Raw genomic sequence first — 48,494 nt, forward strand, 5'->3', positions numbered from 1 at the left:
TCCCCTCTCGAGGTAACATGGGTTATTAACTTGACTTATAGGAGGAACTTATGGTAGTAGCATTTTTGTTTCCGTCCCCTCTCGAGGTAACATGGGTTATTAACTTTAAAGGTTGGATTCAGCCAGGTGGGAAAGTTGAGTTTCCGTCCCCTCTCGAGGTAACATGGGTTATTAACTGTTAAGAGGCAAGGATAACATGCTCCCTGCCTCGTTTCCGTCCCCTCTCGAGGTAACATGGGTTATTAACCGTAACTCAATGATTATTATTGATAAAATAAACGTGTTTCCGTCCCCTCTCGAGGTAACATGGGTTATTAACCCTATATCTTGTATCAAGCTTCAGAGAATGACCCCTAAATCTTGTTTTATTCAAGATTTGGAAACATATCTATATTTTACCACATTTTTCATTAAATTAAAAGTTTCAGAAAAACAAAATATCTTCCAGAATTTCTGCTCCTTCATAAGAGTTGAAGATGACTGTCTCTTTCTTATCACCAACATAAACAATTATATTGTCTCCCTCCTCCTGACAATAAAATTTTTCTAAATCTTGAAGAAGGTGATGATAGTTTGTTTTTTCAACATCAATCTCAAAACAAGAACGTTGGACTCGCATGCCATATCCTTCCAGCAATTTAGAAAGTTTGAGACGTCGCTTATTACTAATAATATCATAAATAACAAGGCAAAATACCGTTTTTTTCTGCGCAAAGTTTTTCGCCTCTTCGTCTAAGTTGTAAAAAAATCCCATTATTATTCTCCCGTATACCCGCTTAAAAATTCCTTATGATTCTCCGTTTCAAAACAACGAATCAAAGATTTTATCTGTTGATCAGCCATATACAAAAATGAATATCGCTTCTTATCAAATTCAATATATTGATGAATCTCCAAAACTCTTGAACGCATTGCTTTTGAAAAAATCTCAATCCCTTCTGCTGTTAAAACAACTTCTTCCTCATCTCCCTCTTCAAAATGTTCTGCCCTAATTTCTTCATTTCTAATCAAGCTCATTATTGTATCGTCCACAATAACAGGTCGCCACTCTTCCATAAGATCGCTAGCTAGAACCGAATGATGTTGATGAGGTCGATGAATAACACCAAAACCAAGACTCAAACCATTTTTGCGAATCATTCCAATAAAGCAAGAATGAAGAATAGAATAACCGAAATTTAAAAGTGCATTAAACCTATCCTTGGACGGGCGCTTAGACCTCTCATAAAATCGGAAGTCATCAGTCAGTAAGAAGTTTAACAGATAAAAATATGATTTAGCAATTCTGCCTTCAAACCCCATTAGTTCTGGAATGTTTTTTGCAGTAGAAATTCCTAAGATAGCCTCTTGAAATTGTTCAAAATCTTTGCTATCTAAAATATTCTCATCATCAAATGCTTTCAATAAATTTAATTGATTTCTGATTTTAGAAGAAGCAATCCTTTTAGCTATCTCTAAACAGAATTCTTGATTAAAACTCGAAAGTGCTTGCTTTTCTTGTTTCTCATAATCCGCTTCTCGTCCTGAATCTAGTACTGAAAGAAATTTTCCATATCCTGAAAAGTAGAAAACATTTATCCTATTTTTAGCTGAGGCAGCTAATAATTGCGTTGTTAATTGAGCTTTACCAAAAACTAATATATTTTCAATTAAGCTTAAAGAAATTTCTTTTACTATACTTTTTTCGTTATCCTTTATAACCACTCTATCATTGTTTAACGATAGATGATAATCTGACTTTTGAATATACAAATCTCCCATTTTCTCCTCCGTTTATCCTTATATCATTTTAACATATCAAATATAATGCTCAATAAAAACTCTCACTTCTGGCGAGAGCAGTTTATTATCTCAGAAATTTTAAAAATCTCTCTCCCATTTCGTTCATAATTAACCTCAAATATTTTAAATTGACTGACCTGTCATCTCATTGACATTAAATTACAATCCTTGGAACAAAATGAACTGAAGTCACTAACTAAAAACTCAACAATCTCTGCTGAGTTTTTGTATGCTTAGAAAATGGCTTTAAAAATGCCGTAAATAATAAGCAGGACACCAAGTCCAATACGGTATTTCCCAAAGATTGTGAAGTCGTGCTTTTTCACATAGTCTGTCAAGAAGCGAATGACATAGAGACTAACCCCAAATGCAACGCCCATTGCCACAAGCAACAAGAAGAACTGACCAAATCCAAGTATATTTCCTTTGATGATAAACTTCAAAATCTTCCAAGCACTTGCCCCAAACATAACAGGAATCCCTAAGAAGAAGGTGAACTCTGTCACCACGGAACGACTAGTACCATTTAAAAGCCCTCCGACAATCGTTGCTCCAGAGCGACTGGTACCAGGAAAGAGTGACAATACTTGAAATAACCCAATGTAGAGAGCAGTTTTATAAGGCAATCGATCTAAGCTGGTAATTGTCGGTTCTACGTTTTTATTACGTTTTTCCAGTAAAATAAAAGCAACACCATAGATAATCAACATACAAGCAACAGAAATGAAGTTATAAAAATGTGCATCAAACCAATCATCCAAAGGTAAGCCAATAATGGCAGCTGGCGCAGCTGCAATCACCACTTTCGCCCATAATTGCCATGTTTTCTGCACTTCACGCGCTGTCTTTCCAGATTTAAACGGATTTAATTTATCAAAATAAATCACGACAACTGCTAAAATCGCTCCTAATTGGATAACGACATTGAACATTTCCATAAAGGCAGCATTCTGATTTTTATACTTGATAAACTCCTGTATCAAAATCAAGTGACCTGTGCTAGAAATAGGCAACCACTCTGTAATTCCTTCCACAATCCCAAAGATGATGGATTTTAAAATTTCAATGATAAACATGTTCTTCTCCTAAGGTTGATTTGTTTCATTATAGCATAATTTCAAGTGAGAGAATAGAGGCACTTTTTAAAAAGCACCGCCTCCACCTCCACCGCCTCCACCAGTGAAGCCGCCTCCGCTACTACCACCTGATGAAACAGTGAAGCTACTAGCTGAATTGGCTTCTGAGCCATAACTAACAAAAGCGTGGGAGCTAGTATGGAAGGTATACGACATATCCTGATAAACAAAAGCATTCATAGACGGATTGTCAATTGTGATTTTACGTAGCTTCATAGCCTTAGTCACCTTATCAGCACAATTAAACATAGTAGCATAAACCAATAATCGGTTCCATAAAATGACCCCGTCAACTTCTGTGTCCTTTAAATGAGCAATATCACGTAGCATATTGGCAAAACTCTTCCAGTAATAATAGTTTTCTGCCCCTTCTTCATTTAAAACTCCATCACGTTTCACCATTTTGCATTTTCTCCAGAGGTAATACAAAAATCCGCCGGCAATGAGAAAACTAACTATGAATTGGAAGAAAATCAGTCTGTACCACAAGAATATCCAGGCCAAAATACCAAGAGAAACAACCATAATAAGTGCCATCAAGGAGATTGAAAGATATAAATACAAGATTTCCTTTTTAGCAACTGGGCGGTAATTATTTGGCAATTGCTCCCGCTCAATAATCTCATGCACATTTTCTGTAATATTCTTCAAATAACATTTTAAGAGATTTTTTACCCTGTTGCCCGCTTTACGGACAGCTTCCTCACCTCTGTTATACACTTTCTTATCAATTTTAAAGTCTGAAAATAGCTCTTTTACAAGAAGCTGCTGGTTGTTGCCCATAGCCATTTTTAAAAATTCTTTTTCAAAACCCGATAAACCTTTATCCGTCACTCTTTGCAGCCTTGGTTGCTTCGTATCGTCTGTAAAAACAAGATTGCCTCGATCAATCAAATCTAATAAAGTAGCTTGGACAAGATTTTCAAATTTCAGAGATGTAGCTTGTCGCTCAGTCGGATCCAATTCTGTCAAATCTACCGAATAAACATTGGAAGCAATGACCATTGGTGGCAAATCTTGCGGTATTTCATACAAACGAGCACGCTTAGGAAACGTTACACGGGATTTTGTTCTAAGATGAAAAATAATGTAAAAAACCAAACTAATTAGACCAACCAATACCAAAGCAAGTGGTAAGTCCCAGTCTACTAATCTCTGGTATTTTTTTGTACTGGTGGCAACTTCCTTTTCAACTTGACGAAACTCTTGCAACCGATTGCGTTTTGTAACAGCTAAACTATTTTCAGGAACAGTTACTAGCGATCGATCCCAATATGCATGAAATTCTAAATTTCTATTTTTAGCAATACTAGCGACACGGATCAGATAGCTATCTCCCTCTCGTGTCACTTGAGCTGGCTTCATAAAATAACCCGTGTGAGCATACAATTCGGTCTGCTGAGAACTTTTTGGAACTGAAATCCGAAACTCCACATTGTTTAACTTCTTATCCCAGTTACTAATCGGAATCCAGTGCAACTCCACGATGTCATTGTGGACAAACAGCATATTTTTCAGTTTCCACGTAACCGCAATAGTCACACGATCCCCTTTATTACCAGCATTATAAATTTTATATTTATAACCACCCGCAATGTATTCCTGAACAGCAGTAATATCCGTTTTTGGTTGTCCATTTCTTAAAGCTAGAATCGTCGGCTTTCCTTCCACATCAAAGCCCAGAGGAACTTTACCAGACGTCCCCAAAGTAATGATTTGTCCTCTGTAGCCGCTTGAGAAATGGTAAGTGACTGTTTCAACAAATGTCGCTGTATTATCAGAATGAATCTGTAAATTGCCTTTATAGGATTCAATATCATAACTCACCGCCAAGACTCGTTGACTGAAGAACAAACACGAGAAAAAAATTATGATACTCCAAAAAAACTTTTTCATCTAGCAATCTCCTTATACTAATTGCCTTTATTATACCATTTTTTCAAGTAAGGGTTTCCCCAATATTGAAAAGCATGTCATTTTTCGGTACAATGAAAGGAAGCTATTTTTAGATGAGGAGAAAATATGAAGAAATTATTCTTATCTCTATTTGCACTTCTGCTGCTTAGTTTCGGATTTGCAAATAGAGCTCAAGCCGATGAATACTTGCGAATCGGAATGGAAGCGGCTTATGCACCGTTCAACTGGACGCAAGATGACGATAAAAATGGTGCCGTCAAAATCGAAGGCACCAACCAATATGCCAATGGTTATGACGTCCAAATCGCCAAACAAGTCGCAAAAGCATTGGGCAAAAAACCGTTAGTGGTCAAAACTTCTTGGAATGGATTGATCCCTGCATTGACATCAGGTAAATTAGATATGATTGTCGCTGGAATGAGTCCAACTGCTGAGCGGAAAAAGGAAATCGCATTTTCCAATAGTTATTATACCAGTGAGCCTGTGGTATTGGTCAACAAAGACGGGGCTTATGCTAATGCAAAAACGTTGAAGGACTTCAAAGGAGCAAAAATCACCTCTCAACAAGGTGTCTACCTCTACAATTTGATTTCCCAACTGACAGGCGCTAAGCAAGAAACTGCAATGGGCGACTTCGCTCAAATGCGCCAAGCACTTGAGTCAGGAGTGATAGACGGCTACATTTCTGAACGTCCCGAAGCCCTCACAGCAGAATCCGCTAATTCAAAATTTAAAATGATTCAGTTCAAAAAAGGTTTTGAAGTTAATGAAGAGGATGCTACGATTGCAATCGGAATGCGCAAAAACGACAATCGCCTAGAACAAGTCAATGCTGCTATCGCTAAAATCAGTGCCAAAGACCAAGTCGCTTTAATGGACAAGATGATTCAAAACCAACCTGTTGAAACTGACACCAGCAAAGATAAAACTACTTTCTTTGGACAAGTGACAAAGATTCTGAAAGACAACTGGCCCCAATTTCTGCGCGGAGCTGGCTTAACCCTTCTCATTTCCATTACTGGTACAATTGCAGGGCTCATCATTGGTCTCTTAATCGGTGTTTACCGCACCGCTCCTACAGCCAAAAATAAAGCTCTCGCTCTTTTACAAACTTTATTCGGTTGGTTCCTGAATGTCTACATCGAAATTTTCCGTGGAACACCTATGATTGTTCAATCTATGGTTATTTACTACGGAACAGCACAGGCATTTGGAGTTTCCATTGATCGTACAATCGCAGCCATCTTTATCGTTTCCATTAACACGGGTGCTTATATGAGTGAAATTGTCCGCGGAGGAATCTTTGCTGTTGATAAGGGGCAATTTGAAGCCGCAACTGCTCTGGGAATGACACATAACCAAACCATGCGCAAAGTTGTCCTTCCTCAAGTCGTGCGCAATATTCTACCTGCTACAGGGAATGAATTTGTCATCAATATCAAAGATACTTCCGTACTGAATGTTATCTCCGTTGTTGAACTTTATTTCTCAGGAAATACGATTGCCACCCAAACTTACCAATATTTCCAAACCTTTACGATTATTGCCGTTATCTACTTTGTCCTAACATTTACGGTAACACGCATTCTCCGCTATGTAGAACGGCGTTTTGACACAGATGATTACACAACGGGCGCTAATCAAATGCAAACGAAAGGAGTAAAGGCATGAGTGATACCATTTTAGAAATCAAGCATCTTAAAAAATCCTACGGACAAAATGAAGTCTTAAAAGATATTTCCCTTACCGTCCACTCCGGAGAAGTCATCTCTATCATCGGAAGCTCTGGTAGTGGAAAATCGACTTTCTTACGCTCTATCAATCTCCTTGAAGAGCCAAGTGGCGGAGAAATCCTTTACCGTGGTGAAAATGTACTAGAAGAAAACTATAACCTCACTCATTACCGTGAAAAACTCGGTATGGTGTTCCAAAGCTTTAACCTTTTTGAAAACCTTAATGTTCTTGAAAATACCATTGTCGCACAAACAACTGTTCTCAAGCGAGAACGAGCAGAGGCCGAAAAAATCGCCAAAGAAAATCTTGAAAAAGTTGGCATGGGACAACCTTACTGGCAAGCCAAACCAAAACAACTCTCTGGCGGACAAAAGCAACGGGTTGCTATTGCACGTGCTTTATCCATGAATCCAGATGCCATTTTATTTGACGAGCCAACCTCAGCGCTTGACCCTGAAATGGTCGGTGAAGTACTTAAAATTATGAAAGACCTTGCTCAAGAAGGCTTAACCATGATTGTTGTCACGCACGAAATGGAGTTTGCGCGTGATGTCTCCAATCGTGTCATTTTCATGGACAAAGGCATCATTGCTGAAGAAGGCAAACCTGAAGACATTTTCACTCACCCTAAGAAAGAACGCACAAAAGAATTTTTACAACGTTACTTACGATAATCCACAACCGACGGGAGTGGGACAAAAATCGGTAATTTCGGAGAAATTTGATTTTGTCGTCCCACCCCCGCACAGTTGAGTAGGGCTGTAAAGGTTTATTTATCAACCGAATAGAACCCACTCAACCACTGCGACTTGCAAGAAACTCATACGAATCTGACGAGGTTAAGGACTTTTGTCCCAGTCTCGTCTTTATTGTCTCTCCAAAATCTTTAAGAAGTCAATTTAAAAACTAATTTTTATTCAAACAAAACAGAATGTTTGAATACACATTCATTAGAACATTTTCTTGTTAAAAATAAAACTCTAATTTTTAAGAATATTTTTTAAAATAGATTGTATTGTAGAAAGCGGTTTATCATTTTTCTGTAAAAATATTCATTCTAAAGAATTAGATAGGAAGCGAATAAATAAACTTTCTGCTTTATAATTATTTGTTATTTCCGTATAAAATTATACTATTTTACAATTGCAAACAAAAAAAGCAGGCTGATAGCCTGCTAAAAATACAACGATTAGTTTTCAAACTTTTCGTGGTTTTTATCGTAAAAATCAATCAATCCAAGAGCGGTTTCAAATGAAATATTTTTCACTTTAGCACGACCTTGAGCAAGGGCAATGATAGACATTTCACGAGCGTTCGTTTCTTTACTGATGCGATAACCCGTGATTTTTTTATCACGAACCCAGCTAACAACTGATTCTACTTTTTCAAAGTTAGATTTAGCCATTTCCTTCTCCTATTTTATTATTTCTAACTAAATATTGTAAAGGTTTTTGTTTGTTTTGTCAACGGAAAAGGATACCTATTTTGATGAATGAAACAATTCAGAATATTCTTTATTTAGCTTTGAGTGCAGATAATATTTGTGTTCGAATACTTTCCACTCCGTCAGGATTTGCTGGTAAGAAAATTGTATTATTTCCCTTATTGTCTGCAAAATTATTCAACGTGTCAAGGTATTGGTTGGTTAAAAGAATGGACATGATTTGTTCTTCCTTCAATTCAACATTCGCACCTTTTAATTCCTTAATTGAGTCTGCCAATCCATCTACAATTGCTTTCCGTTGTTCGGCGATACCAACCCCATGAAGGCGATCTTTTTCAGCTTCTGCTTCTGCGGCTGTCACAATTTTAATCTTGTCAGCTTCAGCTAATTCTTGCGCAGCAACACGTTTCCGTTGGGCAGCGTTGATTTCATTCATTGATTGCTTGACTTCTGCATCTGGCTCAACTTTAGTAATCAAGGTTTTTACGATGATATAACCGTAAGTAGACATTTCTTCTGCCACTTGCTTTTGGACTTCAAGCGCAATTTCATCTTTCTTTTCAAACAATTCATCCAAGGTCAATTTAGGAACAGATGAACGCAATGCGTCTTCAATATAAGACTTGATTTGAGCTTCTGGGCGAATCAATTTATAGTAAGCATCCGTTACATTATTTTCATTGACACGGTATTGTGTAGCGACATTCATCATGACAAATACATTGTCTTGTGTCTTGGTTTCAACCACAATCTCGCTCTGCAACAGGCGCAATTGCACACGCGCTGCGATATGGTCAATACCAAACGGCAAACGCAAATGAATTCCGCTATTACTGAGTTTTTGATATTTCCCAAAACGTTCTATAATCGCTACGGACTGTTGACGAACAACATACAACGAGCTAAAAAGAATGAGAAACAGCACGACAATAATAATTGGCACTACTAAAAATAACATGATGTGAAACTCCTATCTTCTTTTTCCAAGATTATAGCACACTTATAAGAGTTTATCAAACAGAAACGATAATTAAAACACTCTATAAGTTTGCTTAAGATTTTTTGGAATCTTTTTATTAAATCCAGCCATTTTCTTGCGCAATTCGAACTGCTTCCAATCGATTTTCCGCCGTTAATTTCGTTAAAATACTTGACATGTAATTGCGGATAGTGCCATTTGATAGATAAAGCTTTTGCGCAATTTCTTTACTAGACAGACCTCTTGCTGCTGCTTGCAAAACCAAAATTTCCTGATTGGACAAGGGATTTTTACTCGTCATCATAGCTTCCATTAGTTCAGGAGAATATTCTTTTTGCCCTTTTAATACTGTATGAATTGTTTTCATGAGGTCAGCAATACTGCGTTCCTTTAAAACATAGGCATCTACATCTGCTTTGACCGCTCGCTCAAAGTAACCAGGACGTTTAAATGTGGTGACAATAACGACTTTGACGGTTGACTGCTGTACCTTGACCCATTCCAACACATCCAGCCCTGTTTGCTTAGGCATTTCCACATCTAAAATAGCAACATCAATATTTTGGGATTGGAGAAGATCCAGTGCTTCCTGACCATTAGAAGCCTGATGAACCATTTCGACATCTGGCTGCATTTCTAGTAATTGGCACAAAGCATCCCGTAACATACTTTGATCTTCGGCTACTAATAATTTCATCTGTATCCCTCCATTGGCAAGTGTACTCGAATCTTAGTTGGCTGTTTATAATTTAAAATCTCTACTTGTCCAGACAAAGCTTTTACACGCTCCTGAACCGAATGTAATTCTTTTCCTGTTACAGTTTTGAAACCTTTCCCATTATCCTCAACATCAGCAATTAAGCGTTTGTCTTCGGAATATAAACGAATTTTACAATGACTTGCTTGAGCATGTTTGATGATATTCGTCGTCAATTCTAGTAAAACCATACTTAAGCTTGATTGCATAGTTGGTGCAATACTAGCTATATTGAGTTGATTCAGTACTTGTACTTGAATCCCACTCATTTCTAACATCACTTGAATCGTCACCAATTCATCATCTAACGTTCGTGTTTTGAGATTATCAATAATTCGTCGTACATCCGCCATAGATTGCTTGCTAATTTCATGCACTTCTTGCAATTCTTTGCCAGCTTTCTCATAAGCTTTCATTTGAAGAAACTGTTGCGCCAATTCTGTCTTGATACTGAGCATAGCAAAGGTATGCCCTAGACTATCATGTAGGTCTCGTCCAATACGATTGCGCTCATTTTCAGCTAGGAACAGATTCAGCTGGGCATTTTGTTTGACCTTTTCTTCCTTGATCCGCTCTGTCATTTGAATCCGATGGAGACCAAAGGTCAAGCCATCCGAAAAGAGAAAGGTTACAACAAAGAAGAGTAGCTCTGCTGGACCAACATTACCCACCAAGTAATTAGTCATCACAATAATGGGCTGCAAGGCGATAAAGGTTAAAAAACGCCAGGATTTAAAAGAAATATCATCTAGTTCGTAAATAAGCAGATTAGATAGATAAAAAATGTACCAAGTAAACCCTCCATTTAACCAGACAGAACCATAATATATGTAAGCTACCAAGAACCACCAAGAAAGAAACTGGATAAGGCGATGGTTACTTAACAAGACCGCATAGTAAGCCGCAACAAAAATAGCTGTCCAGAGCAAGAGGAAAAGCGGGTATTCCCCGCTAATCACTCCCGCCACTGGAAAGATGATAAAGACCAGCGCAATATGAAACATATAGTGGACTTGTTTAAATTTTTCCCACATGGTTTTATTTTACCTCAATTCGATTTTTGAGTTGCAACACAAGAATGCTAACCAAAACCGTATAAATCAGAACAATCAAAGCGGCCTTACCATTGAATTGATGGTGTTCTAGATAAGAAGACACGACCTGCATCAGTTGATAACTTGGCGTCAGCTTACCGATGGATTGGAGCCATTTTGGGAACATGGTCAGAGGGAACCATAGCCCGCCCAGAACAGCCAGTGCCATATAGACGATATTGCCTACTACAGACATGAGCTGAGCACTTGGCAAGAGGCTAACCAATACACCCATGGCAATAAAGACCATACTTCCCACCAGAAGTATCAAGGCAATAACGAGCCAGTCCACCATTGGCAGATCAACACCGCGTACAAAATGCCCGACTGAAAAGACCACGATAATGGAAAGCATGAAAGTCAACAGCGTACTACAGAGTTTGGATATATAATATTCTACCATAGAAACAGGTGAGTGCTGAATCATTTTTTGCCAATTATTGGTTTTATCAGATTGCAAGGAGCTGGGAATACTAAAGAAAGCACTAGACATGATACTGAAAACCGTCATTGAAAAGAGATATAGTCGAAGTACACTGATTGGTGTGTCGTTTGACATCACGCCTGAAAAAATCAGATAAAAGACACTAGGCAAACCAATAGACAAGAGGTAATAAGCGGCCTGCCGCTTCATTAAAATCAATTCAACCTTCATTAAACTGGTCATATTTTTCATGATACATCTCCTTTTACTCTTGCGTTGTCTCAAAAATACTATCTAATAGTGTCCGGTTGCGTACTTCTACTTCCTCAATCGTACAGCCATTATCTACCAAGACTTGCCACACTTGACCAGCCTTTCTAGTTGCAAAGGACAGAGCATTTTGCTTGATTTCAATTTCGGTCACTTCAGGTAACCCTTCCAAAATAGTTTGGTAAGAAAGCGGAATAGTAAAGTGTTTTTCTTGTTCTTCGCTGCGCATGGCATAAGGCGTCGTATCACGAATCAATTCGCCCTTATGCAAAACCAAAATACGATCTGCTGTATGCTCCACTTCCTCAATATAGTGAGAAGAATAAATAATAGTCACACCCTTTTTCTTCAATTCATCCACAATTTCCCAAAAATGCTGGCGAGTTGACGTATCCATAGCAGAAGTTGGTTCATCTAAAAAGAGTATCTTCGGACGACCAATAAGAGCTAAAATAAAGGAAAATAAGCGTTTTTGACCACCTGATAATTTAGAAGCCAACTGTTCTTTTTGCTTATCCGTAAATTTTAAAAGAGCATCAATTTCCTGATTGGTTAGACTGTTTGGGTAAATATTTTGAAAAAAGTTCAATAGTTCTTTCACTTTCAGATCTTCCACTACTGTATTTTCTTGTGGCAAAATAGCAACCATCTGCTGTAATTGCTCATCTGTTGGCTTTAATCCTCGAACACTAGCCTGTCCACTCGTAAGAAATTTATCCCCTAGCAAACAATCCATGAGAGTCGTTTTCCCAGCTCCATTCGGACCAATCAACGCCACACATTCTCCAGCGTTAATCGTAAAAGAAATATCCTTCAAAATATCTTTTCCATGAATCTTTTTAGATAAATGGTTCACCTCAATCAGCTTCATCTTTTTCTCCTCATTATTTTCTTTGGTGGAAATGCAACACATACAGAAGTCCTAGCAATTGGCTCAGGAAATTTCTGGTCAACGATTAGATTACCACAAAGTTACTTGCAGCAAGAAGAATAAAACAGGTTGTAGACTTGGTTTCTAACTCTATATTTCCTCTTGTTACTTTCATTATAGCTCAACTCTTTTATCGCCACTAGATGATTTTGTCATCGCTCAACATGACAAATGTCATAAAAAAGACGACTCTCTCAAGTCGTCCTTTTCATCAGTTATTCTATTTATTCAACACTAAAGAGATATGGATAAACTGGCTGTCCGCCATTGTGAATTTCTACTTCTACATCTTCAAATTTTTCAGTAATGTCTTGCGCTAATTCATTGGCCAAGTCTTCACTTCCATCTTCACCAATGTAAATCGTCACAATTTCACTATCTGCATCTAACATGTTACTGAACGTTTCATTCAATGTCGTCAGCATATCTGGATTGGAAACAACAATTTTTCCGTCTACCATACCTAAATTATCATTTTCATGAATTTCAAGACCGTCAATCGTTGTATCACGGACAGCTGTCGTCACACTACCACTGACAACATCTGCAAGTGCAGCAGTCATACGATCATGATTTTCTTCAATAGATTTGCTTGGGTCAAAAGCTAACAAGCTAGTCAAACCTTGCGGAATTGTTCTTGTTTCAATCACTGCAGCAGATTGTTCAATCACTTCAGCCGCTGATTGCGCCGCCATGAAGATATTCTTGTTGTTTGGCAGGATAATGATATGACGAGCATTCACATGTTCAACTGCCTTGATGAAATCTTCTGTTGAAGGATTCATCGTTTGCCCGCCAGAGATGATGTAGTCCACACCTTGCGCTTTAAAGATGTCTGACAATCCTTCTCCTGCAACGACAGCAATGATTGCATATTCTTTTTCTTCTGTTGGCTGGCTATTTTCACGCTCTTCTTTTTCAACCTGCGCTTCGTGTTGATTGCGCATATTATCTACTTTGACCTTGACAAGACTTCCGTATTTCAAGCCTTCTTGCATGACCAAACCTGGGTCTTCCGTGTGAACATGAACTTTTACGATTTCATCATCATTTACGACAAGAAGTGAGTCGCCCAGTTCATTCAAGTAGTTGCGAAATTCATCATAGTCAAATTCTTTAACATACGTTGGACCTTTTTTCAAGGCTACCATGATTTCCGTACAATAACCATATTTGATGTCTTCTGTTGCCACATGACTAGCTACTGACTTATGGTGCTCTGCATTGATCATTTCTGTCATAGTTGCAGGCGTTGCTTGAAATTCTTCAGACGCAATATATTCGCCTGTCAATGCTGACAAAAAGCCTTCATAAATGAAAACAAGACCTTGACCACCAGAGTCCACAACACCAACTTCTTTTAAGACCGGAAGCATGTCAGGTGTTTTAGCAAGAGCCACCTTAGCACTATCAAGAGCTGCTTTCATGACTTCAACAGCATCATTAGTCTCTTCTGCTTTTTTCTTGGCACCAATTGCAGCTCCGCGAGAAACAGTCAAAATCGTTCCTTCAACCGGTTTCATCACAGCTTTGTAGGCTACTTCTACTCCAGATTGAAAAGCAAGGGCTAAATCTTGTCCTGTTAATTCTTCCTTCTCTTTTACACTTTGAGAGAAGCCGCGGAAAAGCTGAGACGTGATAACACCCGAATTCCCACGCGCACCCATTAAGAGACCTTTTGCAAAAATTCCAGCCACTTCACCAACAGTAGAAGCAGATTTGTCCGCAACTTCCTTTGCACCATTTTCAATGGTCATTCCCATATTGGTACCTGTGTCACCGTCTGGCACAGGAAAAACATTTAAAGAATTGACATATTCAGCCTGTTTATTCAAACGAGTAGATGCAGACTGCACCATTTCTTGAAATAAACTAGTAGTAATATTTGACACGATTATTCTCCTACAACTTTAATATTTTGGATATAGACATTTACTGTTTCAGCAGTAATTCCAAGCTGATTTTCAAGACTGAATTTCACACGTTCTTGAATATTTTTAGACACTTCACTGATCTTGGTACCATAGCTCAAAACTGTATAAACATCAACAGCAATGCTACCTTCTTCCGTTGTCTTTACTACAACGCCTTTCGCATAATTTTCTTTGCCCAACAAAGCTTGAAAATTATCTTTAATGGCATTTTTGCTGGCCATTCCGACTACACCAAAAATTTCAGTTGCTGCCCCACCAACAATTGTCGCAATGACATCATCTGTCAGTTCGATTTGACCATCTTTTGTATTGATTTTTACAGTCATAGTTTCTACCTCAAAAGTATTTTATAGTTTATTTTACCATATTTTACGCGGACTGTAAAAGAGAGAGTACATAATTAGAAAGTATTCAGTCAATGTTGGGGATTTTCCTTGTCCTAAAAAATCTATTTTCTTGTACAAAAAGAAAAGGGACCCCAGAGGTCCGATTCTTCATAAATTAAACGCGTTCAACTTTGCCTGATTTAAGGGCACGTGCTGAAGCCCAAACTTTCTTAGGTTTACCATCAACTAAGATTGTCACCTTTTGAAGATTTGGTTTCACAGTACGTTTTGTTTGGTTCATTGCGTGAGAGCGGTTGTTTCCTGATACAGTTTTACGACCTGTAAAGTAACATACTTTTGCCATTGATACTTGTCCTCCTGATTAGTTTCACGGGTTTTATACCACATACCGTAAAATTTTATCACAATTTCTATGATTTTGCAAGACTATTTTCTCTATATTTCAAAATTTAGCCAAGGCAGCCCCAATCCACCAGTCTTAAATATAGATAATTCCCAAACGACCGAAAGATACATCTCCCTTTACATAGAGGGTCTTGTCTTTCTCATTGATGTTACGGGGATTGGTAACTGTGCCGAAAGCATTGTCTACATCCAACTCCACACGCCAATTGCTCGGCACATATAATGTAGCATTTCCAAAAGAAACATCAATATCAAAGGTCGCAGAATCGCCTTTTATCGTGGCATTGTCAAAATAAACTGTGGCATTGCCAAAGGTACAATCTAGCGTTTCATAGGTAAAATCTTCCGAATTGATGTAGCGCGTACCACTTCCAAAATTAATATCCCCATTTATAATGCGATGAGCATTTGAACCACGATAAACACCCCAAATTCGTTTTGGTTTGAAAATTAAGCCAATACCAATAGAAGCCAAAATCCCTGCTAGGAAAATCGTTCCAGATGAGATGGGCAAAAAGTGATAGCTGCTATTTGCAACGATTAAGGAAATAATGGCTAAAATAATCCCGCCAGATAAATTTCCTCTCCAAAAATTTTCAATTGCAAAGTAAGCAAATCCAAGCACAACAAGCATTGGCCAAAAATTGAAATCAATAAGCGGAATACCAAAATTTCCTTGTAGCAGCACCCAGCCGGCTAATACCAAAAACCCCACTCCAAACAATGTTTTTCTCATAATATTTACCTCATTTCACTTAATTTTTCTTTTAAGAATTGAAAATAATGCCTAGACACATGCACTTGCTTATGGGTATCATAAAAGCGAATACTGCTCGTTCCTGAAAAAGACTTTTCTAATGAATAAATTGCTTTAATATTCGTAATCGTTGATTTAGAAATACGACAGAAATACCGCGGCAAACATTCTTCTAGCTCATACAATTTCAGTTTGACTTCATAAGCATTATTTCGAGCATGCGCAAAAATTTTATTTCCATCCGTTTCAAAGAAGAGGATATCTGCTAAATCAACATAATATTCACTCGTATCTTTGTAAAAAAGTATAGATGGCTTGGCAACTTCTTCCAGAGAACGTTGAATGCGCTCTATCTGTTCATCAAAGCGAGGTGCCTTAATGACAATTTCTGCTTCTTCCAGATTCGAATCTAACTCTACTCGAATTTTCATAAACGCTCCCCTCGCTTTTCTTTATTTTATTATAACAATTGTCACATGAAATTCAAGCGATTTTCAGTAAGTGGTTCATTCGGATAGGTAAGTGGTCGTGAAATCTGAATAACTTACTTGTTTTTCATGAGCTGACCAGATTATAGCCCCTTTTTACGTACTGTATAAACAACAAAAAAGCCTTCAATTCAATGAAGACCTTCAATGATGCCGATTATAGGGCTTGAACCTACGACCTACGCGTTACGAGTGCGTTGCTCTACCAACTGAGCTAAATCGGCATTCAACACATACTTATTCTAACACGTCAATTTTTTTGTCAAGAAGTTTTTAGGAAATTTTCTCGATTAAAACCATGCAGGGATTGTGTGAATCCCACAGCTGAGGGAAGATTTCTAATTTTTTAAAACCTTGAGCCTGATAGAAAGCATTCGTTCTATCGTAGGTTGGATAATGACCCGGTGCCACTGTTTTGACTTGTAAATAGTCAACTTGTTGTCTTGCTGCCATTTCCAAAACATTCACTAGCTTTGACCCAATCCCTTGTCTATGATAGTCTTTCTTGATTTCTTTAATCTGAGCCATTCCTCTCTCCCATTCCTGCCAACAAATTTTTATCTTTTATTTATTCAACAAAAATCCCGCACAAGGCGAGATTTTCTTGTTTATTTAGTAAGCGATTAAGCTTTACCTTCTGAACCAAATACGTCAATACGTTCTTCAACAGCTTCTGTAATTGCTTCGAAACCTGGTTTCAAGAATTTACGTGGGTCAAAGAGTTTCTTCTTATCGTATTCTGCTTCGTTTGCTTCGTATTCAGCAACGAATTTACGAGTAGCTTTTGCAAAGGCAATTTGACATTCAGTGTTTACATTTACCTTAGCAACACCAAGTTTAATTGCTGCTTGGATTTGGTCGTCAGGAATACCTGAACCACCGTGAAGTACGATTGGGAATCCAGGAACAGCTTCTGTCAATTTTTGCAAGTGGTCAAGGTGAAGACCTTTCCAGTTAGCTGGGTATGGTCCATGAATGTTCCCAATACCTGCTGCAAGGAAGTCAATTCCAGTTTCAACCATTGCTTTTGCATCTTCGATTGGAGCCAATTCACCATCACCGATGATACCATCTTCTTCACCACCGATTGTACCAACTTCAGCTTCTACTGACACGCCATTTGCATGCGCAAATTCAACCACTTTGCGAGCTTTTTCAAGATTTTCTTCAACTGGAAGATGAGAACCATCAAACATAACTGAAGTGTAACCAACTTTGATACATTCAAGTGCATCTTCATAATGACCATGGTCAAGATGAATAGCAACTGGTACAGTAATTCCCATTGATTCTACAAGGTTTTCGATGAGAAGTTTACATACTTTGTAACCACCCATATATTTAGCAGCACCCATAGAAGTTTGGATAAGAACTGGAGCTTTTTTAGCTTCTGCTGCACGCAAGATAGCTTGAGTCCACTCAAGGTTGTTTGTATTAAATCCACCAACTGCATAACCATTGTCACGAGCTGCTTGGACAAATTTTTCTGCTGAAACGATTGCCATTAGTATTAGGCCTCCTATTTATTTTTATGGGGTTTCCCATTTACATTGTTTATTTTATCACTTTTTAGGAAAAAATACCAGCATTTCCTAACCTTTTAAGCGTTTTCTATTATAAAACTGTTTTTCTTTCCTCACATTTCAAAAATAATGAAACAAAAAAACCGGCCGAAGCCAGCTTACCTGATGCGGAGAGAGGGACTTGAACCCTCACGACCTAAAGCGGTCACAGGATCCTTAGTCCTGCGCGTCTGCCAATTCCGCCATCCCCGCGATTGAGTACCTTATTAGTATAACAGGATAGAAACTCCTTGTCAAGAAAATTTTTTGAAAAAATGTATCTGTCAGCACTTAAAATCACTCCCTAATGCCAACTCTTGTTTGAAACTTCTTCAATATATGTTCTTTAGACATGACAACAAAAAGAAACTCCTACGAAGCTTATCGTTTGTAGAAGTTTCTTACATTTGTTTTATTTCACATGATTTTCGTAGTCATCTTGTGCTTTTTTATTAGAGATTTCTTTTTCTTTTAGCCATTTCTTTTTAGCACTTTCGTATTCTTTTGTTGTTACAATTTTGTCTTGCAATTTGACATATTTAAAGTAACTGCTTGAAGCACCTTTGATTCCAACTAATGAGTAAGAACGGCTAAATGGAACTGTTTTCGTCACGGACGGTGTTCCTCCAAGAGAGAGGTTTGGCATTGTCAAGCCACTATCGATTAACCATGCTTGTGCCTCGGCATATTTTTCATAGCGTGTAGTTTCATTGGTTTCAGCATTTGCTTCTGCTAGCATCTCTGTATATGTGTCCAGTCCAACTGCCTTGATCTTATCATTTTCTTGACCTGGTTCCAGACCAAAGTTTTGTAAACTACCACCATTTTTTGTATTCAAAGTATCTAGATAAGTAGATGGGTCTTGATAGTCACCAGACCAACCACCATTATACAGATCGTAGTCTTTTTGAGCAGCTGTATTAGCAAAATAACTGATATTATTTAATTCATCTGAACTCATTTGTTGAATATCAATGACAACATTTTCTGTGCCCAAGACGGACTCAACAGATTGCTTCATGGAACTTTCCCATTGAACACCAATTTTACTTGTCTGATCAGCTGGTACATCTAAGTGGATAGGGAACTGAACACCCTTTGCTTGCAGTTCTGCTTTAGCTTGAGCAAACTTTGCTTTAGCTTTTTCTGGATTGTAATAAGCATCTTGTGCATCGGCTAAATTCATGTTTGACCATTCTGAGCCATAGTTTACTAGCTTAGAAGACACAACATCACCAAACGTTTTATCACCGATAGAAACAAATGTTGGTGGCACGAGTGTGTTCCGCAATACCTTTGTTGCTCCGTCTTTCCCATTACTTTGTGCACCATAAGAAGTACGATTATAGGCAAAGTTGATAGCTTGACGGAAAGCTTTGTTTAGCACCGCTTCTTGTGTCGCAGCCTTTTGAGCATCTGTTTTCTTCGATGTATGGTTGTAAGACTGACGATTTAAATTAAAGTTATAATAGTAGCTGGTCGCATCTTGCAAACTATAGATGATATTGTTAGCATATTGTTTCTTAACAGAAGCAAAACTAGAGCTATTTGGATAAAGACGAGCTGCACTATAGGCACCATCTGTGAAGTTACGGATAAGGGCTTCTTGGTCAGAGCCGTCATAATATGTCAATTTAATGTTATCCAAATGAACATTCTTTTTATCATAGTAATGAGGATTTTTAGCAAATTCCATAGAAGACTTGGCTGTCAGAGACTTCAATAGATAAGGACCATTGTATAGAATGCTGGTTGGTTTTACAGAACCAAAATTTTTTCCTTGTGATTTCAAGAAATCTGCATTAACTGGGAAGAGGATATTATTGGTCGTTTTTGAATTCCAATAAGTCTCTGCACGGCTGAGTGTATACTGTACTGTATAGTCATCTAGAGCTTTTACTCCAACCATTGAAAAATCTTTCGTTTCACCCTTGATGTAAGCATCCAAACCTTTGACAGAATCTTGAATGAGGTAAAGGGCTTCTGATTTATTATCTGCGGCGTATTTCAAGCCAGTTACAAAGTCTTGCGCTTTTACACTTGCGTACTCTTCACCTTCTGATGTGTACCATTTAGCATCTTTACGTAATTTATACGTATATGTCAAGCCATCTTTGGAGACTGTCCATGACTTAGCAAGCGCCGGAACTAAATTTCCGTACTGGTCATTTTCCAATAATCCATCAACTAAGTTAGTCACAACATCTGAAGTTGTCGCACGGTTCGCCATCAGATAATTTAGCGTGTCTGGATCTTGTGTATACACGTATGAATAAGTTGATGTGCTAGAAGCTGACTTGCCACAACCTGCCAATAAGATTCCAGCACTTAGTACAACTCCTGTTGCAATAATCCATTTTGATGATTTCATAGATAAACCTCCTCTAATGTCACATCTTGTTACATTGAATATTATACCGGAATATTTTCAAAAAGTAAAGAGCTGTTTTTGACAGAAAATATTATTTATTCAAAATACTAGTTATTTGCTGCATAATATGATTAAAATAAGCCACGAAATACATAAAGAAACAAAAATAACAAATTTTATCTTTTGACTCAAATTGAATAAACATTCTTTTAAAGTTAAAAAATAAGCCATTCTACTTTATGAAGATAGCAACTACTCCCCTCCTTCAACTAAATATTGAACCTATTATACACTTTTTTCGTATAAGTACAAGAAAAATCATGATTTTTTAATATATTTTTCGGATTTTCTGCTATTTAAAACAAAAAAAGAGACATCCAGAGATAAAATTTGCATTTTTAGTTTCTAACCTCATCTCTCAGAGGGGTGATTATTCAGCAATCTAGAAGACTAGTGAGGTAGGGACGAAGTTTTCGTCACAAAAAAGCAAGGCAGAAATAATATTGTCCCCACCTCGTTTCTCTTATAAATATAAAATCGCAAGTGTTAGTAAGCTAGCTATAAGACCGATTCCCCAGAAAAAGAAATCAACTTTCCATTCGCTCCAAGCTTTACCATGACCTGATAGACCTCCCAGTTCAAAATGATGATGAACTGGTGTCATCCGAAAAATACGTTTGCCGCCGGTCAATTTGAAATAAGAAACCTGCATCATAACCGAAGTTGTTTCAAAGACATAGACAATTCCAATGATGAGCAGCGTCCATTCTTGATGAAGCGCCATCGAAATGGCTGCTAACATACCACCAAGTGCTAAGCTCCCTACATCACCCATAAAAATTTTAGCTGGTTTATGATTGAAAATGAAGAAGGCAAGCAGACCGCCAATCATACTCAAAATGACAATTAAAATATCAAAACGATGCTGAACCACCGCAATAACTGCATAAGCTGTCAAACTGATTGTAACAGAAATGCTGGCTAATCCATCAATGCCATCTGTCAAATTGACTGCATTGGAAAAACCAACCAACCAAAAGAGGGCAAAAGCGATATAAAGATAACCTAAATGAAGTGGGAAACCAAAAACATTAAGCAAATCGCCTCCACCGTGGGTGTCAAAGAAGAAGTAAAAAACAATACCACCGATAATTTGAAGAGCTAATTTTTGCTTGGGATTTAAGCCTTCATTTATTTTGCGAAAAATCTTTAAAAAGTCATCCAAGAAACCAACAATACCGTACAAAACAAGAATAAACAATATCATCAAAGCAGCGCTTGAGAGTTCTCTTGATATAAGTGCAATCACAAAACTGGACAAAACGGAAGCTAGCAAGAAAACAGTCCCACCCATGGTTGGAGTTCCCGCTTTTGCTTGGTGCTGCTTCACATCCTCGTGCATTTGTTGCCCAGAAATATGAGCTTTATGATAAAAACGAATAAAAGCAGGTATTCCAACCAGAGTTAGAATAAAGGTCACAACACCTGCAACGATAGCTTGTAACATGCTAATCTCCTAATGTAATTGTTATTTCTTTTATTTTCTTGAGTGATGCGTTGGTTTTGACACTTTGGGCAACGACCTTAGAGCCTTTACCCTTAACATGCACTTTTATGCCCAACCATTCACCGAATGTTTCAGCATTTTTCTTCGTCCAACCGTACATATCCGGCATTTCAGTAAAGTCATCTGTTAAGACAAGAATTTGCTGATTGGATTCCAGTGCTTCACCTGTTTTTACAGACACTTTCTTAATATTTTTACTAGTACCTAGGATAATAGGTTGTACAAGATTGCGTCGTAACTCATCCGCTAAATCACCAGGGCTGGTATTTTTAGTAGAGGGCATTTTATAAGTTATTTCTTTTGAAACTGACTTTAAAACAGGTGATTGCGTCGTCAAATTCAACGTATCCTTCATCGCTGCAGCTTCTTCTAGCACCGGATTGACAACTTCTTTCCAGAAGATTGGTTGGAAAGATTCTGAGGGCTGTTTCAGAGTTACATACATGATAAAATCAGGATTTTCTGCTGGTGTCATTGCCACAACAGAATAGATGTAATCATTTGCCCCTGTCAGATAACCACTGCCATTTTCTCCGGCAATTTGTGCTGTACCAGATTTAACTGCCACATTTTGATTAGGCACTTTGATAATCGGACCTTCTGCCTTGCTATATAAGGTTCCGTAAATAGGATCTGTACCGACAGTCACCATATGGTCTCTCGTTGACTTAGCAGCATCTTTGGAAACAGGGTGCCCGACAATTTCTGTAGAAGCCTTACGCGCACTCCCGCTTTTGGAATCATAAATGGCACTGATGAATTTTGGTTCAACCATTACACCATCATTGGCGATAGAAGAAAAAGCACGTAACATTTGTATTTGAGTAACCGAAATTCCTTGACCAAAAGCACTCATTGCATACGTAACGATATTATCTGCTGGAAGACCGCCGTAATCTTCATAATTCATTCCAAAGCGTGTAGGTAGTCCAAATTTAAACTTGCTAAGATAGTCTAGCCATTTTTCGTCACCCATTTTTTTCTCAAGAGAAGCCATTCCCACATTACTAGAAAGAGCAAAACCTTGAGCATAGGTTAATGTCTGTCCTTCAGAAAGTCCCATGTTGACATTCCAGTCTCGAATCGTTACATCTGCAATTTGCAGCCCACTATTATTATACGTTTCATTTTCTGGGAAAGTGTTATTGTCTATAGCTGCAGCTAGTGTCATAACCTTCATCGTTGAGCCAGGTTCATACTGATTTTGATAGAGAGCACTAGACCAAGCAAAGTCTTTTGTCAGATCTTGCTTTGTATCAGCATCAAAACTTGGACGCTGCGTCGTTGCAAGGATTTCTCCAGTTTTTGCACTAACTAATGTGGCACTGGCATAAGTTCCCTTAGCTTTTTCCACAAAAGCATTCATCCGCGTTTCAAGGAAAGACTGTAAATCCGAAGATAAGGTTGTATAAACATCTTTTCCATCTTGTGTTTGCCTTGAAACCTTGTCTGATCCCGGTACTATATTTCCGTTTTTATCTTTTTCATAGGTGATGACACCATTTGTTCCAGCTAACGTCTTGTTTAAAGCAGCTTCTAAACCTGTTGTTCCAACAAGTGTTTTACTACCATCTTTATTTTCTTGTAACTGAGCCAATCCAACAAAAACAGAAGCAAAATTCCCATTTTTATAGCTTCTATTTGGACTAGTTGTGAAATCAACTCCCTTTACTTTCGCTTTTTTCAATTCCTCACGAATAGTATTCATATTGCTATAACTGATACCATTCCCTTGAGCACCAAACGAAACTTGTTGTAATTTTTTTCGAGATAGTTGTTTTTTGACGTAGTCCTTGTCCATACCAAGATACTTGTTAAATACATCAGCTACCTTATCGTATTGAGATTCTTCTACATAGAGAATTTCTCCTGTTGCTGACTTATAACTTTTATCAATAACAGCATAAACATTATAGGAAGTCGCGTCTTCAGCTATTGGCAAACCATTACGGTCATAAATAGTTCCACGTTTAGCTGGGACTATCTTTGTGATTTGATGCACTTGACTTGCCTGTTCAGCTAAATTCACGCCAAACTTCTTTCCCGTTCCAATGATAATTGCAAAATTGATTAGGAAAACAAAAAAGACAAAAACCGTCAAAACGCTTAGATTTTTCCCTACTCGTCTACGATTGTAACTAGGATTCCTCCGATTTTTCAAAGCATGGTTTAAAATTCGTCTTCTGAGTCCATTCATGCTCTACTCCGCCGTTCTGATATTTTCATTATTCTGAGTCATTTCTTGCGAACTCGCTAATTTTGACAAACGTTCACTACGGATCAATTCATTAACCTCTTGCTTGGCATCATCTAACTCTGTTCGCTTCGCCTCGATTTTTGAATTGACAGTTGTTAAATCACGCTGCACTTGCAATAATTTTGTCTGCATAAAGACAACACTTGTCGCTAAGATAACTGCCGTCAAGACTATAGCGCCATAAAATGCCTTTTCAACACGAGAAAATCTTTGAATACGCGCCTGAAGTATCTGACTGGCCGTTCTTGGTCTATTATTTGCCATCTCAATCCTCACTTATGTACTTTTTGTGCCACACGCAGCTTAGCTGAATGCGCGCGATTATTGTTATCTAGTTCTTCTTTACTTGGTAAAATGGGTTTCCGAGTGACCAATTTCATTTTAGGTTGTAAATCCTCTGGAATAAATGGTAAACCTTTCGGCACATCCACTGTTGATGCCTCTTTAAAAAGTTGCTTGGTCAAGCGGTCTTCTAACGAATGAAAGGTAATCACAGAAATCCGCCCATCAACCGATAATAAATCCATCGCCTGTTGAATGGACTCGTCTGCCGCTCCCAACTCATCATTGACCTCAATACGAATGGCTTGAAAAATCTGTTTAGCTGGGTGACCTTTTTTCTTTAATTCCTTGGCAGGCTTAGCAGATTTAATAATCTCTGCCAACTCCGTAGTGGTCTCAATCAGTTTCTTTTCACGCATTTGCTCAATTTTACGAGCAATTTGTTTTGAAAACTTATCTTCCCCATACTTAAAAAAAATCCGCACTAAATCATGATAGCTATATTGATTAACTACTTCATAAGCTGTTAGCTTTGCCTCACGATTCATTCGCATATCAAGCGGAGCATCTTGTTTATAGGAAAAGCCACGCTCACGCTCATCAAGTTGCGGACTCGAAACTCCTAAATCATAACAAATACCATCAATTTCTTCAACACCTAGTTCATTCAAGCGAGCTTTTAAATGACGAAAATTGTCATTGATAAAAGTCACCATTCCTTGTTCAACATACGACGCTAAGCGTTTTTGAGCATGCTCAATAGCAGTCCGATCTTGATCAAAAGCATATAGATGACCGTTTTTTCCTAATTTACTCAATAAATATTCGCTATGCCCTGCTCCACCTAATGTTGCATCAACATAGACTCCATTTGGTTTTATATCAAGTTGATCAATGGTTTCGTGCAGAAGAACTGTTACATGATGAAATTCATTTGTCATATCTTTACTATTATACCACAAAGATTTAAAAAAAGAATTTTAGAATCATGTAAAGTTTTTTGTCAATTATACTTGACATATTTCCCGAATATATTTATAATAAAAGGGCAAAAGTCACTTATATTTGACACTAGGATAAGGAGAAATGCATGAATCACGTGAAAGATTTCCGAAAAAATCTAGGACTCTCGCAACTAGACCTTGCCAAACAAATCGGCGTTTCGCGGCAGACAATTAACATGATTGAAAACAACAAATATAATCCCACACTAGAACTTTGCATTAGTTTAGCGCTAGCTTTGAAGACAGACCTAAACACACTTTTTTGGAACAAGTAAAAAATAGAAAGACTAAATTCAAATGAATCTTCAACAATACAAAAAAATTATCTTACCTCTTCTAGCTATTCTCTTTATCATTTCCTTCTACTTTTTCTTCACCTTGACAGATCCGATATTGTTTTGGATAGATGTGGCAGTGTTTGCTTGCTGCATCTTTCTCGGTCGAAAATTTTTGAAGAAGGATTAGACTTCTTGCGCCTTCCTTCTCGTTTTTTAAGCTGCTTTGTGGTAAAATAAAGTCATTATTCTATGAAGGAAGATACGAATGTCACGTTTTTTATCAAGATTATCTCCTGCTAGGCGCATTTTATTGAGCTTTGCCCTTGTAATTGTGGTGGGCTCTCTTCTTTTAAATCTGCCTTTTATGCAGACAGCGACTTCTAAAGCTAATTATTTTGACCACCTCTTTACATCAGTTTCAATGGTCTGTGTGACGGGGCTTTTTACGCAGTCTGTTGCAGATACTTACAATGTTTGGGGACAGATTATCTGTATGCTCCTCATTCAGATTGGCGGATTGGGGCTGATTAGCTTTATTGGGCTGATTTATGTCCGCTCCAATCAGAAACTCAGTTTTTCCAATCGTACTACTTTACAAGAAAGTCTTAGTCGAGATGAGACAAATTCTATTCGCGACTTTCTTCGCTCCATTTTTCTCATTACTTTCAGCATTGAAGCTCTTGGAGCATTTATCCTCAGTTTTCGCTTTGTCCCCCTTTTAGGATGGGGAAAAGGACTTCTAACCTCCATTTTCCTTGCTATCTCTGCATTTTGTAATGCTGGATTTGACAACTTAGGAAGCACTAGCTTGCTAGCTTATAAAACAGATGCCTTGGTCAATTTGACCATTGCTGCCTTGATTATCATGGGAGGCTTGGGTTTTTCAGTTTGGTTTGACTTAAAAACAAATATCCAGACAAAAGGACACAAGCGGAAATTACGCTTTCACACAAAATTGGTTCTTGCTTTAACAGCTCTCATCTTAATCAGTGGAACCTGCTTGACATTTCTGACAGAATATCAAAATACAGCTACTATTGGTCGACTTCCCTTTGAAAAGAAACTTTTAGTCAGCTTCTTTCAAACCGTCACCATGCGGACGGCCGGCTTTGCAACAATTGACTATACACAAGCTCGCCCAGTGACACTTCTCCTTTACATCATTCAAATGTTTCTAGGGGGTGCTCCCGGAGGAACAGCAGGGGGACTGAAAATCACTACTTTTTTGGTCGTATTAGCCTTTGCCCGAACGGAAATCCTTGGCTTGCCTCATACTAATTTTGGACACCATACGTTTTCTCCCTCTACCATTCAAAAAGCCTTTAGTGTCTTGATTGTCTTTACAACAACCTTTATCATTGGCTTGACTTTTTTGACTATGGTCGCTGATAACGGACATCGCTTTATTTACTTAATGTTTGAAGCCATGTCCGCTCTTGGAACGGTAGGCGTAACGGCAAATCTAACGCCTACTTTAAATCATGCCGCCTTAACGGTGATTATGTTTTTGATGTTTATCGGACGAATTGGACCACTGACCCTAATCGTTAGTCTCTCCAATCGAAAATCAAAGAAAAAAGATACGATTAAATTTTCCAACGCAAATATTATTATCGGATAGGAAGGAATTTCATGGATAAACGAACAATTGGCATACTAGGACTAGGAGTTTTTGGTCGCAGTATCATTAACACGCTCCGTAAATACAACTGCGATATTATCGCTGTTGACGATCATGAAGATGTCATCAACCATTTTGAACCCATTTTAGCACGAGGCGTGGTCGGAGATATTACAGACCACGATTTGCTGCAAGCTGCAGGAATTGATACCTGTGATACGGTAGTGGTCGCTACTGGTGACAATCTAGAATCGAGTGTCCTTGCCGTCATGCACTGCAAATCATTAGGCGTTGAAAAAGTAATTGCCAAGGTGAAAAGTAAAACAACCCGTGAAGTGCTGCTAAAGGTCGGAGCAGATCGCTGTATCTCCCCTGAGCGTGAAACAGGAATTTCACTTGCAAAAAATATCCTGCATCAAGCTACGACTGACGTCATTGAACTAGATAAAAATGTATCTATTATCGAATTTTATCCACCTCAGTCTTGGATTGGTAAGAATTTAGCCCAATTAAAACTTCGTCAAAACTACAACCTCAATATCATTGGTTTTCGAGAAATGCCCGACGGTGTTCTCAACATTGATACATCACCTGACTATACCTTTAAAAAGGACGAATTGTTGATGGCAGTTATTGACAGTCAAACATTTGACCATTTTGAAGATATTACAAAATAGCCTAGCAAAAATCGCCGAGAATGTTTCTCGGCGATTTTTGCTGCCTTTATTACGAATTTGGATCATCTAAACTTCGACCATGCAAGCCTTTTTCACGTTGGACTTGGCGAAGTTTTTCTGGCGTGATGTCATTGCCCTCTTCATCCACAATTTTAATCCCTTCAATGTGGTGGCGAACGCTACGACGATAGCCTTCAATGTATTCTTCACGCAATTTAGCTTGCTCTACTTTTTCTTCTGGCGTTAGACCAACTGTTTTTTTCTTTTTGGCAAGTTCGTTGATACGTTCGATTTTCTTTGGTTCCATTTTTCCCTCCTTGGATTATTTTGTATTGATTTGGTTAAATTGTGCCACTTTTTTGGCTTTCGTCATTAAGGCAGCTATGAGTGCCAAACGATTTGCTCGGATTGTTTCATCTTCAGCCATAACCATAGTATTGTCAAAGAAAGCGTCAATCACTGGACTTAAAGCGAAGAGTTGCTCAATATTATCTGTTAAGTCATCAGATAACGTTAAGTTTTCTACTGCTGCATGAAGGGCTTTTTCTTCGGCATTTTCAAAGAGACTCTCGTCCACAACACCAGCCGTTTCTGCTTTTTCTGCTAAGTTAAAGACACGTGCTAAACTTTCGACCGACGATTTGAAAGAATCTTCTTGTGCTTTTTCTGCCAAACGACTTGCTGCTTCAACCAAGTCCCGCACAACAAACGTTGAACTATTTAAAACAGAAGACACGATATCTTTTGGAACATCGCTGTCCATCATTTTTTCAATACGTGCACGGAAGAAATCAAGCACTTGTTCTTTATTGCTATATGTGAGACTGTCAAATTGCAGCGCATAAATCTCTTCTACCAATTCATCTAAAGCAATGTGCCAACCAAATTTATCAAGAATACGCACGGCACCTTGCGTTGCTCTACGAAGAGCATAAGGATCATTTGAACCACTTGGAATGAGTCCGACCGAGAAGAAAGAAAGAATCGTATCCATCTTGTCTGCAATGGCTAAAATGGCACCAACTTTCGTGTCTGGCAATTCACCGTCACTGGCAGTTGGTAAATAATGCTCTCGAATAGCTCTAGCTACTGCTGTGTTTTCTCCTGCAAGCAGGGCATATTTTTCCCCCATGATACCTTGCAGCTCATCAAACTCACCAACCATACCAGTCAACAAATCAAACTTGTAAATAGCTGCAGCTCGCGCTACGTCTTTCATTTCTTGCTTAGATAACTGAGCTTTTTCTGCTAAAAGGGCTGCAATTTTTGCTGTTCGCTCCATGTGCTCTGCTAGAGAGCCGATTTTTTCATGGAAGGTCACATTTTTCAACTTTTCAACCAAATCAGAAATAACCAATCGTTGGTCTTCGCGCCAGAAAAATTCTGCATCTTCCAAACGAGCTACCAACACTTTCTGATTCCCTTTGACCACATTTTCGAGATGTTCTGCATTTCCGTTACGTACCGATACAAAATATGGAAGTAGCTTGCCATTTTCGTTACGAACAACAAAGTAGCGTTGATTGACTTTCATGGAAGTCACAAGGACTTCCTCAGGTACATCTAGGTAACGCTCGTCAAAACGTCCGATAAAAGCGGTTGGGTATTCAATCAAATTCAGCACTTCATCCAGCAAATCTTCGTCAATCTCCACATGAACATTGTGCATTTTCTCGATTTCTTTGATTTGATCCAAAATCATGTTTTCGCGTTCCATTGGGCTGGCAATGACAAAAACTTTGCGCAAGTCCTCTTCATAAGAATCTGCTGACTGAATCTTCACTTCATGACCGAGAAAACGATGACCCCGACTTGTCCGTCCACTTTCAATATCAAACAAATTCATCAAAAAGGACTCATCATCCAACAACACAGTTAGGGTATGAACGGGGCGAATATATTCAAATGTATTGGTGCCCCAGTGCATATTGACCGGAAAGCTCAGAGAGGTCAGCACATCGGCAACTCCGTCAATCAATTCCTCAACAGGTTTTCCGATTTCTTGCTTGGTGACATAGACATATTCTTCGCCTTTTACTTCACGAAATGTGATATCTTCAACCGTCAAGCCTTTTCCACGAACAAAGCCTTGCGCAGCTTTCGTAAAATGACCATCTGCATCCAAAGCAATCTTCTTGCTTGGTCCTTTAAAATCTTCTGTTAAATCTGTTTGCTTTTCACTTAGATTGGACACGCGCACAGCCAAGCGACGAGGAGTTGAAAACATTTCAATCTTATCAAAAGTTAAACGATTATCTGTTAAAAAGGCTGCAATTTTATCACGTAATTGCTTCATGCTTGGTGTCACAACATAAGCTGGCATTTCTTCTAGCCCTAACTCAACCAATAAATTCTTTGTCATTTTTATTCCTCCTCAGCCAATAACTTCTCACGTGTTGCTTCATCCAATAATGGATAGCCCAGTCGTCTGCGCTCTGCCACAAAAGTTTTAGCAACAATACGTGCTAAATTGCGAATGCGAGCAATGTAGCCTGCACGTTCTGTCACAGAAACAGCTCCGCGAGCGTCCAATAAATTAAAAGTATGAGAACATTTCAGCACATAATCATAAGCAGGATGGACGAGATTGTATTCTAAACAGCGTTTCGCTTCTGCTTCAAAATGATCAAAATTTGCTAAAAGCAAAGCTTGGTCGCTCACTTCAAAACTGTATTTTGAATGTTCAAATTCTGGTTGGCGGAAGATTTCTCCGTATTTTACGCCATCAGCCCATTCAATATCATAAACAGAATCCACCTCTTGGATATAAGATGCCAGACGCTCCAAACCATAGGTAACTTCAGATGTCACTGGGTTGGTAGGCAAACCACCGACCTGTTGGAAATAAGTAAACTGCGTAATTTCCATACCGTCAAGCCATACTTCCCATCCTAGACCTGCAGAACCTGTTGAAGGATTTTCCCAATTGTCCTCTACAAAGCGAATATCATGTTCCAACGGATTAATTCCCAATAACTCCAAAGACTGCAAATACAGCTCTTGAATATTACTTGGACTTGGTTTCATCACAACTTGAAACTGGTGGTGTTGGTAAAGGCGATTCGGATTTTCACCGTAACGTCCATCTGCTGGACGACGTGAAGGCTCTACATAAGCTGCATTCCACGGCTCAGGACCAATGGCACGCAAGAAAGTATAAGGACTCATGGTACCAGCACCTTTTTCATTATCGTAAGCCTGCATAAGCATACAGCCCTGATCATTCCAGAATTGCTGCAACGTTAAAATAATTTCTTGAAAAGTCAACTTCTTTGACATAAGATACTCCATTCTTTTTATGATAATATTCTTACTAACCTGAGTTTATAGTAGAAATAACACTAGCGTCAACAAGTGAATCAATTTGACTGACAAAACAAAAAGCAGAACTGCACTTGACACGATACCTATACAGATTTGTATAGGGGCGTCAAAACGCGGTTCCACCCTAGTTTATTACTTCATTGTTAATATAGCCTTAAGATAACATCAAGGACTAAAATTTACCGAAAGCTCCATCTTCATTTAGCTCTTATCTGGCTTCCACCATCCCAGACTCGCTAGCAAGTAATTGCATGAGACTTCTTTCATACAAAACATTATAGCAAGAAATAGGAAATTTGTAAAAGGAAAATATTTTATTTTACATTGGGTATCAAAAAAAGTCAACAAAAGTGTCTAATTTTTCTTTCTTGCACTCTTCACTAAAGTTTTCAAATCTATTTTTTACCTTGTTCATTCATTTCTTGCTTTCTCACAATTTCAAATTGAATTTTTGAATTTCCCGTTGTTTGTTTTAATATCTTTTCAGCCATTTTTTCTGGGGTTACTAATCTAAATGTACTATCCCTAATATATTTAGTTAAGTAGGTTTTAAATTCATCACATTTTTCAATTAATCTCGTTTTCTCCGAGAATTCATCGGCAATTTTTGTATATTCATCAAAGTTATTTACCTTAGAAATTTTTTCAAAAAAATTACTAAATAGGACAACTTCCTCATTAACTGCTGTTTTTAACTGAGAAAGTTTGACATCATCTTGAATGACGATACTTAATAACAAATCATCTCTTAAATCTATATAGTGATAATATTTATTAATTAAGTGTTTATAATAATATTTAACGAACTCAGTTTTGAAATCCAATTTCTCTGCAACATTTTCGACAAACCATATCCCCTCATCACGAAACATTGTCTCAGCCTTTTTCAACTCATTCAAAATTTGATAAGATCTTTCAGCTCGTTCAATCGTAAATTGTAAGAAGATGCGTTCTCGTTCGTTTTCCTCTTGTTTATCAAAATATTCTCGTTGTAGCTTATGTTCTTCTTGTAATTGCTTTGTTTGTTGTTTATTCTGGATATGTGCGACATACACAGCTATCCCACCACCAACCAATGCTCCAAGCGTTGAACTGATAAACTGTGAATTTAAAAAATTACCCAAGTTTTGACAAATATCTACCTTATCCATAATAATTTCTATCACCTATACTCCAAATTTCATTTAATTATCAATTGATATACCCTTTTCATCTAATAGTTTATTAAATTTTGAAGAATATTCATCGTTTAAAATATTCAATATATCCTGAGATTTATGTTGTATATCAGGACAAATAAAGCCTTAAATTATTTTCATCCGAATCTTTTTTAGAAAATAATACATACAAAATAGTAAAATTGTACCAATAAATCCTCTAATAGTCAATAAATTCATCTCTTCTCCCTAACTTTTCAATTATCTTCTAGCATTCTTTCGTTTAGCACACATAAAGAAAAGACGTTTTTCGTACCATCACAATATCAAAACCATTCCCAAAATCCAAATAGTATCAACCACAATAATTCTCCTTTATCTATATTTTATTAATTCCTCAACAACTTCATTAATTTTATCTATCTCTTCATCAACTATTTTCATGAAATTGTCAAAATTAATATCTACATAATACTCAATAAAATCCCTAAAATAATTGTCCGGAGTTGAAAACTGGGAATAAGGAATTTCTTTAATAGAATAATGAAAAATATTATTTCTAAATTGACTATCTCTAAGAAAATATTACCTTTTACGTAAATAGTAGTTTGTATTTTTTCTGCTAAACCAGAATTAATACTTTTGGAATATTTACTTAAAATTTTTGCTAAAGAATTGACGCTAACTAGATAAGATTGGATTTTTGAACGATAGAATATATTACCTTTATTTTAGAATACTTTCGGGAATAAGCTATTTAGAAAATTGTTCTGACATAGAATATTGAATAACTGTAATTGAACTTCAAGTGGCAGATTCCCTAGTAAAATATCTTGCCTTCTGTTATCCATTAAAAACTTATCAATATGTCTTAATTTACAACTTGAAATATCCAGTTTCATTGCTGGATCTAAATTAAAATCTTTTTCAAAATTTGAAGTGACCGAATTGATAAAAGCAGACAGATCACGAGAATAATCAATAAAAATTGGTTCTATTTCTTGTTCCCACTTTTCTATAGTTGTAAATTTATTTAACCTCAAAATATATACTCATTTGACTAATGTTTCCATAAGGAATATCATCAATAGTAAAACTCCCAAATCGTGCTGCACAAAGCAATAAACAAAAAATTTTTGATAAAAATTATAGTTCGACTCTAATAGGCGCTTTCTTTCAACCGCACTATTATTTAACTTATTACAAGCTTTTGCAAATTTATTATCAGAATAGAGCTTCACGCCAATTCTAATTTTTTTCATCATGGTTACAAGGTTTACATCTCTGATGTTTGGTAATTCTAAAATGATTCCTTGTTCTTGAAACTTCTCAATCCAGCCTAAACAAATTGATGATAAAAACGGGAAAAGTGGTATGAATATCTCAGAATTATCAAAATCGTCGGTAAAATTAGTTATTATATATAAAATTTGCTTTGCTTCCATCGTTTCTTGTAATAGAAAGTATAAATGATATATTTCCCAATAATTTTTCTTCGTTCATAATAATTCGCTTCCCATTTTTCACTCACCTGCAGTTTCATCAAGTTTGTGTAGGTTTCTTTTGATAGAATTATACCACGAAACCACCAAAAATCCCCTAGAAATCATTCTAAGGGATTGACTTTACCCTGCCATCTCTGCCACTTGTTCCGTTTTTGCTTTCTTGCTTGGACTGGATAGGCGGCGCTTGCTGTCGCGGATGGTGTTGAGGTCTTTGAGGAGTTTAGCAAAGTGGAGTTTTTCGGGATAGGCTTCTGCGGAGGCTGCGGTATAGCGCATAAAGAGGTCATAGATACGGGAGAGCTCGGTACGCAACTGCTTGGTTTTGCCGACTTCTTTGCTGGACTTGGCTGCACGCGCCAGAGTTTCTGCCCGGTCATAGTCTTCCTGAGCTGTTGCCACGGCGGTAAGCATCGGCAGAAGACCCAAGGTAGTCACTGCTGCATCATAAGGTTCCTCCTTGAGGGTTTTGAGGAGACTCTTGATTTCAGCAGTTGCGACATCGTTGGTATGCTTGGTGATGTCCTTATACTTCGCAAGGACTGGCGTTAGGGTTTCGTGGGCAGCTTTGAGATTGGGCTCCTTGATTTTGGCAAAGCCCCTATGCAAGGTAAACAGTCCGACTAGGGCACTGTCCCGCTCCTTATCCACTTCTGCTAGACTCAAGGTTTGTTTATTTTCTACGCTGGCCAACTGGGCTTGGAATTGCTCCAGCTTACTGTCAAAGACTTCAAGATGATCATCATACATAGCCTCATCCTTGTAGGACTTGGCAAAGCTAGTAAGAACCTGATGAGAGTCCGTCATCAAGCTCTCAAACTCACGGTTAGTAAAGTTGCTGTAAGGCAGGGGGCGAATGGTGTAGGTTTTTGTCATAATAATCCTTTCCACAAATATGATAAAACAAGTATAGCATGTGGTGATAAATCTTTGGCAAGGCTACTCTGAAATGTTGTTTTTAAGCTCCGAAAAGGCATTTTTCTCTTTTTCAAAGAAAAAAGGCAGCAAAAATCCCCATCTGATTGCTAGTAAACCTTCCGACGGGGACTATTTGTCTATAAAAAACGAATCATCCGAGCATTCAAGACTTAGAATACCTAGAAACTTTAGTGATTAGTGTCATCCTAGACATAGAATGCCAATCAATTTTAGTAAATCCTGTCATTCGAGGAATAGATTATTTGGAAATTTTCATAAATAGGACTATCTGAAAGCTAGATTCCCTCCAAATTTTAGTAAGGAAGACGATTCGACTCCTAGATTGGAGTAGGACGTTGATAAATGATATTGACTGAAGCCTTGACTGCTTCTTTTCTTCCTTATCTTCCTACTCCCAGTAGCTCAATAACCTCCTCAATCAGCCCTTTGATTTCTTTATCGCACAGAAGAGAAAGTTTTGATTACAGTTTCAGTCAATCATCATCTAAAAATCCATCTTATCTGGATCTGGAGCGCCGCCTTCAAGACCTTGAATGTTTTTCAACACTTCTAGGTCTGCTGGACTGAGGGTAATGTCAAAGCAGTCCAGATTGCTCTTGATTCGCTCAGGCGTAACCGACTTGGGCAGGGGCAGGAAGCCCTCTTGCAGGCTCCAAGCCAGAGCGATTTGGGCGACAGATTTGCCGTATTTATCGGCCACAGCCTTGACTTCTTCATTGCGGAAAAGTCCCCCTTGACCGAAGGGACCCCAAGCCTCTAGGAGAATATCATGCTTACGACAATAGTCCACTGTTTCAGCCTGATAGACACCAGGCGCCAGACGAATTTGATTGACCGCAGGCAAAATACGCGCTGTCTCAAGCAGAGGCTCTAGGTGGTGAGGCAGGAAATTGCTGACACCGATAGCTCGGATTTTCCCCTCCCGATAGAGGTCTTCCATAGCCCGCCAAACCTCCCGATTGCGCTCCTTCCAAGCTTCCTGCTCTCGCAGAGGTTTTGGATTGGGCCAGTGGATAAGATAGAGGTCCAGATAGTCCAGCCCCAAACGCTCTAAGGAGCGGGCAAAAGCTCCTTGAGTCTCCTCATAAGTATGATTACCATTCCAGAGCTTGGTCGTAATAAAGAGCTCTTCTCGCGGTATACCACTGTCTTTGATTGCACTACCCACACTTCCCTCATTCTTATAAACAGCCGCAGTATCAATGTGTCGGTAGCCTGCTTCAAGTGCTGTTAGCACCGCCTGATAGGCCTCTTCACCATCTTGAGCCTTCCAAGTTCCAAAGCCCAAAACCGGAATCTCTACACCATTGTTTAATTGATAACGTTCCATCTCCGTCTCCTTTATTAAGCAAGCAGGCAGCCCAGTCAACTACCCCTTCCAACAAAAAATCTATTTCTTAGCTTTCTTTTTCAAGGATTTGGGTTTAAAGACATTCTCCTTGGTTGGTGCCATTCCCCTGCCGAGAAAACTATAAGTAATAAAAGTTATGCCAACTACAATCATGAGCATACGACTCAGATAACCTCATTATATCACGCCCCTTATTGCAATTCAAATCCTTAAAAACCTTTTCTTAACTACATGTATTTTAAAAAGTAAAATGAAAAGAGTCGGTTTCCCAACTCTTTCAAGATAAAAAGATTCTATTTAGCTTCGTATCTCTTTTCGCCATCCAAGTAGGTCGCAACCAGTTCCAAATCCTTGTCCAACACAATGAAGTCTGCATCATGTCCTTCCTTGATTTGACCACAAACATCCTCAATATGAACGGATTTAGCCGGATTGAGGGTTGCCATCATAACTGCTTCGTGTGGGTTAGCAATCCCCCATTTGACAACGTTCTTTAACCCGTCTTTCAATTTCAAGATAGAACCGGCTAGGTTACCTGTTGATTTGAGTCGAGCAGTTCCATTTGCGACTACTACTGGAAATTCTCCCAACATATAGTCACCGTCTTCCAAGCCTCCTGCAGTCATACAGTCTGTGATGAGCGCAACATTTTCATGCCCTTTTTGCTTCATCAAGATGTCACAAGCCTTTGGATCCACATGGTGTCCATCACAGATCAGCTCAGCATAAGTGTGTGGCAGCTCGTACATAGCGCCGACCATGCCCAGCTCACGGTGAGTCAGACCACGCATGCCATTATAGGCATGAACCCAGACACTAGCGCCAGCATCTACCGCAACTTTAGCTTCATCAAAAGTTGCATTTGAGTGCCCAAGTGCAACTGTTACGCCTTCATCAGTAATGGTTCGAACAAAATCTTCAACACCTTCTCGTTCTGGAGCTAAAGCGATTTTATTGAGCAAACCATTCGATGCTTTTTTCCAAGCACGAAATTCATCCATTCGAGGATTTTTCATGTAAATTGGATTTTGGGCTCCTTTATATTTTTCTGTGAAATACGGACCTTCAAAATATAAGCCACGAATCTTAGCACCTGTCGCTTCCTGATAATGAGCACCGATATTTTCTGTCACAGCCAAGAGTTGTTCATAGCTTGAAGTCAAAGTCGTTGGCAGAAAACTAGTCACCCCCGTCGTCAAGAGACCTTCACTCATCGTATGAAGGGTGCCCTCAATATTGTTATCCATGACATCGACACCGCCAAAACCATGAATATGGGTATCCACCAGTCCCGGTGCGATAGAATAACCTGTATAATCTATCACATCCGCACCTGCCGGAATAGCTTTCGTCCATTTGCCAAATTTACCATCTGTGATTTCCAAGTAGCCACCTTGACGGATACCATGGGGATAGAAAAATCGATCTGCTTGAATATATTTAGGCATAATAAAACCTCCTTCTTTCAGTGAGAGTTTATATAAGCTGTCACTTTAGACAACTGTAAATGGTATTTTAAATCACTCTCGCATTGTTCATTATGTCTCTTTCATTATATCGCTTTCTTTTCTTTTTGTAAATGGTATAGACCTATCTTGCTAGATTTTAAGTGATTGTATAAACACTACTGTTTATACTATTTTCTATACTGTCCATTTAACAAACTTGTAGTACACTTCGTTTAAAAGAGTGATCTAAATTCCATATTGGCAGGAGCTGACTTTGATGCTGCTTATTTTAGGACAAATACTAGTACTCATTCCATTTGCAAGTCTTGTTTGCTAGATATTTTTCGATATTAAATTCAGACCAACCTTATAGTCGTCTTGTTTTTTCTTGTTGTTTTCATATTTTTAGTACTAAATAGATAATTTCTGTCAAATGAATCAATTAAGGCACTCAACCTAAACCATCAAGTTTATATTCGACTTTCCGGTTACTACCTTATTTAAGTCTTTATGTTCTATCTTTTATTTGAATAATTGTCTGTATTGTGTTATAATAAATATGGAAAAAGTATTTTGTGTTGATTTTTGTCGCAAGGAGCTGATTCCCAATTTAAAAGAGACAAATCGGCTTTAAACGACTTTAGTCTGCGCCTAGCACACTTATCTTTGGAGGTGTATCATGAAAAAGAAAGTCTTTACAGTCGCTGTCTCCTTACTTACCATTCTGCTTTTAGTTGCTTGCGGTAATAATAAGAAATCAACAGACACATCATCTTCTGAAATACCCAAGACCAGTTCTAGTCAAAAAGCAGAACAAAGCTCAAAAACCATTGAATTTTCTACCACAGCTATTGACACAGTTATTTACGAAGGCAAAGGTGTCACACTTACCTATAAAGGGCTAGAAAAAGATGATTATGAATATACCCTTAAGTTAGCATATAAAAATACTTCCAATAAAGAATATGAAGTGCAAACTCGTAATGGTAAAGTCAATAATATTTCCAATAATGATGACCACAAAATTATCATTTGCTCTGATACCTTAAAAGCTTCTGCTACTTCTGAAGGTAGTATTAAATTACCAATAAATGCTTTAGAAGCAGCTAGTATTACCAAACCAAAAGTTTTAGAATGCAATTTAGAAGTCATTTATGATATCACAGAAACCATAGCCAAAGTACCAATTAAGGTTACTTTTGAATAATTCAGTAGGAGCTAATGTTTAGCTTCTCTCACATCATGTATGTATACAGTACATAGCAGCTAAATTAACTTTCAATACATATTGTTCTAATAATAAATTAAACAACCAGCCAGTCCTCGCTTTACGAGGATTGGCTTTTTATATGACTAGTTTCCGAACATCCTTAATAAACTAGTTATGACAATCTCCCCATCACCATAATATTCTCATCAAAAAACATGAGTCTGGCTTATAGAACATACTAAAACTTTTTCTAATTCAATACCCACAATCTACTGATAGCCAGCAATAAGAGGTTCGAATAGTTTAACAAATGCAATTTTACAAGAAAGATTTAATCAAAAGTAAAAAGTATATTCCGAAATTGGTATTTTTCTCCTTGATGAACTGGTTTAGAGTTTGTAAGCTTTGATAAAGATAAACTGTGACATCTTTCAAGTTCTACTCTACCTCTATTTGCTCTATCACATTGGATTGATAACAGAGTCAAGCCAGTATTACAGCACAGATGTTCCACTTTTTCTTGTGTACCCAACTTGATCTCACAGAGTCATTATTAATAAACTTTCTACTTGATCATACAAGATAAGTAGGGTACAAAAAAACAAACCACCTCAGCAGTTTGTCTCTCAATCTTAAATTTGTTCCGCTTGGACCTTTTCCGCTAAGTTCATGGCGTGATCCGCTACTCTCGTATAGTGAGAGATGATATCAATAAAGTTCACCCCAGCTTGCGTAGAGCATTCACCTCTGTTCAGACGATGAATGTGCGTTTTCCGTAGCTTTCGTTCCATTTTATCAATCGCTTCATGCTTAGCCACCAAACTATTGGCCAATTCAATATCATTATCTTCTACAGACTTCAATGATTCTTTTATGAAGCTGAGCGTCATATTGTAAATCAATTCCAACTCTTGCAAAGCTGCTGGAGAAAATTCCACCTTTTTCCGACGGATATAATCAGTCAAGTTAATCAGCGCTTCACCATGGTCCCCGATTCTTTCTAAATCTCGAGATGAATCCAAAATATTTGTCAGCACTTCACTTTCTTTTTGGCTAAGAGGCTCACTAGATAAATCAATGAGGTAACGTGTGAGATCTTCATCAATCTTATTGATTGCTTCTTCTACCTTGTGTCCCTTGTCTGCTGACTTTTCAGTATTGTTCACAATATAATCATAAGCCAACTCAAATGAACGCATCGCATAACGTCCTAAATGCAGCAATTCTTTTTTGGCATTTCCAAGCGCCAAAGACGGAGCTTGTTTGATTAAAATCGGATCTAAATAAAGCGGTTCATATTTCACAACTTCATCTTCACCTGGAATCAGTTTTGTTACCAAGGTAGCTAACAAGCCAATAAATGGAAATTGAATAATGGTATTAGTAACATTAAAAGTTCCGTGAGCAAAGGCAATGGTCATTTCTGGGCTTAAATGGAGAGCTGTTTGAAACCACTGAATCAAGCTTGTAAATGGTCCTAACACAATCAAACACAAAATGGTACCAACCACGTTAAACATTACATGAGCACCTGCCACACGTTTTGCTGCAATATTGGCACCTAAAGATGCAATAATCGCTGTAATCGTTGTCCCGATATTATCCCCAAAAAGAACTGGCAAAGCTCCTTTTAGCTCAATCAAGCCACTTGCATACAGATTCTGCAAAATCCCAATGGTAGCAGACGAAGCTTGAATGAGCAATGTAATCCCTGTTCCTACAAACACACCAAGGACTGGATTTCCACTTAACTTTATCATATATTCACGGAAAGCGTCTAAATCTTTCAATGGCTCCATAGCGCCACTCATCAGATTTAAAGCAAAGAAAATCCCACCGACCCCAAATAAGACACGACCAATATTATTGATAGAGCGCTTTTTGGTAAAGAAGAGACAGACTGCTCCTAAAAAGAGAATGGGTAAGGCATAATCACCTAGCTTAAAACCAATAATAAAGGAGGTCACTGTCGTTCCGATATTGGCTCCCATAACAATCCCAATCGCTTGCTTCAAAGTCAATAGTCCAGCGCTTACCAGTCCAACCGTAATAACTGTCACACCTGAACTTGACTGAATCAAGGCTGTTAGACCAATTCCAACCAGAACACCAAAAAATGGATTGCTGGTATATTTGTCAATGAAATAACGAAGCCGATCCCCTGCAGCCTGCTGCAAACCATCTCCCATCATCCGAATACTATATAGGAAAAGTCCTAAACCGCCTAAAAAGCTAAATATAATTTGCTGCCAATTGATGGACATCTTTTCTCCTCCGAAAAATCTGTAGCGGATTATCTCCTTTTCTATTTTAAAGGATAAGTGTAAAAGTAACAAGCCTTTTTTAGCATTTTTATCAAAAAAAGAAAGAAAAATAGAATTTCCTTTCTTTTTAAATATATTGATATAGCTAAAATCACGTTTTATTTTTGTTCTAAATAGCGGAGCATTTGGTCAATTTTATTCCCGTATTCAATGGATTCATCTTTGATAAATGTCAAATCAGGAATTTTATACATCTTCAAGTTGTGACCCAATTCACGTTTGATCGTTCCTTTGGCTTTTTCTAAACCAATTTGAGCTTTTTCTTGCTCAGAAGCAAGGTTGCTCATCAGCGTGTAGTATACTTTTGCCATTGACAAGTCGCCCAACATTTGCACATCTGTAATGGTAATTCCTTGAACACGCGGATCACGAACTTTTTTTTGCAAGATTTCATTGACTTCACGTTTGATTTCCATGCCCACACGATCCACACGAAATTGATTTGCCATGATATCTCCTTTCACTTACTTTAGAAAAAGGTTGAGGCAGACTTTAATGAACCATAGCCTGTCTCTTTTCCATTCATATTTTATTTTGTGATTTCTTCCATGATGTAGGCTTCAATCATGTCGTCTACCTTGATGTCATTGTAGTTCTCAACCATGAGACCACCTTCTTGCCCATTGCCAACTTCTTTCACATCATCCTTATAATGTTTGAGGCTAGCAAGCGCACCATCAAAGATGACAACACCATCACGAATCACACGAACCTTAGAATCACGAGTTACTTTACCGCTAACCACCATAAAGCCACCAATGGTACCGACTTTAGAAACCTTGAAGGTTTCACGGATAACAGCTTCACCGATAATTTTTTCTTCGTATTCTGGATCCAACATCCCTTTCATGGCATCTTCTACTTCTTCGATGACTTTATAAATAATGCTGTGAAGACGAATTTCGACATCATCGGCTTCTGCTTGTTGACGAGCTTGTGGGGTAGGACGAACGTTAAAACCAATGATAAAGGCATTTGAAGCTTCGGCAAGAGTCACGTCAGACTCGTTAATAGCACCAACTGCTGAGTGAACAATCGTGACTTTAACGCCTTCTACTTCAATCTTTTGAAGGGAAGCTGTCAAGGCTTCGGCAGAACCTTGCACATCTGCTTTGATAATAACATTGACAGACTTGACTTCACCAGCTTTAAGGGTATCAAAGAGATTTTCCAAACTAACACGATGCGTTGCCTGACGTTGTTTCATGAGAGCACGTTTTGCACGTTCTTCACCAGCTGCACGCGCTGCTTTTTCATCTTCATATACGGCAAAATGGTCACCAGCCATTGGTGTTTCATTTAAACCTGTGATAGATACTGGTGTCGATGGCCCCGCAACTTTCACTCGACGTCCACGGTCATTGGTCATGGCACGCACACGACCAAAAGTATTACCAACAACAATTGGATCTTGTACATTTAAGGTACCTTGTTGAACAAGCAAGGTTGCAACTGCACCTTTTCCTTTATCCAAGCGCGCTTCGATTACTGTACCAATTGCGCGAACCTTTGGATCAGCTTTTAGCTCTTGAATTTCAGCTACAAGGAGAACGGTTTCGAGCAGTTCATCAATATTTTGGTTGAACTTAGCTGAGATTTCAACAAATTCAGAATCACCGCCCCATGCTGTAGACATAACTCCATATTCAGCTAATTCACCGATGACACGTTCAGGATTAGCACCTGGCTTATCAATCTTGTTAATCGCTACAATAATTGGCACATTGGCTGCTTTTGAATGGTTAATCGCTTCAATTGTTTGAGGCATGACTCCATCATCTGCTGCTACGACAAGAATCGTAATATCTGTGACAGAAGCACCGCGCGCCCGCATAGAGGTGAAAGCGGCATGCCCTGGTGTATCAAGGAAGGTAATTTTCTTACCATTTTCTTCAATCTGGTAAGCACCAATATGTTGTGTAATCCCACCTGCCTCACCTGTAGCAACACGAGAATTACGCAAGGTATCCAAAAGTGTTGTTTTCCCATGGTCAACGTGTCCCATGATGGTCACAACTGGCGGACGTTCTACTAAAGCATCTGGATCAAGATAATCTTCATCCACAAAGAAGCGTTCGATATCTGCATTATCGACTTCAACTTTAGCATGTGCTTCAATGCCATAATCTACCATCAGAAGTTCAATAGTATCGCCGTCCAACGATTGATTCTGCGTTGCCATAACCCCCATCATAAAGAGTTTCTTGACAATTTCGGCTGGTTCACGTTTAATCCGCTTTGCAATCTCTGCAACGGTCATGCCTTCTGTATATTCAAATTCTTTTGGCAATTCATGGAACTTGCGTTCTGTAACCGGTTTTGGAGTTTGGTTATTGTTCCGATTATTCTTGCCTTTTTTATTTTTCTTGTTATGATTCCAATTACTATTCTTTTGATTTCTCACTTGATTTTGACTGCTTCGATTCTTTTGTTGTTTTCTTGGACCATCTTCTTCGCGATCAAAGTCATCACGTTTCTTGTCTGGTCGAGCTTGTTTTTTCCGACGAGTATCAACTGCAGGAGTTGGAACCGCCTCAGGGGCAACTTGAGACTGTGGAGCCGGCTTCGTAGCCTCCACGATAGGCGCTGCTGCTTTGAATAATTCTTCTACCGGTTCTTTCCGTTTCTTCTGCTCACGTTGAGCTGCTTTTGCAGCTTGAGCCTGTTTAAAACGTTCCTCGCTTCCACGAGCATATTCGGCATTCTGTTCAGCTTTCAGAGCTGCTGCACGCGCCTTGAAATCAATGCGTGGTCCTTGATTTGTTTGAGGGCGATTCTGATTTGCAATATTTGAACGATTTTGTTCTTGACGACGATTATCCTGATTGCGATGATCGCGATTGTCGCGTTGTTCGCTGCGATTCCAACGGTCATTTCGATTTTGGTTGTTTCGATTATTACGCGGATTGCGCTCTTCTCGATTTCGCTTTTCACCATTTTGTTGTTTTTGTGGCCGATTTTCTCGCTGTTTATTTCGTCGTTCTGCCTGTTCTTTCGCTCTTGCCTCTCGTTCAGCCTTAAAATTACGACTTTTTGGTTTTGCAGACGCCGACTTCGCTTCCACTTCCGACTTTTGCGTCGGAGCTACTGCCTTCGGCTCTGCTTTCTTCTCAGCCTCGGTCGTTTCTTTCACTGCCGTTGGAGCTGACGCTTGCTCTTTAGGCAACGATTGAGTCGGCTTTTGAGTCGTTTCTTTTTTAGGAGCTGCTGCTTGAGAAAAGCTAGCTGTGATACGTGTTGCTATTTCACTTTCCACGCTGCTGGCATGACTTTTTACCTCAATACCAAGCTCTTTTGCACGCGCCACAATTTCCTTGCTTTCTTTTCCCAGTTCTTTCGCGATTTCGTACAATCTTACTTTAGACAAATCTTGTCCTCCTCTTCTATTCCATAAGAGACCTCATTTTCTTTGTAAATCCAGCATCAGTAACAGCAAGGACTTTTCTTGCCTTGCCTACTGCGGTGCTTAATTCCAGTGTTGAAAACACGGTTGATACTTCTACTTTGTAATAATGACTTTTATCAGTAATTTTCTTGGTCAAATTTGGAGCAGCATCGTTGGCTAAAAAGACCAACTTTGCTTTCCTATCTTGTATAGCCTTAACAACCAATTCTTCACCCGATATGATGCGACCTGCTCGTTGTGCTAAGCCAAGTAAATTGGCTAGTTTTTGCTTATTCAAGACCTAACTCTCTTCTTTTGACCTTGTGATCCACATAAGCAATCAGTTCATCGTAAAAATCGTCTTCCACTTCCATATTGAAACTGCGATTAAAGACTCGTTTTTGCTTAGCTTGAAGCGCTTCTTCATTATCAAGTTTGATATAAGCTCCACGTCCGTTCGCCTTACCTGTCGGATCAATGAAAATTTGACCTTCTTTGTTTTTGACAATGCGGAGTAAATCACGCTTGTCAATGATTTCGTTAGAAACTACTGATTTTCGTAAAGGGATTTTTCTTGTTTTTGCCATTCTTTCCCTCCTTTAGTCTGCTGCTTCAACTTCACTTTCCACAAATTCTGTTTCTACAGGACTTTCAACTGCTGTAAATTCTTCTACTTCTTCAGCAAATCCGCCGAGTTCACCAGCTTCTTCCATAGCTTCAAATTCACTTGCAGATTTGATGTCAATTCTGTAACCTGTCAAATGAGCTGCCAAGCGTACGTTTTGTCCGCGACGACCGATTGCAAGAGACAATTTGTTATCTGGCACAACGACAAGAGCATGCTTGCTATCTTGACTGTCAAAGATGACTTGATCCACTTCTGCAGGAGCAATCGCATTGTAGATGAATTCAGCAGGATCTGCTACCCACTCAATCACATCGATGTTTTCTTCAATAGGAATCATACGGTCTGATTTTGCATCATACTTAGCTGGATGAAACTTGCTGGTGATTTTCTTGATGTTTGCGCCACCACGTCCAACGATTGTACCAATTGCATCTATATTTGGGTTGTGACTGCGTACCGCAACCTTGGTTCGATCACCTGCTTCACGAGAAACGCTCATGATTTCAACCGTTCCGTCATAAACTTCAGGAATTTCTTGCTCCATCAAGCGTTTGATCATCTCTGGATGACTACGGCTAACAAAAACATTCACACCGCGAGGATTGTCCTCAACCTTATAAACAAAAACTTCAATGCGGTCGTGTGAAGCAAAGACTTCTCCAGGAATTTGGTCTTGTTTAGACAACTGCGCTTCAATGCTGCCAAGATTGACATAGATGAAACGATTGTCAAAACGTTCGACTGTTCCTGACATGATTTCATTTTCATGCTCTTTGTACTTATTGTAAGTAATCGCCCGCGTTTGCTTGCGCATCTTTTCCATAATTGTTTGCTTAGCAGATTGAGCTGCTACCCGACCAAATTCAGCCGGCGCTTCTTCAAATTTGATTTTATCACCAAGCTCATAAGCTGAGCTAATGGCAAGAGCATCTTTTAAGCTGATTTCCAAACGGCTATCAAAAACTTCGTCCACCACTTCACGAACTGTATAGACACGAAAATCTCCTGTTTTTTCGTTAAATTCAATGGCTGCGCTATCTGCTTGACCATAACGGCGACGATAAGCGGAGCGCAAGGATTCTGTCACTGCTTCGATAATGTCTTCTTTTTTAATCCCTTTATCTTCTTCCAAAATGCGGAAGGCCTCTAGCATTTCTTTACTCATGTCTTTTTCGCTTTTGTAAAAACAAAAGCAATCCTTTCTTTTTTTTTACTAAAATTTTACTGCTAATCTTGCTTTGGATACTAGCTTGTAAGGAATTTGAACAACTTTCTTACGCGTCTTATCCATATATTCCATTGTTAAATGATCTTCCTCAAAAGAAAGCAATGTTCCTTCAAAGGTTTTACTTTTATCAACTGCTTGATACAGACTAACATGGATATATTGCCCAACTGCATCTGCTAATTGTTCTTTCGTTTTCAGCGGACGTTCCAACCCTGGGCTCGTCACCTCAAGGAAATACTGCTCAGGAAAAGGATCCGGCTTAATCGTGTCCAAAAGCGGACTGATGATGTCCGTCAAATCTGCCGTATCATTTACGGTAATCCCTCCCGACTTATCTACAAAAATACTGAGAACATGGTCGCTCCCCATCTTACCATAGTCAATATTCACTAATTCATACGGCTCTTGGATGACTGGCTCGACAACCTCTTTTACCAATTCTACAATCGTTGCGATAAGACTACACCTCCTCACAGATAAGAGGCGAAGATACTTCCTCGCCTCTCTTTCATATTCATTACTTGTATTATAGCATAAGAAAAAATAAAATGCAAGAAAATATATTCCTGTATTTTATTTGATGCTATACTTATCAATCGTAAGAAAATTGATTGATTTCAGCATTGTGGTTGACAGATAATTCTAAAAAGAATTGACTATAAAGTCAAATAGAATAACCTACAATCAAAATCACTCCTCATAAAGGTTTTTTATTTCGAAATTAAATAGCAAATAATTGACCTACAAGATAAGTTACTGTCATAGTCAAAAGTCCAATGACTAAGTTTCGAATCATGGCATTTTTTATCGGTGCTTTTCCTAACTTAGCACTGGTGTATCCCGTTCCCAATAGCGATAAAGCAACAATGACTACTGTCGTCGGAATTCTATAACTAGCAGAAAAGAAGACAATGCTCAGCATGGGAAAAATAGCTCCTGCTACAAAAGCGATAAAGCTGGAGATTGCTGCATGCCAAGGATTAGTAAATTCTTCCACTTCAATACCATACTTTTCCGCTACCAAAGCTTTGAGAGGATCCTTTAAAAAAGCTCGATTGGTTAAAAGCTGGGCAGAAGTCTCACACTCGCCATTCTGGATATAAGCTGCATAGAGCGACTGCCTAGCAATATCTGGATTTTTCATTAAAAGATCTCGCTCTCTGACAACTGCGGCCTCCTCCGTATCCTTTTGAGTGGAGACAGATACATATTCACCACCTGCCATGGAAAAAGCTCCCGCAAAGACTGCTGCTAACCCAGAAAGAAAGATAATCCAAATACTTTCTGTCGCACTTGCTACCCCTATTACCACACCCGCGATAGAAATAATACCATCATTGGCCCCCAATACTCCAGCTCGCAAAATATTAAGCCGACCGCTAAAATTCTTATCAATTTCTTGTTCTCTCATCATCGTCAATCTTCTCTTTTCTCTTTATTTAGAATTATTATAAATAAAAACTTAATCAAGCACAAGAGAAAAGAACAAAATGAGAAAAGTTCTACTATTTAATAAAATTTCTTAAACATCTACTTGGACAGCAACGTTTTACTTTTTAGCAAGCTCAAAACAAGACCATTCTACCAAATCACACACATATATATGGTAAAAGGTCATCCGATTGATCCCACAATCTTCTACAATGTCCTGAATCGTAAATTTTGTTAATAGCTTTTATAACAAAATGTTTAAATGAAGCTTTTAAAGTTCATTTTGTCGCTTGAGACATTCTTTTGCTCCTCTTGTTTTTTAGCAATCTTTTCTCCTGAAAATCAGAAAAGGGAGTGGGACAAAACTAAAAATTGAAAATTTTTAGTTCGTAGTCCCACCCCCGCAAGGGTGCTTAAACAGTTATCAAGCTGTTTAAGGTTGCAGATGAAGAAAACGAAGTTTTCGCCAAAAGTGCTCTTCCGAGCTTGAACAGCGAATGAAGAGCCCAATCACCTACTGCGTTATTCGTTTATTACTAAATCTGATAG

The 48,494-nt window shown here is 38.4% G+C and carries 44 protein-coding genes, 2 tRNA genes, 1 pseudogene and 1 CRISPR repeat array; of the genes and pseudogenes, 6 read left to right on the forward strand and 41 right to left on the reverse strand.

The genetic code is table 11. The annotated features are described in order from the left end of the window. Positions 1 to 319: direct repeats of the CRISPR family, unit length 30 nt; unit sequence TCCCCTCTCGAGGTAACATGGGTTATTAAC. 105 nt (positions 320 to 424) lie between these two features. From cas2 to HMPREF2634_RS09130, 4 genes are all read right to left on the reverse strand, one after another. Then, the gene (gene cas2, locus HMPREF2634_RS09115) at positions 425 to 754 is read right to left on the reverse strand and encodes a CRISPR-associated endonuclease Cas2 (protein ID WP_021001303.1); all 330 of its coding nucleotides are present in this window, start codon (positions 752 to 754) and stop codon (positions 425 to 427) included. Between the two features lie 2 nt (positions 755 to 756). Beyond that, positions 757 to 1,761 carry a CRISPR-associated endonuclease Cas1 gene (gene cas1 / locus HMPREF2634_RS09120; protein WP_021001302.1) on the reverse strand — a complete coding sequence of 335 codons (1,005 nt, stop codon included), beginning with the start codon at positions 1,759 to 1,761 and terminating at the stop codon, positions 757 to 759. A 254-nt stretch (positions 1,762 to 2,015) separates the two neighbouring features. Continuing rightward, positions 2,016 to 2,858, reverse strand: a complete 843-nt coding sequence (locus HMPREF2634_RS09125) for an undecaprenyl-diphosphate phosphatase (RefSeq protein ID WP_021001301.1) — start codon at positions 2,856 to 2,858, stop codon at positions 2,016 to 2,018. 66 nt (positions 2,859 to 2,924) lie between these two features. Next, positions 2,925 to 4,814 carry a DUF2207 domain-containing protein gene (locus tag HMPREF2634_RS09130; protein ID WP_021001300.1) on the reverse strand — a complete coding sequence of 630 codons (1,890 nt, stop codon included), beginning with the start codon at positions 4,812 to 4,814 and terminating at the stop codon, positions 2,925 to 2,927. Between the two features lie 126 nt (positions 4,815 to 4,940). Between HMPREF2634_RS09130 and HMPREF2634_RS09135 the strand changes: the two genes are divergently transcribed. Then, positions 4,941 to 6,506: an ABC transporter substrate-binding protein/permease gene (locus HMPREF2634_RS09135; protein ID WP_003025897.1), complete on the forward strand. Its 1,566-nt coding sequence runs from the start codon at positions 4,941 to 4,943 to the stop codon at positions 6,504 to 6,506. Beyond that, positions 6,503 to 7,243 (forward strand): amino acid ABC transporter ATP-binding protein, encoded by a 741-nt coding sequence (locus HMPREF2634_RS09140; RefSeq protein ID WP_003043510.1) that lies wholly within the window; start codon positions 6,503 to 6,505, stop codon positions 7,241 to 7,243. The genes HMPREF2634_RS09135 and HMPREF2634_RS09140 overlap by 4 nt, the downstream gene beginning before the upstream one ends. 515 nt (positions 7,244 to 7,758) lie before the next feature. Here the strand turns inward: HMPREF2634_RS09140 and HMPREF2634_RS09145 are convergent. From HMPREF2634_RS09145 to rsmH, 20 genes and pseudogenes are all read right to left on the reverse strand, one after another. Next, complete coding sequence (locus HMPREF2634_RS09145) at positions 7,759 to 7,974, reverse strand: capsule biosynthesis transcriptional regulator (RefSeq protein ID WP_003025899.1); 216 nt, start codon at positions 7,972 to 7,974, stop codon at positions 7,759 to 7,761. 109 nt (positions 7,975 to 8,083) lie between these two features. After that, positions 8,084 to 8,971, reverse strand: coding sequence for an SPFH domain-containing protein (locus HMPREF2634_RS09150; protein ID WP_003025900.1), 888 nt, complete (start codon positions 8,969 to 8,971; stop codon positions 8,084 to 8,086). 118 nt (positions 8,972 to 9,089) lie between these two features. Then, positions 9,090 to 9,689, reverse strand: a complete 600-nt coding sequence (locus HMPREF2634_RS09155; protein ID WP_003025901.1) for a response regulator transcription factor — start codon at positions 9,687 to 9,689, stop codon at positions 9,090 to 9,092. After that, positions 9,686 to 10,783, reverse strand: a complete 1,098-nt coding sequence (locus tag HMPREF2634_RS09160) for a sensor histidine kinase (RefSeq protein ID WP_021001298.1) — start codon at positions 10,781 to 10,783, stop codon at positions 9,686 to 9,688. Before HMPREF2634_RS09160 ends, HMPREF2634_RS09155 begins: the two co-directional genes overlap by 4 nt. Positions 10,784 to 10,787: 4 nt before the next feature. Then, positions 10,788 to 11,519, reverse strand: coding sequence for an ABC transporter permease (locus tag HMPREF2634_RS09165; protein ID WP_021001297.1), 732 nt, complete (start codon positions 11,517 to 11,519; stop codon positions 10,788 to 10,790). A 13-nt stretch (positions 11,520 to 11,532) separates the two neighbouring features. Further along, complete coding sequence (locus tag HMPREF2634_RS09170; protein WP_021001296.1) at positions 11,533 to 12,408, reverse strand: ABC transporter ATP-binding protein; 876 nt, start codon at positions 12,406 to 12,408, stop codon at positions 11,533 to 11,535. Positions 12,409 to 12,692: 284 nt separating this feature from the next. Continuing rightward, positions 12,693 to 14,360, reverse strand: a complete 1,668-nt coding sequence (locus HMPREF2634_RS09175; RefSeq protein WP_021001295.1) for a DAK2 domain-containing protein — start codon at positions 14,358 to 14,360, stop codon at positions 12,693 to 12,695. Between the two features lie 2 nt (positions 14,361 to 14,362). Then, positions 14,363 to 14,728, reverse strand: a complete 366-nt coding sequence (locus HMPREF2634_RS09180) for an Asp23/Gls24 family envelope stress response protein (RefSeq protein ID WP_003025907.1) — start codon at positions 14,726 to 14,728, stop codon at positions 14,363 to 14,365. 175 nt (positions 14,729 to 14,903) lie between these two features. Beyond that, positions 14,904 to 15,092 carry a 50S ribosomal protein L28 gene (gene rpmB, locus HMPREF2634_RS09185; protein WP_003025909.1) on the reverse strand — a complete coding sequence of 63 codons (189 nt, stop codon included), beginning with the start codon at positions 15,090 to 15,092 and terminating at the stop codon, positions 14,904 to 14,906. A 135-nt stretch (positions 15,093 to 15,227) separates the two neighbouring features. Further along, positions 15,228 to 15,890, reverse strand: coding sequence for a LiaF transmembrane domain-containing protein (locus tag HMPREF2634_RS09190; protein ID WP_003025911.1), 663 nt, complete (start codon positions 15,888 to 15,890; stop codon positions 15,228 to 15,230). A 5-nt stretch (positions 15,891 to 15,895) separates the two neighbouring features. Continuing rightward, positions 15,896 to 16,342 carry a LytTR family DNA-binding domain-containing protein gene (locus tag HMPREF2634_RS09195; protein ID WP_003025913.1) on the reverse strand — a complete coding sequence of 149 codons (447 nt, stop codon included), beginning with the start codon at positions 16,340 to 16,342 and terminating at the stop codon, positions 15,896 to 15,898. 208 nt (positions 16,343 to 16,550) lie between these two features. Then, positions 16,551 to 16,623: transfer RNA gene (locus tag HMPREF2634_RS09200), tRNA-Thr, on the reverse strand. A gap of 49 nt (positions 16,624 to 16,672) precedes the next feature. After that, positions 16,673 to 16,909: pseudogene (locus tag HMPREF2634_RS09205) on the reverse strand (GNAT family N-acetyltransferase); the annotation flags it as partial. Positions 16,910 to 17,022: 113 nt separating this feature from the next. Next, complete coding sequence (locus HMPREF2634_RS09210; protein ID WP_003025917.1) at positions 17,023 to 17,904, reverse strand: class II fructose-bisphosphate aldolase; 882 nt, start codon at positions 17,902 to 17,904, stop codon at positions 17,023 to 17,025. Between the two features lie 184 nt (positions 17,905 to 18,088). Continuing rightward, a tRNA-Leu gene (locus tag HMPREF2634_RS09215) sits at positions 18,089 to 18,174 on the reverse strand. 199 nt (positions 18,175 to 18,373) lie between these two features. After that, positions 18,374 to 20,332, reverse strand: coding sequence for a peptide ABC transporter substrate-binding protein (locus HMPREF2634_RS09220; RefSeq protein WP_021001294.1), 1,959 nt, complete (start codon positions 20,330 to 20,332; stop codon positions 18,374 to 18,376). 523 nt (positions 20,333 to 20,855) lie between these two features. Further along, the gene (mraY, locus tag HMPREF2634_RS09225; RefSeq protein WP_021001293.1) at positions 20,856 to 21,839 is read right to left on the reverse strand and encodes a phospho-N-acetylmuramoyl-pentapeptide-transferase; all 984 of its coding nucleotides are present in this window, start codon (positions 21,837 to 21,839) and stop codon (positions 20,856 to 20,858) included. Between the two features lies 1 nt (position 21,840). Continuing rightward, on the reverse strand, positions 21,841 to 24,096 hold the full coding sequence (gene pbp2X, locus HMPREF2634_RS09230) for a penicillin-binding protein PBP2X (protein WP_021001292.1): 2,256 nt from the start codon (positions 24,094 to 24,096) through the stop codon (positions 21,841 to 21,843). Between the two features lie 3 nt (positions 24,097 to 24,099). Continuing rightward, the gene (gene ftsL, locus HMPREF2634_RS09235; protein ID WP_003025928.1) at positions 24,100 to 24,420 is read right to left on the reverse strand and encodes a cell division protein FtsL; all 321 of its coding nucleotides are present in this window, start codon (positions 24,418 to 24,420) and stop codon (positions 24,100 to 24,102) included. A gap of 8 nt (positions 24,421 to 24,428) precedes the next feature. Next, complete coding sequence (gene rsmH, locus HMPREF2634_RS09240) at positions 24,429 to 25,379, reverse strand: 16S rRNA (cytosine(1402)-N(4))-methyltransferase RsmH (protein ID WP_057489575.1); 951 nt, start codon at positions 25,377 to 25,379, stop codon at positions 24,429 to 24,431. Between the two features lie 149 nt (positions 25,380 to 25,528). On the opposite strand from rsmH, the gene HMPREF2634_RS09245 reads away from it, so the two are divergent. From HMPREF2634_RS09245 to HMPREF2634_RS09255, 3 genes are all read left to right on the forward strand, one after another. After that, the gene (locus tag HMPREF2634_RS09245; RefSeq protein ID WP_057489574.1) at positions 25,529 to 25,717 is read left to right on the forward strand and encodes a helix-turn-helix transcriptional regulator; all 189 of its coding nucleotides are present in this window, start codon (positions 25,529 to 25,531) and stop codon (positions 25,715 to 25,717) included. A 268-nt stretch (positions 25,718 to 25,985) separates the two neighbouring features. Continuing rightward, positions 25,986 to 27,341, forward strand: coding sequence for a TrkH family potassium uptake protein (locus tag HMPREF2634_RS09250; protein ID WP_021001291.1), 1,356 nt, complete (start codon positions 25,986 to 25,988; stop codon positions 27,339 to 27,341). Between the two features lie 11 nt (positions 27,342 to 27,352). Then, a complete protein-coding gene (locus HMPREF2634_RS09255; RefSeq protein ID WP_003025935.1) occupies positions 27,353 to 28,018 on the forward strand; it encodes a potassium channel family protein in 666 nt (221 codons plus the stop codon). 49 nt (positions 28,019 to 28,067) lie between these two features. On the opposite strand, the gene HMPREF2634_RS09260 is transcribed toward HMPREF2634_RS09255, so the two are convergent. From HMPREF2634_RS09260 to nagA, 9 genes are all read right to left on the reverse strand, one after another. Beyond that, positions 28,068 to 28,325, reverse strand: coding sequence for a DUF896 family protein (locus HMPREF2634_RS09260; protein WP_003025937.1), 258 nt, complete (start codon positions 28,323 to 28,325; stop codon positions 28,068 to 28,070). Positions 28,326 to 28,340: 15 nt separating this feature from the next. Beyond that, complete coding sequence (gene glyS / locus HMPREF2634_RS09265) at positions 28,341 to 30,380, reverse strand: glycine--tRNA ligase subunit beta (protein WP_021001290.1); 2,040 nt, start codon at positions 30,378 to 30,380, stop codon at positions 28,341 to 28,343. A 2-nt stretch (positions 30,381 to 30,382) separates the two neighbouring features. Then, the gene (gene glyQ, locus HMPREF2634_RS09270; RefSeq protein WP_003025941.1) at positions 30,383 to 31,297 is read right to left on the reverse strand and encodes a glycine--tRNA ligase subunit alpha; all 915 of its coding nucleotides are present in this window, start codon (positions 31,295 to 31,297) and stop codon (positions 30,383 to 30,385) included. A 440-nt stretch (positions 31,298 to 31,737) separates the two neighbouring features. Continuing rightward, positions 31,738 to 32,493, reverse strand: a complete 756-nt coding sequence (locus HMPREF2634_RS09275; RefSeq protein WP_003025943.1) for a hypothetical protein — start codon at positions 32,491 to 32,493, stop codon at positions 31,738 to 31,740. 737 nt (positions 32,494 to 33,230) lie between these two features. Next, positions 33,231 to 33,542, reverse strand: a complete 312-nt coding sequence (locus HMPREF2634_RS10285) for a hypothetical protein (RefSeq protein ID WP_004224255.1) — start codon at positions 33,540 to 33,542, stop codon at positions 33,231 to 33,233. 9 nt (positions 33,543 to 33,551) lie between these two features. Continuing rightward, positions 33,552 to 33,944, reverse strand: a complete 393-nt coding sequence (locus HMPREF2634_RS10290; RefSeq protein ID WP_235044318.1) for a hypothetical protein — start codon at positions 33,942 to 33,944, stop codon at positions 33,552 to 33,554. A gap of 180 nt (positions 33,945 to 34,124) precedes the next feature. Then, positions 34,125 to 34,877 carry a DUF6261 family protein gene (locus HMPREF2634_RS09285; RefSeq protein WP_003025945.1) on the reverse strand — a complete coding sequence of 251 codons (753 nt, stop codon included), beginning with the start codon at positions 34,875 to 34,877 and terminating at the stop codon, positions 34,125 to 34,127. Between the two features lie 547 nt (positions 34,878 to 35,424). Further along, on the reverse strand, positions 35,425 to 36,270 hold the full coding sequence (locus HMPREF2634_RS09290) for an aldo/keto reductase (protein WP_070836500.1): 846 nt from the start codon (positions 36,268 to 36,270) through the stop codon (positions 35,425 to 35,427). Positions 36,271 to 36,584: 314 nt separating this feature from the next. Then, positions 36,585 to 37,739 (reverse strand): N-acetylglucosamine-6-phosphate deacetylase, encoded by a 1,155-nt coding sequence (gene nagA / locus HMPREF2634_RS09295; RefSeq protein WP_003025948.1) that lies wholly within the window; start codon positions 37,737 to 37,739, stop codon positions 36,585 to 36,587. A 679-nt stretch (positions 37,740 to 38,418) separates the two neighbouring features. Between nagA and HMPREF2634_RS09300 the strand changes: the two genes are divergently transcribed. After that, entirely contained in the window at positions 38,419 to 38,946 is a 528-nt protein-coding gene (locus tag HMPREF2634_RS09300; RefSeq protein WP_021001289.1) for a hypothetical protein, read from the forward strand. Between the two features lie 635 nt (positions 38,947 to 39,581). Here HMPREF2634_RS09300 and HMPREF2634_RS09305 read toward each other — a convergent pair. The 8 genes from HMPREF2634_RS09305 to HMPREF2634_RS09340 all read right to left on the reverse strand — a co-directional run bounded on the left by HMPREF2634_RS09305 (position 39,582) and on the right by HMPREF2634_RS09340 (position 47,925). Then, a complete protein-coding gene (locus HMPREF2634_RS09305; protein WP_041331896.1) occupies positions 39,582 to 41,213 on the reverse strand; it encodes a Na/Pi cotransporter family protein in 1,632 nt (543 codons plus the stop codon). A gap of 158 nt (positions 41,214 to 41,371) precedes the next feature. Next, positions 41,372 to 41,722, reverse strand: a complete 351-nt coding sequence (rbfA, locus tag HMPREF2634_RS09310; protein ID WP_003025954.1) for a 30S ribosome-binding factor RbfA — start codon at positions 41,720 to 41,722, stop codon at positions 41,372 to 41,374. A gap of 80 nt (positions 41,723 to 41,802) precedes the next feature. Continuing rightward, entirely contained in the window at positions 41,803 to 44,640 is a 2,838-nt protein-coding gene (gene infB, locus HMPREF2634_RS09315) for a translation initiation factor IF-2 (protein ID WP_070836501.1), read from the reverse strand. Positions 44,641 to 44,656: 16 nt separating this feature from the next. Next, the gene (locus HMPREF2634_RS09320; RefSeq protein ID WP_003025959.1) at positions 44,657 to 44,956 is read right to left on the reverse strand and encodes a YlxQ-related RNA-binding protein; all 300 of its coding nucleotides are present in this window, start codon (positions 44,954 to 44,956) and stop codon (positions 44,657 to 44,659) included. After that, on the reverse strand, positions 44,949 to 45,245 hold the full coding sequence (rnpM, locus tag HMPREF2634_RS09325) for an RNase P modulator RnpM (RefSeq protein ID WP_003025961.1): 297 nt from the start codon (positions 45,243 to 45,245) through the stop codon (positions 44,949 to 44,951). Before rnpM ends, HMPREF2634_RS09320 begins: the two co-directional genes overlap by 8 nt. Before the next feature lie 12 nt (positions 45,246 to 45,257). Then, positions 45,258 to 46,451, reverse strand: a complete 1,194-nt coding sequence (gene nusA / locus HMPREF2634_RS09330; protein ID WP_003025963.1) for a transcription termination factor NusA — start codon at positions 46,449 to 46,451, stop codon at positions 45,258 to 45,260. A 48-nt stretch (positions 46,452 to 46,499) separates the two neighbouring features. Beyond that, a complete protein-coding gene (rimP, locus tag HMPREF2634_RS09335; RefSeq protein WP_003025965.1) occupies positions 46,500 to 46,988 on the reverse strand; it encodes a ribosome maturation factor RimP in 489 nt (162 codons plus the stop codon). A gap of 247 nt (positions 46,989 to 47,235) precedes the next feature. Continuing rightward, entirely contained in the window at positions 47,236 to 47,925 is a 690-nt protein-coding gene (locus HMPREF2634_RS09340) for a VIT1/CCC1 transporter family protein (RefSeq protein WP_003025968.1), read from the reverse strand. Between the last annotated feature and the right edge of the window lie 569 nt (positions 47,926 to 48,494).

This window comes from Streptococcus sp. HMSC034B03 (assembly GCF_001838575.1).
In the GTDB taxonomy this organism is placed as follows: domain Bacteria; phylum Bacillota; class Bacilli; order Lactobacillales; family Streptococcaceae; genus Streptococcus; species Streptococcus anginosus.

Bases quoted from the DNA above. Each gene is read 5' to 3' on its own strand.
- cas2 (WP_021001303.1), bottom strand. From the start codon at position 754: ATGGGATTTTTTTACAACTTAGACGAAGAGGCGAAAAACTTTGCGCAG.
- cas1 (WP_021001302.1), bottom strand. From the start codon at position 1,761: ATGGGAGATTTGTATATTCAAAAGTCAGATTATCATCTATCGTTAAAC.
- HMPREF2634_RS09125 (WP_021001301.1), bottom strand. From the start codon at position 2,858: ATGTTTATCATTGAAATTTTAAAATCCATCATCTTTGGGATTGTGGAA.
- HMPREF2634_RS09130 (WP_021001300.1), bottom strand. From the start codon at position 4,814: ATGAAAAAGTTTTTTTGGAGTATCATAATTTTTTTCTCGTGTTTGTTC.
- HMPREF2634_RS09135 (WP_003025897.1), top strand. From the start codon at position 4,941: ATGAAGAAATTATTCTTATCTCTATTTGCACTTCTGCTGCTTAGTTTC.
- HMPREF2634_RS09140 (WP_003043510.1), top strand. From the start codon at position 6,503: ATGAGTGATACCATTTTAGAAATCAAGCATCTTAAAAAATCCTACGGA.
- HMPREF2634_RS09145 (WP_003025899.1), bottom strand. From the start codon at position 7,974: ATGGCTAAATCTAACTTTGAAAAAGTAGAATCAGTTGTTAGCTGGGTT.
- HMPREF2634_RS09150 (WP_003025900.1), bottom strand. From the start codon at position 8,971: ATGTTATTTTTAGTAGTGCCAATTATTATTGTCGTGCTGTTTCTCATT.
- HMPREF2634_RS09155 (WP_003025901.1), bottom strand. From the start codon at position 9,689: ATGAAATTATTAGTAGCCGAAGATCAAAGTATGTTACGGGATGCTTTG.
- HMPREF2634_RS09160 (WP_021001298.1), bottom strand. From the start codon at position 10,783: ATGTGGGAAAAATTTAAACAAGTCCACTATATGTTTCATATTGCGCTG.
- HMPREF2634_RS09165 (WP_021001297.1), bottom strand. From the start codon at position 11,519: ATGAAAAATATGACCAGTTTAATGAAGGTTGAATTGATTTTAATGAAG.
- HMPREF2634_RS09170 (WP_021001296.1), bottom strand. From the start codon at position 12,408: ATGAAGCTGATTGAGGTGAACCATTTATCTAAAAAGATTCATGGAAAA.
- HMPREF2634_RS09180 (WP_003025907.1), bottom strand. From the start codon at position 14,728: ATGACTGTAAAAATCAATACAAAAGATGGTCAAATCGAACTGACAGAT.
- rpmB (WP_003025909.1), bottom strand. From the start codon at position 15,092: ATGGCAAAAGTATGTTACTTTACAGGTCGTAAAACTGTATCAGGAAAC.
- HMPREF2634_RS09190 (WP_003025911.1), bottom strand. From the start codon at position 15,890: ATGAGAAAAACATTGTTTGGAGTGGGGTTTTTGGTATTAGCCGGCTGG.
- HMPREF2634_RS09195 (WP_003025913.1), bottom strand. From the start codon at position 16,342: ATGAAAATTCGAGTAGAGTTAGATTCGAATCTGGAAGAAGCAGAAATT.
- HMPREF2634_RS09210 (WP_003025917.1), bottom strand. From the start codon at position 17,904: ATGGCAATCGTTTCAGCAGAAAAATTTGTCCAAGCAGCTCGTGACAAT.
- HMPREF2634_RS09220 (WP_021001294.1), bottom strand. From the start codon at position 20,332: ATGAAATCATCAAAATGGATTATTGCAACAGGAGTTGTACTAAGTGCT.
- mraY (WP_021001293.1), bottom strand. From the start codon at position 21,839: ATGTTACAAGCTATCGTTGCAGGTGTTGTGACCTTTATTCTAACTCTG.
- pbp2X (WP_021001292.1), bottom strand. From the start codon at position 24,096: ATGAATGGACTCAGAAGACGAATTTTAAACCATGCTTTGAAAAATCGG.
- ftsL (WP_003025928.1), bottom strand. From the start codon at position 24,420: ATGGCAAATAATAGACCAAGAACGGCCAGTCAGATACTTCAGGCGCGT.
- rsmH (WP_057489575.1), bottom strand. From the start codon at position 25,379: ATGACAAATGAATTTCATCATGTAACAGTTCTTCTGCACGAAACCATT.
- HMPREF2634_RS09245 (WP_057489574.1), top strand. From the start codon at position 25,529: ATGAATCACGTGAAAGATTTCCGAAAAAATCTAGGACTCTCGCAACTA.
- HMPREF2634_RS09250 (WP_021001291.1), top strand. From the start codon at position 25,986: ATGTCACGTTTTTTATCAAGATTATCTCCTGCTAGGCGCATTTTATTG.
- HMPREF2634_RS09255 (WP_003025935.1), top strand. From the start codon at position 27,353: ATGGATAAACGAACAATTGGCATACTAGGACTAGGAGTTTTTGGTCGC.
- HMPREF2634_RS09260 (WP_003025937.1), bottom strand. From the start codon at position 28,325: ATGGAACCAAAGAAAATCGAACGTATCAACGAACTTGCCAAAAAGAAA.
- glyS (WP_021001290.1), bottom strand. From the start codon at position 30,380: ATGACAAAGAATTTATTGGTTGAGTTAGGGCTAGAAGAAATGCCAGCT.
- glyQ (WP_003025941.1), bottom strand. From the start codon at position 31,297: ATGTCAAAGAAGTTGACTTTTCAAGAAATTATTTTAACGTTGCAGCAA.
- HMPREF2634_RS09275 (WP_003025943.1), bottom strand. From the start codon at position 32,493: ATGGATAAGGTAGATATTTGTCAAAACTTGGGTAATTTTTTAAATTCA.
- HMPREF2634_RS10290 (WP_235044318.1), bottom strand. From the start codon at position 33,944: ATGGAAGCAAAGCAAATTTTATATATAATAACTAATTTTACCGACGAT.
- HMPREF2634_RS09285 (WP_003025945.1), bottom strand. From the start codon at position 34,877: ATGACAAAAACCTACACCATTCGCCCCCTGCCTTACAGCAACTTTACT.
- HMPREF2634_RS09290 (WP_070836500.1), bottom strand. From the start codon at position 36,270: ATGGAACGTTATCAATTAAACAATGGTGTAGAGATTCCGGTTTTGGGC.
- nagA (WP_003025948.1), bottom strand. From the start codon at position 37,739: ATGCCTAAATATATTCAAGCAGATCGATTTTTCTATCCCCATGGTATC.
- HMPREF2634_RS09300 (WP_021001289.1), top strand. From the start codon at position 38,419: ATGAAAAAGAAAGTCTTTACAGTCGCTGTCTCCTTACTTACCATTCTG.
- HMPREF2634_RS09305 (WP_041331896.1), bottom strand. From the start codon at position 41,213: ATGTCCATCAATTGGCAGCAAATTATATTTAGCTTTTTAGGCGGTTTA.
- rbfA (WP_003025954.1), bottom strand. From the start codon at position 41,722: ATGGCAAATCAATTTCGTGTGGATCGTGTGGGCATGGAAATCAAACGT.
- rnpM (WP_003025961.1), bottom strand. From the start codon at position 45,245: ATGGCAAAAACAAGAAAAATCCCTTTACGAAAATCAGTAGTTTCTAAC.
- nusA (WP_003025963.1), bottom strand. From the start codon at position 46,451: ATGAGTAAAGAAATGCTAGAGGCCTTCCGCATTTTGGAAGAAGATAAA.
- HMPREF2634_RS09340 (WP_003025968.1), bottom strand. From the start codon at position 47,925: ATGAGAGAACAAGAAATTGATAAGAATTTTAGCGGTCGGCTTAATATT.